Origin of the sequence: Coleofasciculus sp. C1-SOL-03, from assembly GCF_040220555.1 — a bacterium.
Taxonomy (GTDB): Bacteria; Cyanobacteriota; Cyanobacteriia; order Cyanobacteriales; family Coleofasciculaceae; genus Coleofasciculus.
In genome coordinates, this window is sequence record NZ_JAVJUO010000061.1 from 1 (window position 1) to 41,985 (window position 41,985).

At 45.3% G+C, this 41,985-nt stretch carries 36 protein-coding genes, 2 tRNA genes, 1 pseudogene and 1 riboswitch; of the genes and pseudogenes, 19 read left to right on the plus strand and 20 right to left on the minus strand.

The window, feature by feature from the left end; all coding sequences use genetic code 11:
* Positions 1-465: 465 nt before the first annotated feature.
* The 6 genes from RIE73_RS09360 to RIE73_RS09385 all read right to left on the minus strand — a co-directional run bounded on the left by RIE73_RS09360 (position 466) and on the right by RIE73_RS09385 (position 2,857).
* Positions 466-678: a hypothetical protein gene (locus tag RIE73_RS09360; RefSeq protein WP_446400939.1), complete on the minus strand. Its 213-nt coding sequence runs from the start codon at positions 676-678 to the stop codon at positions 466-468.
* Between the two features lie 22 nt (positions 679-700).
* A tRNA-Leu gene (locus RIE73_RS09365) sits at positions 701-783 on the minus strand.
* A complete protein-coding gene (locus RIE73_RS09370) occupies positions 762-1,631 on the minus strand; it encodes a M48 family metallopeptidase (RefSeq protein WP_446400940.1) in 870 nt (289 codons plus the stop codon). Before RIE73_RS09370 ends, RIE73_RS09365 begins: the two co-directional genes overlap by 22 nt.
* Positions 1,632-1,760: 129 nt before the next feature.
* Positions 1,761-1,991 carry a hypothetical protein gene (locus tag RIE73_RS09375; RefSeq protein ID WP_446400941.1) on the minus strand — a complete coding sequence of 77 codons (231 nt, stop codon included), beginning with the start codon at positions 1,989-1,991 and terminating at the stop codon, positions 1,761-1,763.
* The gene (locus RIE73_RS09380) at positions 1,988-2,410 is read right to left on the minus strand and encodes a tetratricopeptide repeat protein (protein ID WP_446400969.1); all 423 of its coding nucleotides are present in this window, start codon (positions 2,408-2,410) and stop codon (positions 1,988-1,990) included. The genes RIE73_RS09375 and RIE73_RS09380 overlap by 4 nt, the downstream gene beginning before the upstream one ends.
* Before the next feature lie 93 nt (positions 2,411-2,503).
* Positions 2,504-2,857 (minus strand): HesB/IscA family protein, encoded by a 354-nt coding sequence (locus RIE73_RS09385; RefSeq protein ID WP_446357802.1) that lies wholly within the window; start codon positions 2,855-2,857, stop codon positions 2,504-2,506.
* Between the two features lie 241 nt (positions 2,858-3,098).
* Here RIE73_RS09385 and RIE73_RS09390 point away from each other — a divergent pair, with 241 nt between their 5' ends.
* Both RIE73_RS09390 and RIE73_RS09395 read left to right on the plus strand, forming a co-directional pair.
* Positions 3,099-4,766: a DUF6930 domain-containing protein gene (locus tag RIE73_RS09390; protein WP_446400942.1), complete on the plus strand. Its 1,668-nt coding sequence runs from the start codon at positions 3,099-3,101 to the stop codon at positions 4,764-4,766.
* Between the two features lie 271 nt (positions 4,767-5,037).
* Positions 5,038-6,162, plus strand: a pseudogene (locus RIE73_RS09395) (ATP-binding protein); the annotation flags it as partial.
* Between the two features lie 203 nt (positions 6,163-6,365).
* On the opposite strand, the gene RIE73_RS09400 reads toward RIE73_RS09395, so the two are convergent.
* Both RIE73_RS09400 and RIE73_RS09405 read right to left on the minus strand, forming a co-directional pair.
* Positions 6,366-7,799 carry a hemolysin family protein gene (locus tag RIE73_RS09400; protein ID WP_446400943.1) on the minus strand — a complete coding sequence of 478 codons (1,434 nt, stop codon included), beginning with the start codon at positions 7,797-7,799 and terminating at the stop codon, positions 6,366-6,368.
* A 437-nt stretch (positions 7,800-8,236) separates the two neighbouring features.
* On the minus strand, positions 8,237-9,013 hold the full coding sequence (locus tag RIE73_RS09405) for a hypothetical protein (protein ID WP_446400944.1): 777 nt from the start codon (positions 9,011-9,013) through the stop codon (positions 8,237-8,239).
* Positions 9,014-9,277: 264 nt separating this feature from the next.
* On the opposite strand from RIE73_RS09405, the gene RIE73_RS09410 reads away from it, so the two are divergent.
* Positions 9,278-9,350, plus strand: a tRNA-Ile gene (locus RIE73_RS09410).
* A gap of 46 nt (positions 9,351-9,396) precedes the next feature.
* Here the strand turns inward: RIE73_RS09410 and RIE73_RS09415 are convergent.
* A complete protein-coding gene (locus RIE73_RS09415; protein WP_446400945.1) occupies positions 9,397-9,858 on the minus strand; it encodes a hypothetical protein in 462 nt (153 codons plus the stop codon).
* Positions 9,859-9,942: 84 nt separating this feature from the next.
* Between RIE73_RS09415 and pyrE the strand changes: the two genes are divergently transcribed.
* Positions 9,943-10,560 (plus strand): orotate phosphoribosyltransferase, encoded by a 618-nt coding sequence (pyrE, locus tag RIE73_RS09420; protein WP_446400946.1) that lies wholly within the window; start codon positions 9,943-9,945, stop codon positions 10,558-10,560.
* A 109-nt stretch (positions 10,561-10,669) separates the two neighbouring features.
* Here the strand turns inward: pyrE and RIE73_RS09425 are convergent, their stop codons facing one another.
* The 5 genes from RIE73_RS09425 to RIE73_RS09445 form a co-directional block, all read right to left on the minus strand.
* Positions 10,670-11,095 carry a hypothetical protein gene (locus tag RIE73_RS09425; protein ID WP_446400947.1) on the minus strand — a complete coding sequence of 142 codons (426 nt, stop codon included), beginning with the start codon at positions 11,093-11,095 and terminating at the stop codon, positions 10,670-10,672.
* Positions 11,092-12,765 carry an adenylate/guanylate cyclase domain-containing protein gene (locus RIE73_RS09430; protein WP_446400948.1) on the minus strand — a complete coding sequence of 558 codons (1,674 nt, stop codon included), beginning with the start codon at positions 12,763-12,765 and terminating at the stop codon, positions 11,092-11,094. The genes RIE73_RS09425 and RIE73_RS09430 overlap by 4 nt, the downstream gene beginning before the upstream one ends.
* A gap of 223 nt (positions 12,766-12,988) precedes the next feature.
* Positions 12,989-14,362, minus strand: a complete 1,374-nt coding sequence (gene thiC / locus RIE73_RS09435) for a phosphomethylpyrimidine synthase (RefSeq protein WP_446400949.1) — start codon at positions 14,360-14,362, stop codon at positions 12,989-12,991.
* A gap of 8 nt (positions 14,363-14,370) precedes the next feature.
* A riboswitch (TPP riboswitch) is annotated at positions 14,371-14,467 on the minus strand.
* Positions 14,468-14,938: 471 nt separating this feature from the next.
* Positions 14,939-16,453, minus strand: coding sequence for a phospholipase D-like domain-containing protein (locus RIE73_RS09440; protein WP_446400950.1), 1,515 nt, complete (start codon positions 16,451-16,453; stop codon positions 14,939-14,941).
* Positions 16,453-19,893: an AAA domain-containing protein gene (locus RIE73_RS09445; protein ID WP_446400951.1), complete on the minus strand. Its 3,441-nt coding sequence runs from the start codon at positions 19,891-19,893 to the stop codon at positions 16,453-16,455. Before RIE73_RS09445 ends, RIE73_RS09440 begins: the two co-directional genes overlap by 1 nt.
* Positions 19,894-20,011: 118 nt before the next feature.
* On the opposite strand from RIE73_RS09445, the gene RIE73_RS09450 reads away from it, so the two are divergent.
* From RIE73_RS09450 to RIE73_RS09505, 12 genes are all read left to right on the plus strand, one after another.
* Positions 20,012-20,335, plus strand: a complete 324-nt coding sequence (locus RIE73_RS09450) for a polymorphic toxin type 24 domain-containing protein (RefSeq protein WP_446400952.1) — start codon at positions 20,012-20,014, stop codon at positions 20,333-20,335.
* Between the two features lie 5 nt (positions 20,336-20,340).
* Complete coding sequence (locus RIE73_RS09455; protein ID WP_446400953.1) at positions 20,341-20,838, plus strand: hypothetical protein; 498 nt, start codon at positions 20,341-20,343, stop codon at positions 20,836-20,838.
* Positions 20,839-21,058: 220 nt separating this feature from the next.
* Complete coding sequence (locus RIE73_RS09460) at positions 21,059-21,841, plus strand: RNA polymerase sigma factor SigF (RefSeq protein WP_446379920.1); 783 nt, start codon at positions 21,059-21,061, stop codon at positions 21,839-21,841.
* A 30-nt stretch (positions 21,842-21,871) separates the two neighbouring features.
* Positions 21,872-22,213 (plus strand): phage holin family protein, encoded by a 342-nt coding sequence (locus RIE73_RS09465; protein WP_446392887.1) that lies wholly within the window; start codon positions 21,872-21,874, stop codon positions 22,211-22,213.
* Positions 22,214-22,536: 323 nt separating this feature from the next.
* Complete coding sequence (sbcD, locus tag RIE73_RS09470; RefSeq protein WP_446400954.1) at positions 22,537-23,853, plus strand: exonuclease subunit SbcD; 1,317 nt, start codon at positions 22,537-22,539, stop codon at positions 23,851-23,853.
* An 18-nt stretch (positions 23,854-23,871) separates the two neighbouring features.
* Entirely contained in the window at positions 23,872-24,963 is a 1,092-nt protein-coding gene (locus RIE73_RS09475; protein ID WP_446400955.1) for an AAA family ATPase, read from the plus strand.
* Complete coding sequence (locus RIE73_RS09480) at positions 24,960-25,814, plus strand: DUF4435 domain-containing protein (protein WP_446400956.1); 855 nt, start codon at positions 24,960-24,962, stop codon at positions 25,812-25,814. Before RIE73_RS09475 ends, RIE73_RS09480 begins: the two co-directional genes overlap by 4 nt.
* Before the next feature lie 90 nt (positions 25,815-25,904).
* Entirely contained in the window at positions 25,905-26,546 is a 642-nt protein-coding gene (locus tag RIE73_RS09485; RefSeq protein WP_446400957.1) for a Uma2 family endonuclease, read from the plus strand.
* 533 nt (positions 26,547-27,079) lie between these two features.
* Entirely contained in the window at positions 27,080-27,370 is a 291-nt protein-coding gene (locus RIE73_RS09490; RefSeq protein ID WP_446392882.1) for a nucleotidyltransferase family protein, read from the plus strand.
* 147 nt (positions 27,371-27,517) lie between these two features.
* Positions 27,518-28,741 (plus strand): tetratricopeptide repeat protein, encoded by a 1,224-nt coding sequence (locus tag RIE73_RS09495; RefSeq protein ID WP_446400958.1) that lies wholly within the window; start codon positions 27,518-27,520, stop codon positions 28,739-28,741.
* A 243-nt stretch (positions 28,742-28,984) separates the two neighbouring features.
* On the plus strand, positions 28,985-29,431 hold the full coding sequence (locus tag RIE73_RS09500) for a hypothetical protein (RefSeq protein ID WP_446400959.1): 447 nt from the start codon (positions 28,985-28,987) through the stop codon (positions 29,429-29,431).
* 30 nt (positions 29,432-29,461) lie between these two features.
* Positions 29,462-29,665, plus strand: a complete 204-nt coding sequence (locus tag RIE73_RS09505) for a hypothetical protein (protein WP_446386819.1) — start codon at positions 29,462-29,464, stop codon at positions 29,663-29,665.
* Positions 29,666-30,474: 809 nt separating this feature from the next.
* Here the strand turns inward: RIE73_RS09505 and RIE73_RS09510 are convergent.
* The gene (locus RIE73_RS09510) at positions 30,475-33,297 is read right to left on the minus strand and encodes a WG repeat-containing protein (RefSeq protein WP_446400960.1); all 2,823 of its coding nucleotides are present in this window, start codon (positions 33,295-33,297) and stop codon (positions 30,475-30,477) included.
* Positions 33,298-33,462: 165 nt separating this feature from the next.
* Positions 33,463-34,587, minus strand: a complete 1,125-nt coding sequence (locus RIE73_RS09515; RefSeq protein WP_446400961.1) for a CapA family protein — start codon at positions 34,585-34,587, stop codon at positions 33,463-33,465.
* 109 nt (positions 34,588-34,696) lie between these two features.
* On the opposite strand from RIE73_RS09515, the gene RIE73_RS09520 reads away from it, so the two are divergent.
* Complete coding sequence (locus RIE73_RS09520) at positions 34,697-35,113, plus strand: hypothetical protein (RefSeq protein ID WP_446400962.1); 417 nt, start codon at positions 34,697-34,699, stop codon at positions 35,111-35,113.
* 357 nt (positions 35,114-35,470) lie between these two features.
* Here the strand turns inward: RIE73_RS09520 and RIE73_RS09525 are convergent, their stop codons facing one another.
* The 4 genes from RIE73_RS09525 to RIE73_RS09540 form a co-directional block, all read right to left on the minus strand.
* On the minus strand, positions 35,471-35,695 hold the full coding sequence (locus tag RIE73_RS09525; RefSeq protein WP_446400963.1) for a hypothetical protein: 225 nt from the start codon (positions 35,693-35,695) through the stop codon (positions 35,471-35,473).
* A 71-nt stretch (positions 35,696-35,766) separates the two neighbouring features.
* The gene (locus RIE73_RS09530; RefSeq protein WP_446400964.1) at positions 35,767-36,684 is read right to left on the minus strand and encodes a tetratricopeptide repeat protein; all 918 of its coding nucleotides are present in this window, start codon (positions 36,682-36,684) and stop codon (positions 35,767-35,769) included.
* A gap of 386 nt (positions 36,685-37,070) precedes the next feature.
* Positions 37,071-38,399, minus strand: coding sequence for a DUF1822 family protein (locus RIE73_RS09535; protein ID WP_446400965.1), 1,329 nt, complete (start codon positions 38,397-38,399; stop codon positions 37,071-37,073).
* Positions 38,396-39,805: a hypothetical protein gene (locus RIE73_RS09540; RefSeq protein ID WP_446400966.1), complete on the minus strand. Its 1,410-nt coding sequence runs from the start codon at positions 39,803-39,805 to the stop codon at positions 38,396-38,398. Before RIE73_RS09540 ends, RIE73_RS09535 begins: the two co-directional genes overlap by 4 nt.
* 476 nt (positions 39,806-40,281) lie before the next feature.
* On the opposite strand from RIE73_RS09540, the gene RIE73_RS09545 reads away from it, so the two are divergent.
* Positions 40,282-40,848 carry a zeta toxin family protein gene (locus tag RIE73_RS09545; protein ID WP_446400967.1) on the plus strand — a complete coding sequence of 189 codons (567 nt, stop codon included), beginning with the start codon at positions 40,282-40,284 and terminating at the stop codon, positions 40,846-40,848.
* A 1-nt stretch (position 40,849) separates the two neighbouring features.
* A complete protein-coding gene (locus tag RIE73_RS09550) occupies positions 40,850-41,038 on the plus strand; it encodes a hypothetical protein (protein WP_446400968.1) in 189 nt (62 codons plus the stop codon).
* Positions 41,039-41,985: the final 947 nt, after the last annotated feature.

Consider the following 41,985-nt stretch of genomic DNA (forward strand, 5'->3'; position numbering starts at 1 on the left):
CGCATAAACAATAGAGTTTTTTGTTACTCCCTTTTTAAAGTTCAACACCTCGACTCCGCTCGGTGTTGACACCCTACACCCTACACCCTACACCCTACACCCTACACCCTACACCCTACACCCTACACCCTACACCCTACATACACCCTACACCCTACATACACCCTACATACACCCTACACCCTACACCCTACACCCAGTAGTACCCTCAAGTTCCTTGTCACCCCCTCAGCAGAAGGGCTCCAAGGGAAGGAGGAAGGTTGCAAGGTACAAGGGAATAATGAGTGTTTGGACGGACATGATATGACATCTATAAGTAGGGTCTGGTGAATAAGTGCTGTGGTGAGGGGGATCTCTTGAAGCTGGGGAAGCCAATGTAGAGACGTGCCATGGCACGTCTGGGAGCGGGGGGAGCAAGGGTTCATTTTTCCTGATAGTCCCTACAGCAGCCCCTACTGTACAAACCTAGGCGATATACATACCAAAAAAAGAGGGAAGAGTGTCTTTTTCTCTTCCCCCTTGCTGATTCTGTTGTTCGGCTTTTTCGTTGTCTTTCAACGTTTTCCGCAACATTTGCCGTTGCTTCTTCAGTTGTCTGGCTCTGGCGGAACCGCCTTTGCCTTTATCGTTTCGCCCTTGACGGCGAGGAGACTCCCACCGCTTGAGTCGTTGTGCCATAATCACCACCTCTGAATCGGAATGGGCGGAGAGAGACTCGAACTCTCATGACCAGAGGTCGCCACATTTTGAGTGTGGTGCGTCTACCAATTTCGCCATCCGCCCTTGGATGCAACCTTTTCATTATAGCCAATAGATGTCGGTTGTAGCAAGGACTGATAGGCTTGAGAACTTGCCCATTTATCAATTTCCCGCGCCCGTAGTACAGGTACAGGGTGGCTTAATTGGGCAGTTTGAGCGGATTTGAGCAGTTCTCCCAATTCCGAATTACTGATATCATCATAGGCTCTGGCTTGGGCGATAAAGGCGTCGAGGTTGAGTTGGGGGGCTAGGGTGGGTGAACCGCCAGCCAGTTTCATTAGTACCGACATCACCACTCTGGGATTCTGAGTGGCTAGCAGCGCCGCGCGATCGCAGGAAAATTCCGCACACCTTAACCACTCCAGCATCTGTTCCTGAAGGCTTTGGGCAATCACAGCCCCCCAATTGGGCAGTAAAGACGCCGCTAAGATCATAATGTTAAGCGGTGTGAGATAAACCCCATGTTCGCATTTGAGATGTCCCAATTCGTGAGCTATCACCGCCTGAATTTCGTCTGGGGTGAGCATATCGATTAAAGCGGTGTGCAGGACGATAAATGGCTGCTTCCCGCGCATGGCAAAGGTATAAGCATTTGGCACAGGATGCTGCTGCACATACAGTTGAGGGGGTTCTAAGTCCAGGGTTTTGCAGGCGTCTAGGAGTAAATTATGCAGGTGCGGTAGCTGATTTTCGCCTACCAAAACGCTAGCAGCAATATTATTCAGGTAAAAGAATTGTTCCGCCACAGGTCCGAGGAGATTTCGCACCATCAAGTCCAGTCCAGGGAACTGCTTCAAGGCTTGGGTGGCTTGGAAATCAAGGGGATGACGGAACTGGTCTGCCTTTAGACCAACTAACAGTGTTTGGGTCATAGGTTATTGGTCTTATGTCATTGGTCTTATGTCATTGGTCATTGGTTGATCCAATGACGTCTAATCTCTAGTGTATCGAGAAGCTGAGCCTGAAACATCGGTTCAACAAAATCGCGGGAATCCTCGTCCTCAACTCTTGTAGGGCGAGGAGGGATAGCGGGATGCCCGAAGAATGTATGATTTTCCCCACACCCGACACCCGATACCCGACACCCGACACCCGACACCCGACACCCGACACCCGACACCCGACACCCGACACCCGACACCCGACACCCGACACCCGACACCCGACACCCGACACCCGACACCCGACACCCGACACCCAGCCCCCACGCCCAAGATGCCGTGAAAAGTCACCCTTCAGATAGCCATTGTTTAACCCGCTTTAAACTATCCCAGTCAGACTTCCTACTCAGTCCATCCTCAATACTCTCAAAGACATCCTGACGAATTTGAGAATCCGTCGCCATCATCTGCTTAACGGTATCGATGTGTTTACGCACCCCAGTTTGCCCGGTTTCCAACATCGCTACCGCTAGGTTGACTCGCGCTTGGGGCGCATTGGCATCAATTTTCGTCCCCTTAAGCGCTACTTTATATGCCCGTTCCGCTTGGTCATCCAGCAAATACAACCAAGCTAGACAACTCCAAGCGGCGGCGTTTTTCGGGGAGCGATCGCACAGTTGTTTAAATACGGGAATCAGGGAATCGGGTCCCTCACCCGCGTTGTAGCGTTCTAAGCCACTCTCGAACAGAGAATTAACAGTTTCGGTCATCGATTCAATTTTAGGGTTACCGCGATCTGATTTTAAATGCAGTAGGGGTTTGGTTACCAAACCCCTACTCCCGTCCTATTCCCCCGTTTTTAACTAAACGCCAAAGGATTTACCACAGCCACAGGTTTGATTGGCGTTGGGGTTGGTGAATTGGAAGCCTCCCCCAATCATGGCATTGCTGTAATCTAAGACCAAACCGTACAGGTACAGGATGCTTTTGGGATCACATATTATTTTGAAGCCTTCGTAGTCAAACACTTCATCGTTATCCCGTACCTTACTCGGATCTTCAAAATCCATCATGTAAGACATCCCGGAACAGCCCCCCTGACGGACACCAACCCGCAAGTATAAATCTTGTCCTTGTTGGTCTCGCAGCGCCACAATATGCTTGAGGGCTTGTTCGGTCAGTTGGATTCCTCGTTGCTGTGTTGTTGCTTGTGTCATGAGTATGTTGTAACTCCTGGTTAGGTTAAACTTGGATGACGAACGACTGATGTGCCACGCTTATGGATCAAGTTTATCGAGACTGAGCCTTTTGCGTGTATTTACCTCATAAAAATTTTCTTGGGAACTCCTTTCTCCAAACAATGAAGCGCAGCCCGGAAGGTATTGCGGTTTAATAGGAGTATCTATTATTGATCATGGCTGACTTGCCATGGTTTTTGCACTTATTGCCAAATACCCTATGTCTGCTCTCAATCGCAATACTCGTCGTCGGCTCAAACGGTTACCCCAAATACCCAGCGTCTGGGAAGGGGATCGCCGTTCTTTAGTGACTGTATCCGATCAGGGTGATTTTGATGCTGAGGGTAATAATGAGTGCATTCTTTGGGTGGATGGCTCAGAAGGAATTGTCCGGGCGATGGATATCGTCTCCTCAGAAATGGGACCTGAAGCGATTGTTCGCACCTTATTGCGAGCCATGGAACATCCCCAAAGTCCGGCTCGACCCGCCCGTCCCTCTAAAATTGTGGTACGCGATCGCGAAGTTCAGTTTTTATTACGTGGGGTGCTGCAAGAGTTGGAAATTGCCATCGATTATGTTCCCGATTTACCCCTAATTGATGAGTTGTTTCGCGGGTTTGAGGAAATCGCCCTCCAGCGCCAGCCAACCTTACCCCCGAAGTATGCTGATCTGTTGATCGGTAAGGCGTATGAGATTTGGCTGGATGCGCCTTGGGATGTCTTGGCTGACCACCAGATCCTGAGTGTGGAATTAAATCGCTGGGATGTGAGTGAGTTCTACGTCTCGATCATGGGTATGCTGGGTGTGGAGTACGGAATTTTGCTCTATCGCTCCTTGGATTCGCTGCAACGGTTTCGGGAGTCGGTCGTCAATCAGGAATCGGTCGAGGCGATGGAACAGGCATTTTTGGGACAAGATTGCTTGTTTATTACGTATGAAGCAGCGGATGAGGACTTTGAGGATGATGAGGATGTGGATTTAGCGGATTTATCCGTTGAAGAGATTTTGCCCAGCTTTGGCGCGGTGCATCCATTAGAGGGAATGCGCCCCTTTCTGGATGAGGAAGAAGCCCTGCTTGTGTATATGGCGCTAGAAGCCCTACATCGATTTTTCCAAGGGTCATCCCGAAAATTAGCGGCGGAAGATTTTCCGGCGATGAACAAGCGCTTCCGCATCCCTATTCCTGTCAATGCGGAAGATGAGGATACGGAGTCAAAATCAAAAGTGTCGATCAAAGTGTCTACACGACCAGAGATCGCCTCTGAGTTGTGGGAGATGGCAATTGATGAGGTGGATGACGAGGACTGGTATGATGATGAGGATGAGGAGGATGAGGCGGAACTGGAGCTTCCGCTAAGGGATGACTTAATTCCGAAAGATTCCTATCTGAGTTTGGGGATGATGCCCTGGGAGAGTATAGCACTGCTACAGGAGGATATTGATTTTTATCAGTCTCAAGACGCTCCGCCCCTAGGAGAAGGGTTACCTGTGGTGTTAATTCAAACCACTCGCCCGAAAGCTAAAGTGTTAATCGAGCAAATTCAAACAGCCGGGGGACTCAAGGGGATTGGTTTTAACCCCGGAGAAGATCCTCTAGCTGGCGATCGCTATGATTTGGGTATTCTACAAACAGGAGATAGTCATCTTTACCTTTTTGGCGAGTTTCCCGAAGCTGATCCGGCTCATACGGCGAGTCGTGAGCATTGGGAACAACGGTGTTTACAAACAAAGGGCTACTGCGGATTAATTATTGCCAGAGGACTCAAAGGTGCTTCTCGTGGTAATCCTCAACCCAAGGACATGATGGCGTTTTTTGAAGCGCGATCGCTCTCGGTTAAAGAGTTAGGATTAGGCTTGTTACAGCTTATGCCTGTGTTTGAATTTTAACATCTTGCTCCCTCTGCTCCCTGTAGGGGCACGATAATATCGTACCCCTACCATAATAAATGGCGTGAAAAGTTGGATATGACCATTGAATCGGGCGCACGTCGGTGCGCCCCTACGGTTTCTGGATTAGGCTTATTTATTTACAAAACTTAGTACAGTACCGTGTTTTTTAGCAGTGACAGGCTTGGTTTCATCCCTCGGATGAATCACGAGGGAGCCTGCACTATCGCTGTTCTGTAAGATAGAGAAATAGCTTACTTCCCATCTGCCCATGCCCAAATGGTTTAACACGGCAGGACCGTGCAAAGCAGATATTCACTATATGCTTCCGCCCTTGGCTCGGCTACCCCAACTAGACCGACTGATTGAGCAGCAGGGCTATTTTGTCATTCATGCACCTCGGCAAACAGGTAAAACCACTGCCATGCTAGCTCTAGGTCAGCAATTGACAGCCAATGGGCAATACACCGCCGTGATGCTATCGGTAGAAGTAGGAGCTGCCTTTCCCCATGATCCCGGAGCAGCAGAAGCCGCCATTCTTGACTCTTGGAAGAATGGGGCAAAATTTCGTCTTCCGCCCGATCTGCAACCCCCTTCCTGGACGCGATCGTCTCCAGGACAGCGCATTGGTACAGCGTTGAGTGAGTGGGCGCAGCATTCCCCGCGTCCCCTGGTAATCTTCATTGATGAAATTGATGCCTTACAGGACGAAACCCTGATTTCTGTACTCCGTCAATTGCGCTCCGGATATCCCAACCGTCCTCAAGGATTTCCCCATTCTCTGGCGCTGATTGGGGTGCGGGATGTGCGGGATTATAAGCTGGCGTCTGGGGGGAGTCGTCGTCTGAATACGGCTAGTCCGTTCAATATTAAGATTAAATCCTTGACTTTGAGAAACTTCACCTGTGCCGAAGTCGCCCAATTGTACGAGCAGCATAGGACTGAAACCGGGCAGGTGTTTGAGCTTGAGGCAGTAGAGCGAGCATTTGAATTAACTCAGGGACAACCCTGGTTGGTGAATGCCTTAGCCAAAGAAATTGTCGAAGAGTTAGTGTCTGATCCGACTCAACCGATTACTGTAGACCACATTGAGACAGCAAAAGAAATCCTGATTCAACGTCAAGATACTCATCTGGATAGTTTAGCCAGTATCCTACGTGAAGATCGGGTGCGAGCCGTGATTGAACCGATGTTGGTTGGTCAGGAGTTAGACGATATTCCCCAGGATGATCTGCAATTCCTAATAGATTTAGGCTTGTGTCGCATGAGTCAAGAGGGGGGTTTAGCGATCGCGAATCCAATTTACCAAGAAGTCTTACCTCTGGTGTTAAGCCAAACCCCCCAAGCCTCGTTACCGCAAATTTCCCCCAGTTGGCTAACTGCTGAGGGGAAACTTGAGCACCCACATTCCGCACTTCATAATGTAATACGTGATGATTACGCCTTGTGGGTAGCTTGGCGAACATAAAAACTGAAAAATCTAAGTATTTATACGTAAAAAGTTCGCCAAGCTACCCAGTTTTTCCGTACTACTTGGCATACTACAACTTGACGTGCGGAAGGTGGGATAGAATCTTCCTTCTAGAATAAGGAAGAGTGTCACTCTAAATCATTAGTGGAATTCTCTGGAGTATCACCTTGGGTTCCATTTGTTGTATTCTCAGTTGAAGTAATCTCTGAGGTCACATCTGTTTCCGACACATCTTCAACCGGAACCGCTGGCGGTTCATACCGATGAATGCGAATTCTATTCAGGCGGGGTCCTTCGGCTGAAATAACCGTTAACTCCAGATTTTCATAATTTAAAATTTCCCCTTGAGTGGGGATTTTTTGCAACTGATATAATAAAAAACCCGCCAAGGTTTGATATTCATCGGTTATCGGTAAATTTAAATCCAAAAGTTCGTTAACCTCTTCTAAATCCATCTGGGCTTGAACTAAAAAGGTTTGTTCATCCACAATTTGAATCGGTACTTCTTCTAGGCTTTCCGGTTCTGGGTTATCCCCAATAATTTCCGCCACCAAATCCTTCAGCGTCACCAAGCCCGCCGTACCACCAAACTCATCCACCACCATCACCATCGCCAAGTGCGATCGCTGCATCAGGGGTAGGAGTTCACTCAAGGGGGTTAACTCCGGGACAAATCGGGCGGGACGAATCCAGGGTTCAATCGGTGTATCTAAGGTTAATTTTCGCTCCGATAAGGGTTTCGCTAACTCTTTAAAATGGATAATCCCGCGAATATCATCCAGTGATTCCCCTGTTACCGGATAGCGAGAATGGTTCGTATTGGCAATTTCTTCTAATACCATTTGCACCGTTGCTGTACTGGGAATAGCGTCAATGCTGGTGCGCGGAACCATCACCTCGGTTGCCAAAACTTCGCCAAATTCAAAAACATTATTCAGTAGCTCTCGTTCTTCGGCTTCTAAACCCGTTGATTCCCGCTCAGTGGTAATAATTAACTGCAACTCTTCTGGGGTCACTTGGTTATTCCACCATCCCCCCGTATATTGCACCCCAACCAGTCGCAATAACCAGCGCGTTGATTGATTCAAAATCCAAATAAACGGATTAAAAAATCGGGCAATCACTAGACTTGGAGGACCCAAAAACCGAGCCAACTCTTCAGAATACATTAGCGCTACGGATTTCGGACAGAGTTCACCCAGAACAATTTGCAGATAAGCAATCAGGAAAAATCCCACCGGAATTGCCAGAGAATGAGCGATTCCTTGAACCATCTGCGGCGGTAGGGGTAATTGAGTCAGTATCGCGGCGACAAAAACGGCGACGGTATTCTCGCCAATCCAACCCAAGGCTAAACTGGATAGAGTAATGCCTAACTGAGTCGTCGAGAGTAGCCGTTCAATACTCTGTTGTAGCGATTGAACCGTCTTCGCTTGCACATCCCCCGCATCCACCAATTGGTTGATCCGCGATCGCCGTACCGACACCATGGAAAATTCAGCCGTGACAAAAAAGGCATTGATGGCAATCAAGAGCAGGACTAATAATAATCGCAATAGCATGTCCCGGCTGGTAAGGGGCGTAGAAGCACTCGCAGTTAGGAAAACTATTAAATTGGCAACCATAAGATTGGTAGCAGGTAACCAGCAAAAGCAGTGAGTAGGTGGGGACAATTAAAGTTAACGGCGGTGATCGTCATTCGTCCTTCGTCTTATGTAAGGGTTTGAGGACTATTTACAGAACTTAATATAGTTGGGTGTATTGGCACCAACAGGACTGACCCAACCCCCTTGTTAACCCGTTGGATTTGGCGATCGCTCTAGTGCAGCGCCGCTTCAAATACTAACCAGTTAACAAGCTCCTTAAAAGCAGCTACATTATGTTCCTTATAGCCTTCTGCCATCTGCCTTCGGACTTCTTTCTGCCTTCTTGTACTAGCCAACCTACTTGAACGGGAGCTGCTTTCACGCTGCATTTTCCCAACCTACTCCGTTTCTGTTTACCAGGCGACAGGGATTTCCGACATTTTCAGCTTAAGTTTTTGATCGGGATAATCAGTCAAGGTTAACGAAAGCGCCTTGGCGTCATCCAGCAATGCTGTAGGAATACTCACCGTACCCGAAAATTCCTCACCATTTGATGGCAATTCTCCCGGTAATCCTTCGGTGATCGCACTCAACGCTCGACCTTGATCATCGGTAACATTTAAAAAACTATAAAGAAATCGAACCGGATTATCGCCCTCATTCTTTAAACTAACATCCAGCAACAATGAGCCTCCCTGAAGATTGGCGGAACGAACCTCCAACGTGACCCCCCGATCTTGGCTTTTGAGCGGTAAATTTTGATTTGAGCCACTACTGGTAAACGATGTCTCTGTGTCAAATACATCCGATTCAGAGGATTCGTCTTCCCGTTCAGATTGCTGATTTTCTGTAGCGGACTCCTCTGGCTTCTGTGTCTCACTCTGGCTGTTTGACTCAGAGTCGTTAGTATCGGTTTTGGAGTCTTTATCCTGGTCTTGGTCGTCTTGGTCATGGATATAGGCATGAACGTTAACCAGGATATCCCGTTCATTCAACAGCGCAACCTCTTTGGCTCCAGGTTCAACCTCCTGGTTATTTGCCAGCTTTTTCGTCGGGCGAACATCGGGCTGAGTCACACCTTTAAGAGCTTCATGACCTAGGGAAAATCCCCACATGGCACTCACAAAGCCAGCACCTAACATCATTGCCAGCAGAATCAGAGTGAGTGCTACAGTCGAGTTGAATTTCATTACTGATTCAAGTTATAGAGGAAAAGTAACACGACTTATGGTTATAGCGCATCGAGACAAGTGACAGCTTACCCTAAAACTAATGGTCATATCCCCAAAGCGATCATCGGGTGGCTAAGATTAGTCAAGAATAGCATAAGTCTATAACTCTTAGGACTAGATTACTCGACGGTGTGTTTCCTTTCACTGGCGATTCATCCCCCATACGACCTATGGGCGGGGTCTTCTCGCCGTGTCATGATAATATAGAGAGAGACCGATTAACCAGGGTTGGCCGAGCGGTTGAGGCAGCGAACTCATAATTCGCCCTAGGCAGGTTCAACTCCTGCACCCTGGATTTTGTGATGCCATCCTCCCCCGCTCAAGTGGCTGATATCTAGCCGCTACCGTGGCAATGGAGCTTCAAAGAAAAACTCAGTCCCTTCAATTCGCGGACTCGCTTGGGGTCTAAAGCGCTCAGAAACAGGCAATAACCGCACCGAGGTGTCGAAAGGATTCGGTAAATCTGGTGTGCGAATCACTGGATCAGTGGCAAACTGTCGGTTTAATGCATCCTCGTAGAGAATATTAATCAATTCGGCATCTCGCTCCAGTTCCAAATCTGGAAATCCCGCACTCCCGATTCCACCCGGACCAATGATATATTCGAGCTGACGCCCAAGACTGCGGTTTTCGTAAAACGTTCCCGATTCATTGAAAAACGCTCGCTCAAAGGTGTTTGGAATGGTATCTAGGCGGACTGGTTCAAAGTCTGAGGGTTCGGTTTGTGCCAGTGCTGTGCTAGCTACTACTGTGGACGCCGCAACGACCAAACCCCGGAGCCATATCCTCAACCTCTTATGCATAATTCTTCGCCTCACTTTTCCTCAATCATATTCTGATATTTGAATTCAGTATAGTAGTGATTGGATTTTCACCATCTGACTATCATGGCTGACAACAGTAAACCATTGCTTTCTCTGGATACTTCACCCCAATTAACGTCTCAACGTCAGTTACTGCTGGATTTATTTTGTCAACTGGCTTACCAAGAGGGAGACTTTGTTCTCTCATCAGGACAGCGCAGTTCCTATTACATTAATGGCAAACAGGTGACGCTGCATCCTCACGGAGGGTTAGCAATTGGACAATTGCTACTGTCTCTCCTTCCCCAGGATACTCAAGCTGTTGCGGGTTTGACCTTGGGCGCTGATCCGATTGTCAGCGCGGTGAGTGTGGTGTCCGCGATAAAAAACCGACCTATTCCTGCTTTAATTATCCGTAAAGAAGCCAAAGGACATGGGACAAGGGCATATATCGAGGGTCCGAATTTGCCAGCCGGAGCCAAGGTTGTGGTGTTAGAAGATGTGGTAACCACGGGAAAATCAGCAATGAAAGCCGTTGAGCGACTGCGAGAGGCGGGGTATCAGGTGGATCAGGTGCTGGCGTTGGTTGACCGTCAGCAAGGCGGTGCTGAGTTTTACCAGTCGGTTGGGTTAGCGTTTCAAGCGGTGTTTACGATTCAGGACATTCAACAACGCTATCAGCAGCACCTCCAGGAAAAGTAGGTGGGTTGTCATTTGTCATTTGTTATTGAGGTACACAGATAGATCCCCGACTTCTCCAAGAAGTCGGGGATCTTGCTTAAGGCTGTACCTCATCAGTAAGTATTGACAACTAAAGTTTCACCAAAAACGCCGCTTTAATTCCGTTAAAAAATCTCTCGTGCGTCCGCGAGACAAGCACTCCTATTTGTCCCGCTTTACTCTGAATTCCCACATCAATCAAGGTTTTTTTGTCGCCACGATTTGTGATCCAAATTGGGAAGAAAAAGCCCCAACTTGTAAAGGTTACTGGTTTACCTAAGACGATCCATCTTTGGTTTTCATCAAGAGCCTCAATCATATAATCTGTCTGTAAAGCATAGCGAATAATAACCTTTAGCGCCTCTTGGGGACAAACTTCTGTGGTAAATGAACTCCGTTTATAGGGTCGATCTTTGATGGCAGATTCTCCCTTTTTGGCGGCGGCAATGAAACAAAAAATCCCTATAATAGATAGAACTATGCTCAAGCTCACAATTAACTGATCAATCAATCTCATAAATTTCCCTGTTGCACAATTGACGACTTTTTCCCCATTAACCAATAGGTTTTCATCTTCCCCTTACCTTTAACCCGGATCAACCCCCGTTCAACTAACTCATACTTGTCTCGCAAGCGCTGGTACGTTGTCTCAGTCACCTGAATTTTGTCTGGTTTACCGCGAGATTCCATGCGACTAGCGATATTCACCGCGTCACCCCAAATGTCATAACTAAACTTAGTTGTGCCAATGACGCCAGCAATGACGACTCCGGTGTTAATCCCAATCCGTAAACGAAAATTCTTACCCGTGGCAATGTTAATTTGTTCAAGGCTCTGTTGCATATCCAGTGCCATTTGCGCGATCGCATCGGCATGATTACTCTGAGGGGTGGGTAGTCCGCCAACCACCATATAAGCATCTCCAATGGTCTTAATTTTTTCCAAACCATGCTTTTGGGCGAGTTGGTCAAACGTCGAAACGATCCTGTTGAGCAAGCTAACCAGTTCTTGGGGAGAAATCTGACCTGCTAGTTGAGTGAACTTTACCAAGTCGGCAAATAAAATTGTCACATCTTCATGTTTCTGAGCGATTAATCCTGGCTCATGTTGCAACTGCTTGGCAATGGGTTGGGGCAAAATATTAAGTAACAAGTTCTCAACTTTTTGCTTTTCTCGTTTTAAAGCCGCATTGGTTTGCTTGCGTTGGGTAATGTCATGAAAGAAAACTGAGAGTCCTTCATAGGAGGGAAACGCCCGCACTTCAAACCAGCACCTGATGGTTGGGTAAAAGGCTTCAAAGGTGACGGGACTCTGTTGATCCATCGCTTTGTGATATTGCCGATCAAATTTTGAACCTACCGCATCGGGAAAAGTGTCCCAGATATTCTGACGCAGTAATTCGTCCGGTTGGCGCTGTAAAATTTGAGCGCCGACTTGATTAACATAGGTAAACCGCCATTGCCGATCCAAGGCAAAAAACCCATCAGTCATGCTTTCCAGGAGTTCGACGACTTGCTGATCTGAGACACGCTGTTTGGTTTCGACTTCCCGGCGTCGAGCAATTTGGCGATTTAACCGAGTTAAATTCAACCGTAGTTCCATTTGGTTAATCACCTGACGGCTTAGCGCTTGGAGGGCGTTGATCTGTTGCGGTGTGAGATCGTGAGGAATCTGGTCAATTACACACAGGGTTCCTAGGGGAAACCCATCTTTGGTCACCAAGGGAGCACCCGCATAAAATCGAATATTCGGATCAGACGTTACCAGGGGGTTACCCGCAAACCGCTCATCTTCTAAGGCGTTGGGTACAATCATGACATCTTCGGGATTCAGAATAGCATGAGTGCAAAATGCCTGATCTCTGGGTGTTTGTGTCGCATCGATGCCAACTTTTGACTTAAACCACTGGCGATTTTGATCAATTAGGCTAATCAGGGCGATGGGAGTCCCACAGATGTGTGAGGCTAAGGCGGTGAGGTCATCAAAGTCTTGTTCAGGTAGGGTATCAAGGATGTTGTACCCCTGAAGAGCCTTGATCCGCTCTGCTTCGTTGCGGGGTACAGGTGCCGCTTGCATCGGAGGTTGGGCTGAGGAACGCCGACGCGATCGCCGCGACGCGATCGTGTTATATAAACCTTTACCGAGTTTTGCCAGCCATCTGATGATACTGACAATTCCTCTGATCAAAGTTTTTTTTAACCTTTTACGTTGGCGATTCGATTTAAACAAGGGTTAACGGTCTAGAGATGCGGCACAATAAATAGTAGCTACCCTGGTGTTGATGAACTGACACGACGTTAAGCAGGAAGATTCATGACGTGCTAGTCACTATTTTGACCGAAACCGCGAAAAAATACATAAAAAAGGTGGGAATGACCCACCCTTTTGTTCTATGTGTTATAATTCAAGGCTAACTTTGCTTAACTGGTTCTTTGGCTAAAAACTTCTCCAATTCGGTCAACGCATCCGCATCAACCTTGGTTTGCATTGGGCAGAACTTGGGTCCACACATTGAACAGAATTCAGCCGTTTTATAGATATCTGCTGGCAACGTTTCGTCGTGATATTCTTTTGCCCGGTCGGGGTCAAGTGCTAACTCAAACTGGCGGTTCCAGTCGAAGTTATAACGGGCGCGGGAAAGTTCATCATCTCGGTCGCGTGCGCCGGGACGCTGGCGTCCAATATCGGCAGCATGGGCAGCTATTTTATAGGCAATTAAGCCATTTCGCACGTCTTCAGCATCGGGCAATCCTAAGTGTTCTTTCGGAGTCACATAGCACAGCATGGCTGTCCCATACCACCCCGCCATTGCTGCCCCGATCGCGGACGTGATATGGTCATAACCAGGAGCAATATCGGTGACCAAGGGTCCTAACACATAGAAGGGGGCTTCAGAACACTCTTCCATCTGCTTCTTGACATTAAACTCAATTTGATCCATCGGCACATGACCGGGACCTTCCACCATCACTTGCACATCATGTTCCCAAGCGCGGCGAGTTAGTTGTCCGAGGGTTTTCAGTTCGGCTAATTGCGCTTCGTCAGAGGCGTCATGGGTACAACCTGGACGCAGGGAATCCCCTAAACTGAACGAGACATCGTACTTCTTGAAAATCTCGATAATATCGTCGAAGTGGGTATAGAGAGGATTCTGCTTATGATGGTGCAGCATCCACTTCGCCAGAATACCACCACCGCGAGAGACAATCCCGGTGAGGCGATTTCTCACCAACGGTAGATGTTCAATCAGAAGTCCGGCGTGAATGGTTTGGTAATCAACTCCCTGCTGGGCATGTTTCTCAATAACGTGGAGAAAATCATCCGCTGTCAGGTTTTCGATCATACCGTAAACGCTTTCCAGGGCTTGGTACACGGGTACCGTACCAATGGGTACAGAGGAAGCGTTGATAATCGCGGTGCGGATTTCATCTAAGTTTCCGCCCCCGGTGGATAAATCCATCACGGTATCCGCGCCATATTTAACCGCCAGGTTCAACTTGGCGACTTCTTCGTCAATATTGGACGAATTAGGAGACGCCCCAATATTGGCATTAACCTTACACTTAGAGGCGATACCGATCGCCATCGGTTCTAAGTTGGTATGGTTAATATTGGCAGGAATAATCAAGCGCCCCCGCGCCACCTCATCCCGAATCAACTCAGGGGAAAGGTTTTCCCGCCTTGCGACATGATGCATTTCCTCGGTAATCACACCTTGGCGGGCATAGTGCATTTGTGTAACATTACCCTGTCCTTGCCGCTTGGCGACCCATTCTGATCTCATATTAGATTCCTTTTCATAAACCGCTTCCCTCCGCTGGTCTTAACCAGTCTCAGGTTCTCAGGGTGTAATCTCAGCCTGGTTGCTCAGGCACCCCTAGCTTTAGTTGTTCATCGTACCACTAGGCTTGGGTGAGGGGATAAAGCGTTATAAAAGTTTACATTTGGAGTGACTTGGCACACCTACATAGATAAACCTTAACCCGTAGTGGACTGACACAGCTAAAATTGTGGAATAGATTTGACGTTTAAACCGGGCGCAAGCCTTGCGCCCCTACAATTCTAATCCACCAAATAAGGTGTGCCACAACAGTAGGGTGGGTTAGGCGGTACTCAACCCACGGAAACGAACCATTGAATGATCTATCCGCCGTAACCCACCAAGTTATCCTTGATTCCTAAATCTCAAATCCAAGAGGGTGCTATGTTTATTTTCAATTAAGGGTTACAGTATTTATGAAATTGGTGATTAATTGCCGATTTATTCTATTTTAGCTGTGTCAATTCCGTCGGTGGGGTTGATGTATGTTACCTAACAAAAGCTAGGGCTAAGGTTCCCTTACTACGAACGAACCTCAAGTTAAAATCGCTGCGTCTCTTTGTCGAATAATTCCTGAATTTTCTGCGAATCAGATACTAAGGTTCCCCGTTCATCCCGGAATGTGCGGTTGGGATCTCCCTTAAATGAAAGCCAGTTAAAACTGGTGACAATAGCAAACTTGGAGTCAGAGATAAGGATTTTGGCGTGGGTATCACCCAAACGCTTGAGACAAAAGTTATCGTACTGCTGCTCTAAGTTTTTTATCGCTTTTTCTGCTTTATTATCGCGGGTTTTCTGATTGTCATCTTCCCCTAAGCCATATCCAATAAAAACCTTGACTCCCCGCTTGAGAAGTTTCTTTAGCTGTTCAATTAACCACTCATTCGTCGCGTTGGCTCGAATCCAAGGGGAAATAATTAAAAGACGTTCTTGACTATCTTGGAGCGCCTGTTCGAGCAAAGGGCGATGTTCGTACACCTCTAACCAACGAATCGGAACCGCATTGAGTTGAGCCTGGAGTTGTTCTATTTCCTGGTTAGCGGCTTGAAGTTGTTGCTCAAGTTCTTTCTTTTCGTGATCCGTCTGGGTTTGTTCAAGACTCTGGCGAGTGGTTTCAATAGTATCGCGAACCGAAGCTACCTTGTCTTTTATGTCCTCCACTTCAACGAGTGGAGCTTGAGCCACAAATTCACGTCCTAAAATATCCTCAGCTAATGTCTTGAATTCACTGTCCTTAAGATTTTCCAGGATACGGAGTTTCTTCGCACCATTAGCACGAGCAAAAGCTTGTTCATGATCAGGGGATAGCCTACCATCAATGGCAAAAGCAACCTGCACCTCATCCCTATCTTTGGCTTTATAGATTAGGGCTAATGCGGGTTGAAAAAATCGCTGTCGGCGCTCAATAGCCTTTAAAGCCAGAATATCTTGTTCTCGCGATCGCGTTCTTTTCCTCTCCTTTTCGGCTTGACTAATAATTTCGTCTACATCCGTTAGTTTAATGTCCGGTAGTTCTGGAGGTTTTGCGGGAAAAGCTGGAATTTCCATCATTCCTTGCTGACGCAAATCTCTGGGACGTAGCAAATTTGTTTCTAATCGTCCATACCAGCGTACATATCTTAATAGTCCATCAAAGTTAATTGTAAAACTGCGCTCTTCGGGGACAATAATTTGGGCTTCCTTGAGCGTTCGTTCTCCTTTTTTAGTCAGCTTCCAAACTTGCATCGCAGCGTCTTCTGGAGCGATAAGGTCGATATTTTCGTTCAACCGTAGCTCAATCATGGCTTCTCTAAGAATAGAGGGTTCTAAACCCAGGAATCCAGCGATATCCTGTTCTGAGGATAACCCAGCATGAATGGCTTTTAAAACATATTCTTCTATGGGAGGAATCGGCTTACGAATTTGAGTCAGAGCTTGAACCGTTATTTTATAAACAGGTAAACCCACTTCTTTATAGCTAACCAAATCAAAGCCAGATCGATTATCGTAGCGACGAGCAATTTTTTCCTGTTCACATTGTTCTGGGGAAATTAAGTCATATTTCGGGACATTCATTACTCAGCCTCCTTGAGAGAACAATACTCTGGATTCCGCTCAACATAATCCACAACTCGACTAAGAGGATTATGGCGTGAGGTGCGACAGAAGTGATGATCGCCGACAATAACTAAACCAACTTTTCCTCTGGATAACGCTACATTCAGCCGCTCAGATTCCCGGAGAAAACCCATGTCACCCTTTTTATTAGAACGAGTCACCGAGTAGACAGCAATATCAGCTTCGCGCCCTTGAAATGCATCAACGGTATTGCACTCAATTGTCAGTGCTGACAACTTATCTAATTCTGAAGCTAGGTAACGATTGAGTAATTTTAATTGTGCTGAATATCCGGTTAATACAGCAATGCTATAGTTAGTGGGAACATTGATTGCCATCTGATTGAGTTGTTGGAGCACTTTAATAATAACGTTTACTTCACAGACATTGTTATAGCTAGGATTAGCATACTGTTCGTGACAATTTTGCAGTTTTGTCGTCGTAAACCAAGTTACTGGTTTAGGGATAACAGAGTTTAGATTGGTGTCTATGTCAGTTCTTGCACTTTCAATTTTACCTTCATAAAAACACTGACTAACTAACTCGCCAATCGGTTTAACCATGCGATGTTGAATCGTCAACATCTTGCGGTTAACTTCGGGAAGTCTTCTCAGGAGATAATCAAATAACGTTTCCTTAATATCCTCTTGATTCAGATCATAGTTGTTGAGAAATTCAGTATCTCGACTTGCTTCATCTTGGAATGGGGGAAGTTGTTTAGGATCACCCACCAGAATCCAGCGTCGCGATCGCGCCAAGGGAACCAACGCTTCTGTCGCCGTCGCTTTGGAGGCTTCATCGACAATACACAAGTCAAATTCGATATCCTGAATGTCTCTGGGAATCCCGATACAGGTTCCCGCCACGACTTGCGATCGCTTAATTAAAGGAGTTGTAAATGTTTCATTGCGACCAAACTGATCAAACCATTCCGTCTGAATACTCAGCAATTTTTGCAGCATATTCGCATCAGAACTGTTGGCGTCATCAATCAAGAGGCTTGCATAACCTTCCAGATCCTCAACTGACATTTTTAAGAGTTCATTATCTTCAATTTCACTTAACTCATATAAGCGTTTAGCTGTTTTCTTTTCCTCATCACGAGCCAGTTTAGACTGCTGACGCAAACGGTCAATTTCTTCGACAATACTTTGAACTTCATCTACCCTGGCTTTAGGTATTCTCTCTATCGCTAGTGAGTTTTGATTGTCCGGATTGTAGGCATTGGGGCAAATCTCATCTAAATCTTGCTGCCAAATTTTAATTTCTTCTTTCAGAGTCTTAAGCTTCATGGCTATATTTTTTAACTCTTGAAACAGACTTGACATTTCACTGTCATCGGCAGAAATACCGCGTTGCGCTGACCAAGTAGCAATGAACTGTTGTCCCTTAGCAATAACTTCATTTTTCCACTGATTCATCTGTTCATCTAGCAGAAGCAAATGAACCTTTTCTGATACCCGCTCATGGTTGCCAATCCGCAGCAATTTTAAGTTAGGATTTTTCGCTTGAATCCGTTCGAGGGCGTTATCGAGGGCGACATGAGTCTGGGAACTGAGCAGAATTCGCGCATCAGGGTTTTGCTGAATCGTTTGCAGGATAACTTCTGTAATAAATGTTGTTTTTCCTGTACCGGGTGGACCTTGAACAATCAAAAAATCCTGAGTCGAGAGTGCCGCTTTAACTACTTCCTGCTGCGACAAATTGAGGGATTGAATAAACGGTATAGTTCTATCTAAATTTGGAGAACAAGCTTGTTGGGGATTAACCAGTAAATTGCGTAAATCTGCGCGAACAGCACGGTCAAATCGCACAGCATCCAAAGCCGCTTTCTGACGATTTAGGGCAACTTCAGCCGCATGACTATCAAAGCGTAGTTCTCCTGATTTTGGTAATCGTTCAGGCTTTCCATATCTGATATAGAGGATTAATTGATCATCGTTTATTTCTTCAACATCTCCCCGAAGTACGCTATAGCCCTTGGCAGTCTTGACATGACGAGGTTGTCCAGTAATATCGTCATCTGGAAGGGATTCTATTTCAAAGACAATGCGATTACCCTGATCAGTAAAGCTCTTATACCGAATCGGTGTCTCGCGTTTTTCTTCCCAATCTGTCTTGGCTCTAAGAATATCACCCCATATCCGAAATAAGCGTTGCTTGTCTTCTTCAGCTTTTCGCTGTTTTAGGTTAGCTGCGTGTTCTTCTACAGCAAGTTGAAGTTCGCGAATAACGTCCTCGGCGTTTGATAACACTAGAGGTTTACCAAACTTAAATTCATAAGGTGGTTCCCAGGAACGCTCCCGATTTTGTTCGAGTATAGCACTCGAAAAAGATTGAGCGTTGATGATGACTAGATGGTCTCGCTCTACTGCTATATGATAGCTATAGGAAACACCAAATATAGAGTAGTGACCTGCGGGGAATTCTTCTTCAGGACTGGCGGCATTAAATTTTCTGTAGCGAGTGATGCCGCAAGCTGTATTGAGATCCTCTAAAATAATATCCTGGATTTCATTTTCAGAGGCATTTAGTTCATTTTGTAAATTCTCCAGAGCATTTCGAGTCAGTTTTAAGTAGCAAGTCAGCGTCTTCGTCAACCCAGTTTGCGCTTGGGTGCTTTGAATGGCTTGGAGTTGTGCGAGGAGAACCTCGGCGTTTTGTGGACGTTCTGCGGGATCAAGGGAAACAGCACGCTCGATAATGTCAATAATTGACTCTGGCGCATTCAAGGCTGCGATCGCCTCAGGAATGCTATCGTAATTGATATCTACAGTTGTTAGGCACTTGAGTACCAAAACGCCGAAGCTGAAGACATCGCGAGTGTAGGTATAAGAACCGTCATCCTCCTCTGGCGGCGTGAAGGGACGAGAAACAAACTCTCTGAGTGTTACACTAGGTTGCAGGTAGCTTTTGAGCTTAGAAATGCCAAAGTCAGCAAGTTTTGGCTTGCCATCACCACCAACTAAAATGTTACTGGGTTTGATATCTCGGTGAACACAGTTACGATTATGAGAGAACGCCAAAGCTTCGAGTATCGGCAAAGCTACCGCCTGCCAAAATGAGTCCCAGCCATCCAGCGGAGATTCTTTCAGAAGTGCAGTTAAATCCTTTTCCATCCACTCCAGAACCAGGAAAGGATTACCCGTCTGTTCATCTTTACCTGAGTCGAGGAGTTCCACGATTCCGGGATACTTCAATTCCTTGAGAGCTTGAGTTTCGCGCCTGAAGGATTCAGCGATGATATCCTCCTCTATATTCCTTTGTGTGAATAACTTTACCGCAACCCGTCGTTCCTCATCATCCTCTAAATCTCTTGCTCGATAAACCTCAGCCATCCCTCCTGAGAGAGGATTGGGAGATATAGCATATCGATTATTGATGAGGCGAGGTGACATGATTGATTTGCCCCTAATTGTTTACACTGATGAGTAGCACTTCTACCAGTTTGGCACACAATCAGGAGTAGAGACGTTGCATGCAACGTCTCTACAAATTTGATGCAATGCTGTATCCGTGTTTAAACCCGTTGACTGGACAGTTGGTATACCAGCAAGCACTCTTATCACCACTGGAACTCAAGTCAGGGGGAGATTTCCTCTGGATGGAGCCAGTGCTAGAGAGGTGCGTTATCGTTTAGATGACGGTAACATAACTAGCTATATTGTCTACGATGACAATGGACGGGCGATTAAGCGAGTAGACTTGACAGGTAAAGCTCATGCAGGAATACCAACGCCCCATGTGGTTGAATACAAACAGAACCAAAATCCCGCCGGAGATATTTTTGTGCAAGCTGAAAAAACAGTTCGACCGGCTAGAGCCGACGAGATACCTTAGAAATTATGGAAACCCAACGCCTATCCTTAAATACAGATAATATGAGCAATTTCCAGCAGTGGAAACAAGCCAATGGCGATGATTTTTCACTCTGGGATTATCTTGGTGGAGTCGCTAATATTGAAGTGGCTTTAGCCTTCACTAAACTTTTTTTACCTGACGTTGTTGAACATGAGGGCGGTATATTTTTATTGGAAACTTTCCATCTAGAAACATATAAACAGTGGCAAGCAAAGCTCGCCGATGATCTTGCTGCCATTGAACAGGTAATGAACCATCAGCACATTGATGATTTGCTTCCTGGTTCAGAATGTGTTGGAATCGATAACTTATTTTATTTGGGACAACTGATCAAACAAATGTGGGCAAATCATCTCAAGTCACTGTATCCCCAGCGTAGTTTTAAGGTTTCTTGTGATAGAGATGAATACACCGTGGTTGTCACCTTCCATCAGATGTTATCTCGGAATAACAATCAACACCTCGGCTTCGCTCGGTGTTGACCCTGAGCGAAGTCGAAGGGTCAACGTGTTCGCGGGAGTACACACCCTCAGCGCAAGCCGTTTACGTATTTTTGCGGAGACGCTCAACACCCACCCTTTAAATTTCCGTAAAACAACGATGGTTGAATTGTTTGTCTCTTTCGACAATAGGGTCAAGATTACTGATTAAATATCAAGCCCTGTTAGAGGACACCTTAACACAGGTGTTGGTTTATTCATCATGACAACTCAATCAATTAATGTTCGCGGAATGGAATTATTGATGGCGTACTCCCAAAATCCGTCAATTGAGTTACGTAACCAGCTTGTCCGGTTAAATAGTGGATTGGTGAAGAAAATTGCTTATCGAGTCAGCCAGCAATGTAGCGAACCTTATGACGATTTGGTACAACTTGGCTATCTGGGTTTGATTCGGGCGATTGAACGGTTCAAGCCAGATCAAGGGTATGCTTTTAGTTCCTTTGCTGTGCCATTTATTCGCGGCGAGATGCTACATTTTCTTAGAGATAAAGGAAATATTGTCAAGATTCCTCGCCGTTGGCAAGAACTTCAGCAAGAGGGACAGCGCGTCAGTAAACGGTTAACCGCCACGTTGGGACGTTTACCCAAAGAGTCGGAAATTGCCCAAGCGCTGAATATTTCTATGCAAGAATGGCAGGAGAGTAAATTAGCCTCGAAAAATCGCTTGCCTCTGAGTTTAGATTTGACGGTGGGTCATAATGTCGATCATCCGGTCACGTTGGGTGATATGCTACCGGATAGTTATGACCAAACCTTGCAGCACTGGGAAGAAGACCGACAGCAGTTACAAGGCGCGATCGCACAACTGGAAACGAAAACTCAAGCGGCGATTGAGTTCGTCTTTTTCCGAGATCTCCCCCGTAAAGAAGCCGCTAAACACATTGGTGTTAGTCCGATGACGGTAACGCGACACCTACAACGGGGGATTAATGAATTGGTGTCCTTACTACAGCCGCAAACACCAGAACGTCTCGCCAGTTAGAATTCGGGTGTGTGTTATTAGACCAAACCCATGAAACATTTTCTCTTAACCTGGCTGTTTACGGCACTGGCATTAATCATTACTGCCTATCTCGTACCGGGTATTGCGATCGGGAGTTTCGCCACGGCTGCGATCGCGGCGATTATCTTAGGGATTGTCAATGCTATTGTCAGACCCATTCTGATCATGCTGACTTTACCCCTGACGATTGTGACATTGGGGCTATTTCTGTTAGTGATTAATGCCATCTCCTTGTCCTTAGTCGCTTACCTAACGGGTGCCATGTTTACCATTAGTGGACCTCTTGACGCCTTGATTGGTTCAATTGTGTTGTCTGTCGTGGCGAGTATCCTCAACCAGTTTGCGGATTAGTCCTTGGTCATTAGTCCTTGGTCATTTGTCCTTGGTCGGGGCGGATTGAGTGACATCGGGGTGACACAAAAATGTTAGTTGTGAAACTTGCCATTGGATGGGGCGGGTTTAGTGACATCGGGGTGACAAAAAAATGTTAATCGTGAAACCCGCCCCTACAGTCGATCAGGGTTTGGAATTAACGTTATCATCAATAGGGAAACGAAAATATATCAATCCGTCCCTACATTGAGACAGGACGGGTTTTGTATTAATGTTCTCTCTGATCGGGAGACGAAAGTAGATAAACTTGCCCCCCTAGAACGTCAAAATGGTTTCCACTAATGATTAAAATTCTTCACCTGTCAGATATCCATCTGGGAAGTGGCTTCTCCCACGGGCGAACTAACCCAGAAACGGGGTTAAATACACGACTGGAAGATTTTGTCAATACCTTATCTCAATGTATTGATCGCGCTATTGCTGAATCCGTGGATTTAGTCTTATTTGGTGGTGATGCATTTCCTGACGCTACACCTCCCCCTTATGTGCAAGAAGCCTTTGCTACTCAATTTCGCCGCTTAGTCGATGCAGAAATTCCCACAGTATTGCTAGTGGGGAATCATGACCAATATTCCCAAGGCAATGGGGGCGCGAGTTTATGTATTTATCGTACCTTAGGTGTGCCAGGATTTATTGTTGGTGATACCCTAGCAACTCACCCGATTCAAACCCGGAATGGTTTAGTCCAAGTGATTACGTTACCCTGGTTAACCCGTTCTAGTTTACTGACGCGCCCAGAAACTGAAGGGTTAGCCTTAGGCGAGGTGAATGAGTTATTAATTCAACGCCTTCAACCGATTTTAGAAGGAGAAATTCGGCGGCTAGATTCCCAAGCACCAACCATACTCTTAGCCCATTTAATGGCAGATCGGGCTAGTTTTGGCGCAGAGCGTTTTTTAGCCGTAGGAAAAGGCTTTACCATTCCCCTGTCGCTAATGGCGCGATCGTGTTTTGATTATGTAGCATTAGGTCATGTCCACCGCCATCAAAATCTGAACCCCTCGAATAACCCACCCGTCATTTATCCAGGTAGTATTGAACGGGTTGATTTTAGTGAGGAAAAGGAAGACAAAGGTTATGTGTTAATTGAGTTAGAGAAAGGAAAGGCTGAGTGGCAGTTTTGTCCCTTACCTGTGCGCCCATTTTGCACGATTAACGTGAATTTGGTTGAGGAAGCTGATCCAGAAGCGGCATTACTTAAAGCGATTAAGAAAAAAGCGATTAACGACGCTGTAGTTCGGTTGATTTATAAAGTCCGTTCTGATCAGTTAGATTTAATTGATAATAGTACAATTCACCAAGCCCTGAGTGAAGCCCACAGTTATACGATTCGCCCCGAATTAGCCAGTCAGTTAGCCCGTCCACGTTTGCCAGAATTGGGGGTGGGTAGCAGTATGAATCCCATGGATGCGCTGAAGACGTATTTAGAGAGTCAGGATAATTTAAAAGATATTGCCGCAGATATGTTAGAAGCAGCGCAATATTTGTTGGATGGGCAAGGGGATGGCTGGTTAGAGATAGAGGAGGCTGGAGACGATAAGCAGGAAGCGAGTCAGGTGGGAAAAGGTAGTCAAAAGAATCAATTGCGTTTGCTTTAGGGGTTCGGGGAAACAGGTATGAGAATCAAGGAAATTTCAATCACTGATTTGTTCGGTGTGTTCAATCATGTTATTCCTCTTAACTTGGAAGAACACATTACCATAATTCATGGCAAAAATGGTGTTGGAAAAACTAAATTGCTCAAGTTAATCTATGAAATATGTAGTTCAGTATGTTATGAAACTCCTAGTATTCCTTTTGGTCAGTTAACACTAAATTTTGATAATGATAAAACGCTTAAAGTAGATGGGAGAAAAATTGAAGATTCTCCAGAAGGGCATGAGTTATTTTTAGATAAAATAAGCTCAATATATTCCCAGATTAATGTTCATTTTATAGAGGATAATCGGTTGTTAAACTCAAAATATAATAACCAAACACAACAATATAATCGTCAGTCAAGGTTACGTGCTGTTTCAAATTATGCCCAAGAATTAGCCAAGAATATTCAAGCCAAACTGACGGCATACGGAACCTTATCTCAGTCACTTGATACAACATTTCCGGCAAGAGTGATTCAACAAAAAGGAATACCTGAATTAACGGATAAACTATTCAAAGATAAACTCAATCACCTTGAAAAAAAACGTTCTAAGTTAATTGATTATGGACTATTAGTTAAAGATGAAAATACAGATATTAAAATTCAAGGAGATATAGACGAAAGCACTAAGAAAATTTTGTCAGTTTATATTGAAGATGCCGAGAAAAAACTCAGCTTGTTTGATGAGATAGCGAGAAAAATAGATTTACTCCAAAGAATTATCAATAACAAATTCTATTACAAACATATACATATTACTAAGGACAGGGGGTTTAGTTTTGCAACTGACGATGGTAAATTCTTGCATCCGACAAATTTGTCTTCTGGAGAACAGCACGAAGTTATCCTTCTTTATGAGTTATTATTCAAAGTTAAACCGAATTCTTTAATTCTCATTGATGAACCAGAACTATCATTACACGTCGAGTGGCAAGTGCAATTCCTTAAAGATTTACAAGAAATAACTAAACTGTCTAATATTGATGTTTTAATTGCAACTCATTCGCCCGACATCATCCACGATCGCTGGGATTTAACGGTTGAGTTAAAAGGACCAGCCGAATGAGAGAATTTATTACCCCGGATCGGATTGCCAATCAAATTCGGATGCGGCGTAGTAGTCACGAAGGTTCTTTTCTAATCGTGGAGGGGCGTAATGATAAGCTTGTGTATGAGCGTTTTATAGATAGGACAAACTGTGAATTTTCTATCGCTAGTGGTAAGGAGAATGCTGTTGCTGCAATAAAGATTCTTGAACAAGATAATTTTGCGGGTGTTCTCGCTATTGTCGATGCAGACTTTTGCAGACTAGAGGGAACTTTACCTTCTAGCTCAAACTTGCTCTTAACCGATGAGCATGATCTAGAAATGATGTTGTTTAAATCATCGGCTTCAGACAAAATACTTTCCGAGCGTGGTTCAGAGGACAAGATAAATAAGTTTGGTCAAGATATCCGTTTAACGTTGCTGGAAAGTGGAAAAAGGATTGGATATTTAAGATGGGTTTCATTAAAAGATAATTTATTTCTGAAGTTTGAGGAATTAAGTTTTAGTAAATTTATTGACAAAGCCACATTAGTGATTGATACAGGCAAACTGATTAAGGCTGTTAAAGATCACTCTCAAAAGTTAGCACTGAGAGAGCAAGATATTCAAAAAAGTATAGAAACATTAGAAAAAACTGCCCGCGATCCTTGGCAACTCTGTTGTGGTCACGATATTATTTGTATCTTATCAATAGGATTGAGTAAAGTGTGGGGTTCATGGAAAACCAACGAGATTAGACCCGATATACTGGAGAGAGAATTACGACTCGCTTACGAGGAGTCTTATTTCCGCAACACTCAACTTTATCAATTAATTCAGCAGTGGGAAATCAATAATAAACCTTACCAGGTTTTGTCGCTAGGGAATTAACGTGAGCAACTTTGGGTGAGTGTGAATGAATGAAACAAGAAAGCGATCGCGTTTATGGCAGAATCAGATATAGAGTGTTAACCGATATTTATGACTCGACTAAAAACACCAGTTCCAACTGATACCTGGGTCGTCGCCACCTGGGATGAATATATACAGACGATTGATAATCTGGCTGACCCAAAAGCCAAATGCTACTACCACAATGGAAAACTCAGAATTGAAATGACTCCTCTGGGATACGACCATGCTAGCGATCATACGGTGATTATCTTCGGTGTTAATCTTTTTGCTGCCATAAAAGGTATTCCTCTGCATGGACTTGATAACTGTACCTATCGGAAAACAGGTTTTGATGATGCTCAACCTGATGTATCTTACTATATTGGTGACAACGCTGATGTAATTCCATGGGGAACCTCTATTATCCAACTTGATAATTATCCGCCCCCTAATTTAGTTATTGAAGTTGCCAATACCTCACTCGCAGATGATCAGGGCGAAAAACGTCTACTGTATGAGGATTTAAATGTTAATGAATACTGGATTGTCAACGTAAAGACTGCCACAATTATGGCTTTTTCCATCGAGAATGGTGGGAGTCGGCGGATTCGCGAGTCTCTGGTTCTCCCGGGTTTAACGATTTCGGTATTACAAGAAGCGTTGCAGCGTACACGTCAGATGAATCAATCTCAAGTTTGTGCTTGGTTGTTAACCCAATTTCAACAATGAGTAAGTAGGTGGACACAATTAAAGTTAACGGTTGAGATTAGGGAACAGGGAATGGGGAATAGGGAATAGTAAGAAATTGAGGTCGATTTACAAAAATTAATGAGCGTGTTGTTTTCTTTTGTCCGACTACTTACCGTTGTCAAATTATTAAGTGTCCCAATGCAACTTCATATATCGATATGTTTGGAACCTCCTTGCAAAAAATGCTCAAGCCAATGGGGAGAAGTAAAAGAAACTAATAATCTTCACGGTGTAGGATTGTACTGCAAAAAATGTGGAGAGTGGTTTAAGTGGATTGGTAATGGCGAAACATTGAATGCTGAAATCAAAGTGGAGAAGAGTACATAAAAATACTTAGTTTTTCTGAACTACTGTGCAATCCTGAGTGATAGCAATTAGGTGAAATACAGGTTAAATCAGCACGAACTGTATAGTTGTACCAGATTCACGGAAGCACCGATTACGTGAACTCGATTTGATCAGCTATAGTCCTATCCGTGGCAGAATCGGAGATAGAGCTTAACCGATAGATAATGCAAAAGGATAAGGTACTGGCAATTTTAACCACAAACCAAGACGCCTTAAAACGTTTTGGAGTCAAGTATTTGGCAATTTTTGGTTCAGTAGCGCGAGATGAGGCTAGACCAGACAGTGATGTGGATATTTTAGTCGAATTCTCTGAACCCGTAACCTTTGATCGTTATATGGATCTCAAATTTTACCTGGAAGACCACTTCGGTACATCAGTAGATCTTGTGACTCGGCGATCGCTCAAACCCCAGATTCGTCCTACTATAGAACAAGAGGCAATTCGTGTCACGTAGTATTCGTCTTTACCTAGTAAAGTATTTCCATTACTGGAGGGGATTCAGCATATCTTAGAAGTGGAGTTTGGTAAAGGTTAATATGACATGGGGCTTCTGGCGGATTAAGCTAAATATATATCTTTTTTCCCTTGGGAGTAAGCGGTCATGTGGTTAGCGGGTTTGTTTGTTTTTGGCGGCTGGATGGTATCCTTGTGCCTGCACGAGTTCGGTCATGCGGTTGTCGCCTACTTTGGTGGCGATACTTCGGTTAAGGATAAAGGCTATTTGACGCTTAATCCCCTCAATTATACTGACCCAGGTTTGAGTCTGCTAATGCCGATGATTTTCTTGGTGATGGGGGGAATTGCCCTTCCCGGTGGGGCGGTTTATATTGACCATAGTAAATTACGCGATCGCAGATGGGAGAGTGCAGTCTCGGCGGCTGGTCCGTTTGCTAATGCAGTGGTGACGGTGGCGTTGGCGATTCCGTTTTGGTTGGGTTGGGTGACGGTATCACCTGAGGATTGGCTGGGACAAAGTTTAGCCTTTCTCATTTTCCTACAAATTTTTGCCGTTGTTATCAATTTACTGCCGATTCCCCCTCTGGATGGGTATGGAATTCTCCGCCCTTGGTTACCGCAATCACTTCAGCAACAATTCAATAAATTGGGTCGATATAGCTTTTGGTTTATTTTTGGCGTGTTATGGTTTGTACCCGCCGCAAGTCGAGAACTTTTTCTGTTCATTTATCGAATTGCTTTAAGTCTTAAGATTCCGCCGGAAGCGATTCGGTTAGGGAGTGGATTGTTTAGGCAACCCGCGACGAAGTTGGCATTAATTGTCGGATTTATTGGCTTTCTCTGGTTGATGAAACAAAAAGGAAACCCAACCCAAAATGCTAGCGATTTACACGGGTTTAACCAAGGAAATAAATTTATAGAAGAGCAGCAATATGATCACGCGATCGCGGCTTATGATAAAGCCATTCAGCTTAATCCTAATGTCTATCAAGCGTGGTATAATCGAGGGCTATGCTTGACAGAGTTACACCGATTTCAAGAGGCAATTGCATCCTACCAGAAAGTCATTCAACTTAAACCTGACTTTGATCGGGCTTGGAATTCTCTAGGTAACGCCTTTTATCACTCGCAACAATATACAGAGGCGATTACTGCCTACGACCTCGCCCTGCAACTTGAACCGAACTTAGCTGATACTTGGTATAATAGAGCCTGTTGTCGAGCTTTACAAGGTCACGTTGATCTGGCGATTGATAGTCTAAAACAGGCAATTGCTATCAATCCCAATTTCCGCGAACAAGCGAAAACTGATGCTGATTTTGAATCGATTCGGAATAGTTGGCGTTTTCCTGAGATTTTGCCGCACTGATAATCAATAACAAGTTAGTCTGTGGTGGGCAAAAATAAACAATGATACTATCAGGGTTTTAAATGTTATAAATTTTGCCCACCCTACGTCTAAATTATGAAATTACGTTTCTTAAGCTGTCACGCATTTAAATTGTACATGGGTAGCGAGCAAGATGCTCACACTACAACAAGGATTTCGTCCTTATTGACATTAAGGTTTCAATGCCAAACAGCTTAACCAATGACATAGGACATAAGACAAATGATGAATCAACTTTCCCAGCAATTACCCTTAGTACTTGTAGTCGCCACGACGCTGGCAATACCATCAACGGCTGATTTTCATCCGGCACAAGCGCAAACCTGCGTGGCTGCAAGCAGTTGCAGACAAGAATCCGTAAAATTTGTACCAGGTCAACGAATTACCGTTGAGGTAGCGAATTTAACCTCTAGTGTGATCAAACTTCAACAGGTCGATGTTACAGACCCTTTACCTGTGAGTCCCGGACAGGTTCTCTCTTTTGTCCGAGGTGGGAATACGAACCCGAATTTCTCGGCGGTGCTTTGGGATACCCAAGGATTACCCTTAAACGTGAATATCCGCAAACCTGAAGCCAGAGTCTTACGCATTGAAGTATTGCCCAGTGGTCGTTCTCCAGGGGTTCGCGCTGTTTATCTGCAAGATGACGGTCGAGTAGAAGTGATGTAAGGTGTTAGGTGTTGGGTGCATTCATTGATTATGAACAACTATCCTTGTTATTCTGCTCAACTTCTGCCTCGTATTCGCCATACTCCAAATCATTGGTTTGGGAATCACGATAGTCAGGAGATATCTGTTGTTCCGGCTACTAATGCCGCGAAAACTAATCCGTCTCCAGCGTCGCCTGTTACCAAGACGCTAGATCCGTTGTTATCGCAACGGATTTTAATCACAACGGAGTGATCGGAGTGATCGAGTTTAAGAAGTGTAAATTATTCAGTTCCCACGCTTCAAAGACGTGGGTTTTTACGTTCATGGTTCATGGTGCATGGTTCATGGGGTTTGAACAATCCATGATCAACCCTGAACCAAGTAGCTTGAATCAATCCAGGTCAATTGAGCAAGTAAGCTGGCGCATGATACTCAAAGAAAAGGCAAATTACGTCATGTAACATCAAATAACATCAAAACTGATTAATTTTTTGTTATCTAAATTTGCTATTATATACAATTAAGTTTAAAGTGACATCTGCCTTGTGACGGGTAAGCATTAAATTTAATTTTTTTCCGATTCTTCCCCAAAATTTTTACATTTAATAAGTAAGCTGATCAACGTCGGGTGGAGAAATAACATGAATAATTGTCCTTGTTGTTCGTCTCAGTTACTAGCTCACGTTCGTGATAAGCATATTTATTGGTTTTGCTCTCGTTGTCGCCAAGATATGCCTGTTAAAGCTAGTAAGAGAAACCCTTTTCACCAAGAGTTTTCGTTTGTAAATCCCTTAAATGATATTTTGTCACAGAAAGTTTTAACACCAGCCGATTAAGTCGGTGATAGGGCGCCCGTCGGTCTTATGGGTCAACTTAAGGCTTTGTATAACTAGCGCTCAAAGTTTAGATCCCCCTAAATCCCCCATGCAATAAAAGCGAAGCATCCTCTGGCTTCCCCCTTTTGAAGGGGGACGGGAGGGGGATCTAATAGGGAAGAGGGGGATCTCTTATTAAGTAAGGGTTCCAGCCTTAAGTTGACACGGGCGCACGTCGGTGCGCCCCTACGATTTGTCAAAGAGATTGCGAATATAACCCCATCGTTTACCCATCTGAATGGGGGCTAATCCGTCACTAAAAGACCTGACTTGATCAAATTCTGGTGAAATGACCTGTTCGCCCTTTTTATTGATATACCCCCAAAACGATCCAATTTTGACGGCGGCTAATTCCTGGGAAAAGGGTTGCGCTGCGTCAAATTGTGGCTCAATAACCAATTCTCCAGTAGAGTTAATATAGCCCCAGCGATCGCCTAATTGCACCGGGGCAAGTCCTTGGGCAAATGACCCCGCCGCGTCAAAGTTCGCGGGAATCACCAGTTGACCGCTTGAGTCACAATATCCGTATTTACCCGCGAGTTGTACCGCCGCTAATCCTTCGGAGAACAATTCCGCCTGATCAAACTGAGTCGGAATTACCCATTGACCAATTTTATCGATATAACCCCATTGATCTTCAACCTTCACCGCCGCTAACCCTTCACTGAACCGAGTCGTCTGATCAAACTGAGGGGAAATTACGGATTGACCGGATAAATCGATATACCCATACCGACTACCAACTTTCACTCGCGCTAATCCTTCGGCAAACTGATCTGCCTGATCAAATTCTAAACGAGTGATCAGGTGTCCCGTTTTGTCAATATAGCCATACTTGTATCCCATTCGCACTCGCGCCCGTTCCTCCTGAAACGAATCCAGCCAATCAAATTCAGGCTGAGTAACGAGATTCCCAAAGCGGTCAATATAACGATATTCAGCCCCAACCCGGCGATGGGTAAACCCTTGTGCCTTCACTTGTGCAGTGTTGAAGGGAACCGATTGGGCATAGACGTGCGATCGCAAGGCTTTGGCTAAGGTATCATTATCCTGGCGCAAGCCCTCGTAAAAAAATAACACCTCCCCGGCTAAACCGCGATCGCGATTGTACTCAATTGCCTGGACTAAATCCTGGGAACTGATGCGATACGACCCACTTTTAATCAGGATTCCGGGTATCACTGTAGACAATTGTACCGGGCTTAATTGGTCATTCACCAACCGATCAACAAGCTGTTTATAACTGGCAAAATCTCGGCGATAGAATTGGGGATGCATCATATCTATTAATCCCTGATCCGCCCAGGCTTGGTTATCCTGTAAATATTCCTGGAATCCCCAAGGATAGGGACTCGGTGCGATAGAAATTATCAGTTCTGGATTAATCGTCACTACCTGTCGGTATAGACGAGTCAGGAAATCCGTTAGCAAATCTGCCCGCCATTGTAGCCATTGGGCGTCTTTTGGGTTTCTAGGTGGTTCCTGGTTGAACTGTTGAATATAGCGTTGTACTGTTTGGCTATCATACCCCCCTTCAGATGGCAGGGCGGGTAAACGGTCATCCCCCTGAATTCCAGCAATATCGTAATTTTGGATAACTTCTAGGATAAGTCCGATGATAAAATTCTGCACCTGGGGGTCAAACGCATTTAGCCATTCAAAGTTATTTTTGGTGAGTAAATTGCCTTGACGATCCCGCGCCGCCCAATCGGGTTTTTGGGCAAGTAGGCGTCCACCCTTTTGATTATAGGAACAAGCAAAGCCATATTCAAACCAGGGAATTACCGCTAATCCTACGTTCTTCGCCGCTTGAATCAGTTCGGCGAGGGGATCTCGCCCAGTAAAGCGGGGATCAATTTCCAGTCCCATGGTATCTCGCATTAGGCGACTGGGATAAAGCGTCGCCCCATTATTCCAAACCACCGGAAAAACCAGATTAAATCCAGTGTTGGCAAGGAAATCCATCGCCTCAGCCATGTTTTTTGGGGAAGAAAAGACTTGGCTATCGGTAGTCGTTAGCCAAACGCCTCGGATTTCGGGTGAGAGGAATCGATTTTGCTGTTGTGTTATATCATGTTCCTTTAAATCGTTATTATTTCCTTCCACCTTGCCACCTTTTTCCTTCCCTTCTGCCCTCTGCCCTCTGCCTTCTGCCTTCTGAGCGTTTGTCGTCAGCGCTTTAGCGCTTCTGGCACTAAAGTGCCTACTACGAACCCAGCTTAAGTCAACGCCATTTTGCTGCAATCTTACTAATGCAATTCCTTCGGAAAATGGTTCAGCTTCATCCAGTTGCGGATCAACAACAAACGTTCCAGCTTGATCAATATATCCCCATTTATTGCCCAGTTTAACCCTCGCCCGTTCTTGGGTAAAGGAATCCGCCTGATCGAATAACGGTTCAATCGCGATGATATCCCAACCCGGAATATACTGTCGGGGAACGCCAGGGAGTTTTAACGCCCGACTAATCAGTGCAGCCACTTCGCCGCGTGTCGCATTGCGATTCGGGTGTAGGTGTCTGACATCTGGATAATTAACCACTAAAAACTGACGGGTTGCGGTTGCGATCGCGCCTCGTGCATAATTGGGAATAGCCGCCGTATCATCGTAATATTGTTGGAGAATTGGGTTAGGATTCGGGTCACGGTCATACTGTAACCCACTGACTAATGCAACCAGCGCTTGTACACGGGGAATGGGTTGATTGGGGCGAAAGGTTCCATTCGGATAACCGGAGAAAAATCCAGCACGGGTAACCGTTTGAATCGCGGAATTTGCCCAGTGATTGGCGGGTACATCGCGAAAGTTGATGGCATCGCGCACTGGGGTAGCCTGGGGAAAAGCTTTATTTAAAATCGCCGCAAATTCAGCCCGGGTAACGGAGTTATTGGGGCGAAAGCTACCATCCGGATAACCACTGATAATTTGGCGGCTAAAAAGCTGATGAATTGAGTCTTTTGCCCAATGGGTTTGGATATCGGCAAAGCTGGAATCGGTGGAGTTCGTCATTTGTCATAAGTGGGTGGACACAATTAAAGTTAACGGTTTAGATTAGGGAACAGGGAACAGGGAACAGGGAACAGTAAGGGTTTGAGGGCGATTTACTTGCACTTAATACAGTACCGTTTTCTTTTGTCCAACTACTTACTCGCTTTCGCGAGAAGCAAGCTACAATTATTCCCACTGTAATTTTAAGGTATTATCGGGGTTCAATTTTACGCGATCGCGAAACTTTTCCCCTTCCCGATTCAAGACATCTCTGAGCCATAGTGTATCCGTTGTTGAGGCTCGGTTTAATCGCATATTTTTGATCTGGGTTGGTGTCATTTGCAAATTAATCAACTTTCCCGTTGCTGGATTCACACTCACGAAATACATTAAGTTTAAATCATCTCGATACTGTTCATAACCGCTGATTCCTTCATAATCAGTGAGCAAGTCACCGCATCCATAAAGAATTAGTTTTTGCCGATAAACTTCTATTCCTTTGACATGATGGGACGAATGTCCGTGAATGATATCCACACCAGCTTGATCAATCAGTTTATGGGCAAACTCTCGTTGTTCACCAGGAACCTGATAACCCCAATTTCCGCCCCAGTGAATCGATGCTACGATGATATCTCTGGGTCGTTTTACGTATCGAATGTTTTCTTTAATCTCAAGGATGGTTTGATCAGAAACATCTGTTAATCGATTAACACCCGGCTGATCATCGGTAGCTGCCCAACTCCGGGGAATACCACTGGTTTTGAAACCCCAGGAAAACACGATAACTCTACCTTTTCCCTCAATTTCCATCACGGCGGGTGCTGCGGCTTCTTTCAGATTGTGTCCTGCGCCCGCACTTTTTATGTTCAGTTTAGTTAAGGTGTCTAAGGTTTCTTGTAACCCTGCATATCCCCAATCAAGGACATGGTTATTTGCCAGAGAACAATAATCGATATGGGCGGCGGTTAAGCAAGGACTATTATCGGGATGCATTCTATAATGGATGAGTTTATCCTGCCAATACTCGTCACTCTTGGTGATACTGGTTTCCAAATTAATCAGTCTCAAATCGGGGGATACTCGCTCGAATTCCTCAAGTGCATCGCCCCAGATGTAAGCGAAGTTAACGGGTTTTTCAATAATACCATTCGTGTTCTCAGCCAGGGTTACATAGTCTCTGGCATCTTTGATGTAGGATTCGTGGAGAACGGGGTTACTAGGGTGAGGTAACACCTGATCAATCCCTCTCCCCGTCATAACATCACCACACAGAAATAGGGTGATAACATTAGACGTATGATTGTCCATAGTAACTTATTTTTTATTGACTCACGTTAAAGCGCGATCGCCAACGACACGCTACACCAATGTTAAACTCAATCTAAGATAAAGAAAGTCGCGATCGCAATTCTGGTTCATGTCATTTACCTATTCTCCCGGAAACCTACCCTTTCAACGCCTGCGCGATGTACGTGGGGCGCTGCTGCAACTGCATAAAGCCCTTCTCCACTCGGAACGCGATAGGTATGAACGGTTTCATGGGCGTATTCGTTCAAAAGGAGAGTTTTTCCAATTAGTTGTCCAAGATGAATGGTTTAGTTGGCTACGCCCTTTCTCTCAATTTATTGTCCAGATTGATGAAGCGTTGAGTGCCAAAGAACCGATAACGTTGCATCAGGCAAATGAACTTTTAGATGAAGCCCGTTCCCTAGTTTCTCCGGATGAAACGGGAACTAATCGAGAACAACGTTATTATCAAGCAATTCAACGTGATCCAAATATTGCGCTGATGCATGCTGATGTGTCAAGATTGCTTTCCAGGAGTAAACGTTAACTCAATAGGGTCTGCTGAATAAGTGTTGTGGTGGGGAGAGGCAACAGGCAACAGGCAACAGGCAACAGGCAACAGTTTCAAGCCTCTGTTGAGGTAAAGTTCGCCGCCTTGGGAGGCGAAAATCCCAGGATATTGGCGTGTAAAGGTGTAAAAACCTTGCACTTGTTGGGGCAAAAATAGCTTGAAGTCCTTACCTGGTGTACCTTCCACACTTGTGCAGCAAGCCCTAAATAGGCTGTTTCCCTGGAAAATATTTGACCCCTCCCTAACCCTCCCCTTGTCAAGGGGAGGGAACTTCTCCCAACTTTTAGATTAACTCCCTGTTCCCTGTTCCCTGTTCCCTGTTCCCTATTCCCGTTAAAACTTGTCTTGATAATAAATTTGGATTAAATTCTCCAATTTCTCGTCAGGACAACATTCAATCAACGCTTCAAATACTTCTAGCAATTTGGCACCACTTTCTCCTAAGGTTGGACTCAATCCCCAAACATCCTGTACCCAGTCTTGAGGACGTTCATCGTCAAATACTAAACGTTCTAGGAGTTGCTTGGCTTCTGTTTTGGAAATCTGTTCTTTTCTCATGGATAATTAGTCATTCGGGACTTATAGTTGGGGACAGTTCCGCAAAAATGGAAAGGAGTGTAACCCCTCAATTATTGGTCAAGTGTTTCCATTTGGTAACGAATAGCTGCAATTCCTTGCTCATTTCCTAATGCTTCAAAAATCGTCAAGGCATCTTGATAAGACGTTTGCGCCATTGCTTCTTTGCCTTGTTGACTGTAGATTATCCCCATATTGTATAAAGCTAGAGCTTGTAACTCAGGGATATTCTCCTCGTTGAAAATGTCTAAGGCTTGCTGGTGAAAGTCTAAAGCTGGGGCATATTCTTTTAAGTTTTGATGGGATAATCCTAGGTAATAAATAACCTCTCCTTCTAAGATGTTTTCGTCCAAGTCTTGATAAATGCTTAGCGCTTCTTGAAGGAAATCGATCGCTTGCTCATTTTGATCTTGAGCGAAATAAAGTTTGCCAATATTACCCAATACAATGCCTTCACTGCGGCGATTATCCACTTCTCGGAAAAGTGTCAGGGACGTTTGGTGCAGATCCAGTGCTTGAGGATATTGTTCTAGACTTGAATAGACTGAACCCATATAATCGAGGATGATCGCTTCTTGGTACGGATCATCGAAGGTTTTGGCTAGGCTTAAGGCTTGTTCGTAAGCGTTTAGTGCATCATCATACTGTTGACGATGCTCATAAATTAGACCAATTTGGGTCAGAGCTATGGTTTCTTCTACGGGGGCTTCGACTTGCTCAAACAGGTTGGATGCTTCCTCTAGTCGATTTAACGCCTCCTGCATTTGACCTTGCTGATACAGATTAATTCCTTCCTCTAGCAACTGTTGGGCTGCACCCAGTTGATTTTGAGGGACTTGGGCTTGTACCTGGGTTGATAGAGATAGGGACAGATTAGGGGATAGGGAAATCGGCGATAGTAATGTTAACAGCAGTGTCGCTGTCGCCAAGCTGAGAGAGTGAAGTCGTTGGGGTAAGGATAAATAGGTCATGAGGCTAAAATTATAGTTTACAGGATCGAGCAGATGACACCATAAAAAAGCAGAAGGCAGAAGCAGAAGCAAAATTTCCAGCTACAGTCTCACCAACCGCCTTGGGTTAAAACCCAAGGAACCAAAAGTTTTATATTCTATTTTAATAGAAACCCCTTTTTTGCCCTGGCGACTAGAAGCCGTGGCGACTAGAAGTCGCAGCTACACAAACAAAGTCCGCCTGCGCGGACTAGCTTATATAGCACTACGCACTCTAGTTAGGACAAATAAAGAAAAATTTAAATCGCTCAATCCCTTGTCAGGTAAGCTTTTTTCTTCAAAGAAAGCCCATTGCCTATTGCCTATTGCCTCTCCCCACCACCAGACTTATTCAGCAGCCCCTAATTCTAGAGATTGAAGCCAAAGGGAGGCAGGATGTGTTCAATATCCGATCCTAAACGGATCGTGACGCCAAACGTCTCTTGCCATGTTCCTACTACACTGGTGAAGAAATAGGAACTATTCGCCTCTAACTCTTGTTGGACTAAAATCTCTGTTTGGTCACTAATCTGTAATGTTAGACCCTCTGGAAAACCCGTTGGTGACTCTGTACCTAAAATTATCAGTAATGCCCATTCGGGGACGGTTGCAGATAAGAGGGGCCACGTTATCGCATACAAGCGCAGGGGGATGTCTGCCACCTGGAGATTACGATACGCGCCCTTGGCTTGAGGCGGAATCTCGACGTTATTGTACTCCAGTTGTTGCACGATCGCATCCAATTCTTCAGTGGCTGATCGGCGCATGGCGGTAGCGGGGGTTAAACTAGGCAGAAGTTGCCAGGAGAGTTCTTGGGCGAGTTCGTCTAATTCATCCTGCAACCAGCGCCCCACATTAATTACGTTTCGGGTGATACGGCTGAGTACATCAGACAGGTAGTTGCGGAGGGTGGGTTGGCTTTGGGGATCGGTTTGCAGTTGATACAGCCAGGTGCGTAACTCTGAACGGGTGAGTACGAGGGTGGCTTGTTCCCAGGTTAAGACTTGCCAGAGTTGAGACGCCGGAGACTGGAGTTGGGGGAGTTTGGTTTCCAGTTGCGATCGCGTCTGGGCAAGTTGCAGGCGGCGATCACTGGGAATCGGGGGGAGGGGAATGGCGCTGGGGGTTAAACAGCGTAATTCTAACAGGAGGTGACTAGGTTCGGTGTCAAAGCAATCGAGGGGGAATGAATACGTCCAATCCTCCTCAGGGGTTAAGCCTAGAGTATCCCGGTGTTCGATGAGTTGGGGATAGGAGACAAACCCTTTAACCACGGCGGTTTCTTCTTCCTCTTGTACATCTACTATGACGTAGAAATGGGGGATGAATTCGGGAATATCGACAACGGTTCGGGGTAAGGATACTTGATCATCCGATAGGCTACCTTGGGCAATCAGACAGAGGTTAAACCCATTGACTTGAAGATGACAAACGGCTTCAATCAGATTTGCTGTCGCCGAGTCGAACAGGGACGTGCGATCGCGATTTACAGTTAAATCAGAACTCCGTTCGGTTAACCATGACTCAAACCCAAATAAGGCTAAAGCATTGAGATAGGTTTGCCATTGGCGTTCCTCATTGGCAATCGGTTGGGCGAGGTGAACGGCTTGTTCAATCGCATCGTCAGACAGGTGGATGGTTTCAATGGCGAAAGCGTCACCATCAAGCCCGGGTTGAGTGGTTGAGTAGAAAGTCATGATATATTACTCCTGTTATCTAGATAATGGCAGAGTCTTTTAGCAAAGAGGCTGCGGGTTTTTTGATGGCGTTCATGGGTAGCCGTACTCGCTTCTGTCGCCGCGTCTTCGATCACCTGGGTTACTTGTTCTGCGATCGCCTCTTGAATCTGGTGATGAACGGTTTGCAGGCGTTGGCGATTGGTATAGCGTTGGGCTTTCTCCAGGATGCGATCGCTTAAATAAACCAGTAATTCTCGTTGAATATCAGCGCGAAGGACCTTCAGTTTCAGTAAACGGCTGACTTGAAATTGTCCTTTATAGTTAAAGTTGCGGGCAATATCGGACATCGATTGTCCTTGACAGTGAAACAGATGCAACGCGGTGAGAAACTGTTGGGCTTTTTGGGCATCTCGGCGCTGTAACTTCCGAGTGCGATCGCCTGTAATTTGGGCGATGGCTTGATCTAAACCCTGAATAAACTGTTGGCGATAGGCGGTTAAAAATTCGCTTTGTGCATCGGGTGTGGGTTCAGAATCGGGGACATCTAGGGGTTCATTTGGCGTTGCATCCAAAGATTCGCTGTTTAACGTCCCACCGCGTACATAAATTCGGTACTCACGCAGTCGAGAGGCGATGAGTTGCAGTTGGCGGAGGAGGGGTTCTGGGCGTAGGGGAGAGGAGAGGCGTTGCGCCATTTGTTGTAATTGTTCGGGGGTGGGGGGGTGACATTTTCCTTTAACTCCAGCGAGACGTTGTTTTAGGCGTTGGCTGCGGTAAACGGCGTGATAAGCATCGAGAAGGTGTTGGGCGCGTTGGATTTCCGATGGGGTTAAGTTGTGAAACTCGGTGAAAATCCGGTGCAGTTGTTTGGGTTTGGTATCATTTAAGATTGCCCAATCACTGACTAAATAAATCCCGTGTTCGAGTAGAAACTGATTTAGGGGTTTATGGTGTTTCACCCGACGGGTAGTCCAAGTAGCGAGGCTGCTTTGTTCGGGGTCAAAACTCTGTAAGATTTCATCAAGGAAGGAGTGGTAGGTGGGAGAATGGCGGCGAGGTTTACCGATGTCTTCATCTAAGACAAAGGGTAATAAATCGGTACTGGTAAAACCATGTTCCGCACCAAACCGACTGGCTAACCCTCGACAAACAGCGTCAATTTGCTGTGACATAAAGCATTTGAGACAAAGTTGAGCCATACTACTCTGATCAGCTTCCTGCATCCAGTACCAGAGTTGACGCTGAACCTGGGTATCCGAGACTTGAGTCTCTGGGGTAAAATCAGGGAATGATTCCAGGAAAAATCCCTTGGCTGTGGTAATTTCCCGGACTTGGCGTCTTCCGGCTGCATCAATCGCGATCGCACTCCAATATCGGGAAGCTGTGTTAGTAGGGATTCTTACGGCGCTCAAATTATTGCTCATCACTCGTGTATCAGGGGCTACGTGGGCGGGGGTATCGTCTCAAGGGTTGTACCTCCATAGTTTAAGGGTTGTTCAGTCGGATCTAACTCTGAGCGGCTAGAGCTTATGCACAACAATTTTCGTAGGGTGCGTTAGCGGAGCGTAACGCACCATCACTCTGGGCGCAAGATGGTGATAATCGGGCATGGCAATGCCATGCCCCTACCACCGTTTATAAATCATTGGTTCGGTAGGGGCACGATAATATCGTGCCCTGATTTAGCGCCCCAGCTCTTAGCCGTAGCCGTAGGGTGAGCCGAAGGGTGGGGTAACGCACCATCAATCAAAGGTGTGATACTGGGCGCAAGATGGTGATAATCGGGCATGGCAATGCCATGCCCCTACCACCGATTAGAGATCATTAATTCGGTAGGGGCATGATAATATCGTGTCCTGATTTAGCTACAGGATAAAACCATTACTACAAACTCAATCTAATGCCTGAACTTTATATAATTGGTGGTGCCAACGGCTCAGGAAAAACCACGACAGCTTTAACCGTATTACCCAACTTTTTAGACGTTTTTGAATATGTTAATGCCGATGCCATTGCTACTGGACTCTCCCCTCTCAATCCCGAATCAGTTGCCATCCAAGCTGGACGCTTAATGGTAGAGCGTTTACGTATTTTATCAGATTCGGGAGCTAACTTCGCCTTTGAAACAACTCTCGCTTCACGTACCTATGCTTCATTCCTAAGAAACTGTAAAACTAAAGACTATACCATTAATCTCATTTATTTCTGGTTAAAATCCCCAGAATTAGCCATCGCAAGAGTGCGGCGGCGGGTGGAGAGTGGAGGACATTCTATTCCGGAAGATGTAATTCGCCGACGCTATGAAAGAGGACGAAAAAACTTGGTTGAGTTGTTTTTGCCTTTGTGTGATGCCTGGAGTATCTATAATAATTCTAGTGAAGTCCCTCAGTTAATTGCTGAATGCGGCATTAACCAGGAACCCGTTATCTATGATCAAGACATTCTTAATCAAATTCTAGGAGGTTAATATGAGTGAACCTAGGTCATTATCAGAGAAAATTGATGCTGGAGTCAAAGCCGCCGTTGCTCAAGCCATTGAAAGACACCGCAGGCTAGGTCAATCGATTAGCATTTGGCGGGATGGAAAAATCGTCACCTTAACAGCCGATGAGATTCCGCCGATGCAGGTAGAAACGCCTATTAAAAAGAATGACTAGCGAATTTTATAGCGTGATAATAGGGCATGGCATTGCCATGCCCCTACCACCGTTTAGAAATCATTGATTCGGTAGGGACACGATATTATCGTGTCCTGATTTAGCGCCCCGGATTATCTTTTTTAATGTATAAATTAGGGCGAATTTTACCAGACATCATATCAAAACCTGTAGGGGCGACCCGCTGCATCAATGAACAACACCCATCCTCTCAACTTTATCGGGTCGCCCTGTGTTTAAACCTAAGACGGGTTAATAGAACAGGTGCAAATAGATTAACCTATTTCCGTTAAAGTTTGTCGCCAGAGCGTGATAATCGGGCATGGCAATGCCATGCCCCTACCACCGTTTAGAGATCATTAATTCGGTAGGGGCACGATATTATCGTGTCCTGATTTAGCGTCCCGGATTATCTTTTTTAATGTATAAATTAGGGCGGATTTTACCAGACATCATATCAAAACCTGTAGGGGCGACCCGCTGCATAAATGAACAACATTCATCCTCTCAATTTTATCGGGTCGCCCTTTACCAAATTGGGTTGGGTTGTCTTCTCCTGAATCAGGGCGGATTTCGTTGTTCATTTATTGGTGGGGCGGGCGGGTTTCGTTGTTCTTTCGTTGTTCATTTATCGGTGGGGAGGGCGGGTTTTGTTGTTCATTGATTGGTCACGCCTTAAATTTAATCCCTAAACCCGCCCCTACAAATGATTGATGACAAATAAATTCATATCAGGTTCTGATGCTTGCCTAGAATCACAAGGCTATAAAAATAAAGGTTTCAATCATTTTTATTAAGACTATTTTACCCGAAATAATATAACCTACTGTAGGGGCGACCCGCTGCATCAATCAACAACACCTGTCCTCTCAATTTTATCGGGTCGCCCTTTACCAAATTGGGTTGTCTTATGTAAACCCGGACAGGTTTCGTTGTTCATTTATCGG

What these genes read in the sequence shown, in the direction of transcription:
- RIE73_RS09360 (WP_446400939.1), bottom strand. Translation starts at nt 678, where the DNA reads ATGGCACAACGACTCAAGCGGTGGGAGTCTCCTCGCCGTCAAGGGCGA.
- RIE73_RS09370 (WP_446400940.1), bottom strand. Translation starts at nt 1,631, where the DNA reads ATGACCCAAACACTGTTAGTTGGTCTAAAGGCAGACCAGTTCCGTCAT.
- RIE73_RS09380 (WP_446400969.1), bottom strand. Translation starts at nt 2,410, where the DNA reads ATGACCGAAACTGTTAATTCTCTGTTCGAGAGTGGCTTAGAACGCTAC.
- RIE73_RS09385 (WP_446357802.1), bottom strand. Translation starts at nt 2,857, where the DNA reads ATGACACAAGCAACAACACAGCAACGAGGAATCCAACTGACCGAACAA.
- RIE73_RS09390 (WP_446400942.1), top strand. Translation starts at nt 3,099, where the DNA reads ATGTCTGCTCTCAATCGCAATACTCGTCGTCGGCTCAAACGGTTACCC.
- RIE73_RS09400 (WP_446400943.1), bottom strand. Translation starts at nt 7,799, where the DNA reads ATGCTATTGCGATTATTATTAGTCCTGCTCTTGATTGCCATCAATGCC.
- RIE73_RS09405 (WP_446400944.1), bottom strand. Translation starts at nt 9,013, where the DNA reads ATGAAATTCAACTCGACTGTAGCACTCACTCTGATTCTGCTGGCAATG.
- RIE73_RS09415 (WP_446400945.1), bottom strand. Translation starts at nt 9,858, where the DNA reads ATGCATAAGAGGTTGAGGATATGGCTCCGGGGTTTGGTCGTTGCGGCG.
- pyrE (WP_446400946.1), top strand. Translation starts at nt 9,943, where the DNA reads ATGGCTGACAACAGTAAACCATTGCTTTCTCTGGATACTTCACCCCAA.
- RIE73_RS09425 (WP_446400947.1), bottom strand. Translation starts at nt 11,095, where the DNA reads ATGAGATTGATTGATCAGTTAATTGTGAGCTTGAGCATAGTTCTATCT.
- thiC (WP_446400949.1), bottom strand. Translation starts at nt 14,362, where the DNA reads ATGAGATCAGAATGGGTCGCCAAGCGGCAAGGACAGGGTAATGTTACA.
- RIE73_RS09440 (WP_446400950.1), bottom strand. Translation starts at nt 16,453, where the DNA reads ATGAATGTCCCGAAATATGACTTAATTTCCCCAGAACAATGTGAACAG.
- RIE73_RS09445 (WP_446400951.1), bottom strand. Translation starts at nt 19,893, where the DNA reads ATGTCACCTCGCCTCATCAATAATCGATATGCTATATCTCCCAATCCT.
- RIE73_RS09455 (WP_446400953.1), top strand. Translation starts at nt 20,341, where the DNA reads ATGGAAACCCAACGCCTATCCTTAAATACAGATAATATGAGCAATTTC.
- RIE73_RS09460 (WP_446379920.1), top strand. Translation starts at nt 21,059, where the DNA reads ATGACAACTCAATCAATTAATGTTCGCGGAATGGAATTATTGATGGCG.
- RIE73_RS09465 (WP_446392887.1), top strand. Translation starts at nt 21,872, where the DNA reads ATGAAACATTTTCTCTTAACCTGGCTGTTTACGGCACTGGCATTAATC.
- sbcD (WP_446400954.1), top strand. Translation starts at nt 22,537, where the DNA reads ATGATTAAAATTCTTCACCTGTCAGATATCCATCTGGGAAGTGGCTTC.
- RIE73_RS09475 (WP_446400955.1), top strand. Translation starts at nt 23,872, where the DNA reads ATGAGAATCAAGGAAATTTCAATCACTGATTTGTTCGGTGTGTTCAAT.
- RIE73_RS09480 (WP_446400956.1), top strand. Translation starts at nt 24,960, where the DNA reads ATGAGAGAATTTATTACCCCGGATCGGATTGCCAATCAAATTCGGATG.
- RIE73_RS09485 (WP_446400957.1), top strand. Translation starts at nt 25,905, where the DNA reads ATGACTCGACTAAAAACACCAGTTCCAACTGATACCTGGGTCGTCGCC.
- RIE73_RS09490 (WP_446392882.1), top strand. Translation starts at nt 27,080, where the DNA reads ATGCAAAAGGATAAGGTACTGGCAATTTTAACCACAAACCAAGACGCC.
- RIE73_RS09495 (WP_446400958.1), top strand. Translation starts at nt 27,518, where the DNA reads ATGTGGTTAGCGGGTTTGTTTGTTTTTGGCGGCTGGATGGTATCCTTG.
- RIE73_RS09500 (WP_446400959.1), top strand. Translation starts at nt 28,985, where the DNA reads ATGATGAATCAACTTTCCCAGCAATTACCCTTAGTACTTGTAGTCGCC.
- RIE73_RS09505 (WP_446386819.1), top strand. Translation starts at nt 29,462, where the DNA reads ATGAACAACTATCCTTGTTATTCTGCTCAACTTCTGCCTCGTATTCGC.
- RIE73_RS09510 (WP_446400960.1), bottom strand. Translation starts at nt 33,297, where the DNA reads ATGACGAACTCCACCGATTCCAGCTTTGCCGATATCCAAACCCATTGG.
- RIE73_RS09515 (WP_446400961.1), bottom strand. Translation starts at nt 34,587, where the DNA reads ATGGACAATCATACGTCTAATGTTATCACCCTATTTCTGTGTGGTGAT.
- RIE73_RS09520 (WP_446400962.1), top strand. Translation starts at nt 34,697, where the DNA reads ATGTCATTTACCTATTCTCCCGGAAACCTACCCTTTCAACGCCTGCGC.
- RIE73_RS09525 (WP_446400963.1), bottom strand. Translation starts at nt 35,695, where the DNA reads ATGAGAAAAGAACAGATTTCCAAAACAGAAGCCAAGCAACTCCTAGAA.
- RIE73_RS09530 (WP_446400964.1), bottom strand. Translation starts at nt 36,684, where the DNA reads ATGACCTATTTATCCTTACCCCAACGACTTCACTCTCTCAGCTTGGCG.
- RIE73_RS09535 (WP_446400965.1), bottom strand. Translation starts at nt 38,399, where the DNA reads ATGACTTTCTACTCAACCACTCAACCCGGGCTTGATGGTGACGCTTTC.
- RIE73_RS09540 (WP_446400966.1), bottom strand. Translation starts at nt 39,805, where the DNA reads ATGAGCAATAATTTGAGCGCCGTAAGAATCCCTACTAACACAGCTTCC.
- RIE73_RS09545 (WP_446400967.1), top strand. Translation starts at nt 40,282, where the DNA reads ATGCCTGAACTTTATATAATTGGTGGTGCCAACGGCTCAGGAAAAACC.
- RIE73_RS09550 (WP_446400968.1), top strand. Translation starts at nt 40,850, where the DNA reads ATGAGTGAACCTAGGTCATTATCAGAGAAAATTGATGCTGGAGTCAAA.